The organism is Rubrivirga sp. SAORIC476 (genome assembly GCF_002283555.1).
Taxonomy (GTDB): Bacteria; Bacteroidota; Rhodothermia; order Rhodothermales; family Rubricoccaceae; genus Rubrivirga.
Window position 1 is genome coordinate 1 of sequence record NZ_MVOI01000011.1, and the last position, 57,671, is coordinate 57,671.

Consider the following 57,671-nt stretch of genomic DNA (forward strand, 5'->3'; position numbering starts at 1 on the left):
TCGGCGCGGCATAACTCGCCGCTGTAGGCCGACACGGGGCACCAGCGTTCTCGGCCCGTCCCGGCGCCAACGCCAGTTATAGCTTCGGCCCACCTTCCCGCCCTCAGCCCCGTGCGGCTAAGCGGCTATCTGTTATGCCGCTCGCACTGCTACAACTCGGCTCGAACCGGTGAGACACGTTCTTGACGCGCTCTGGATCGGGACGGCGGTCTTGCTCGCTGTCCTCGGCATCGTCGCTCTTGGGCCGGCGCAGGAGTACTACGGTGCGGGGGGTTGTCTCCAGTATTCGTACAGCCCCAGTGCTCTCGTCCTGTACGCCGCCGCTACAGCGTTGGCTGCGCGCCCGCTCTGGCATTGGTCGGTTCGAGTCGGTGGGGGGAGCAGGGTCGCACTCGGGATGGCATCGTTCGGTCTGTGCGCTCTCGCGCTCGCTAGCATCCGCTGCGGTTGGCCGTACGCGAGCCTCTTACCGGTGGACCCGGCGTACTTCGGGCCTGCTGCCGGAGCGGTCGGAGTAAGCGTGATCCTCGCGGTTGGCATGGGAGCCGTGTTCGTTCGGTCGCTCTGGAAGCGACGGCGCTCCGGCGCGGCATAACCCGCGCTTGCAGGCCGACCGAGAGGGCCAGCGTTCTCAGTTCGCCTGAGCAGCGCCGCCAGTCTACCTTCGTCCCACCGCTGCGCCGTCACCTCTCGGCGGCTGAAGCGCCCACTGTTACACCGCGCCTCCTTCGATGCACGTCAGGCGGTGAGCGTCATCTCCCGTTCGGGGGTCTCCACGCGCGGACCGAGGCGGGCGGCTCCGGCCCCACGCTCCGCTCGGTCGGCCTCTGCACCGCGGTCGGCAGGGTAAGCGGTTCGGGGCGGCTCGCCCGGGGCACCGCTCGGGCCTCGGCTCGTTGTCCAGCCGTCGGCGGTCGCCATCGCGGGCGCGGTGCAACTCGCCGCTGCAGGCCGACGAAGGGCGTCGGTCGCGTTGCGGGCTCGCGGGGCCGTCGCGTACGTTGCGCGTCCCCAGCCGCTCGGTGCCCTTCGCGGCTGAGCGGCCCCCTGTTCTACGGCGTGTCCAGCGTCGCCAATCGCGCGGGCGGCTCGCCCGTCAACTCGCGGCGCAGGCGCTCGGCGCTCCGGTGGTCGCCGGACTGCGCGAGGTTGTTGTGCCAGTGAGTCACGTACTTCCGCACGCGCTCAGCGTCGCCCGCCAGTCCCGCGCGGATGATCTGCATGACCTCTGTTGGGATGCGATGCTCGGCCGTAGAACCCGCCGTCGCAGGCCGACCTTGGGCGCGGGCGTCGTCATTCGTCTGAATCGTTTCCATCGTCGTGTGCGCTCTCGCGCGGTTGGTGAATAGTGCCGCCCAAGGCGGCTGAACGGCCATCCGTTACACCGCGCTCCCTTAGCATCAGACCTTGCGCACCGCCTTCCTTGCCGCTGCTGTTCTCGGGTGCCTTGCAGGCGTCGCCTTGAACGTCTATGCTGGCCCCCCTTGCAAGAGGTACAACTATCTCATCGACGCGGGCGCGACGGAAGAGGAGAACCGTCGGGGGATGGAACAGGTCGCCAGGACCCAGCAGTGGGCGTGCTCACACCCGTTCCTGTACCGCGCCCTCTTGCTCTCGGTCGGGCTGGTACCGTTCCTGATCGTGACTGCGGTGGGGGTCGGCGTGGTCGCCCTCGTCCGCCGCGCGGTGTAACCCGCCGCTGCAGGCCGACAAAGAGCGGCTACGTTTCTGCATTGGCCGAGCGCGGCGTATCCTCTCGCCAGTTTCGTCCCTCGTGCCGCCAGCTCTTTGCGGCTGAGCGGCCGTCTGTTCTGCGTCACCTCCGCTCCCGTGATACCAACCGCCTACAAGTGGGAGCTATCGAGCCTGCTCTCGTACCCGCTCGGAGCGAAGAACATCTCTGATGCGCTGGCGGGCGTCCCGCAGTTCGACGCGCTCTCGATTCGGTTCTCGCCGGACCAAGACAACCCGCACCGGGCCGAGAGTCCCTTCTTGGTCCTTCGCGTCAACTACCGAAACAGCGTGCCGGGGCGCTCCGCTTCGAACAACATGATCGAGGAGGGCTGGTACGACCCGAAGTGGGAGATCAGTGTCGGCGCAGTCCCGCGCACTCTCCGTCACTCGGTCAAGACTGCGTTGCTGACAGAGGCGCTGCCGAAGGTTCGCCAGTGGCTCCTGAACAACGCGGATGCGACCGGGCGCGAGGGGCACTCCTGGGTCCGGGTTCGGTACGACGCGGATCAAGAGCGGCTCACCTACGAAACCTCGTCCCGGCTCCGGTGACGCAGAACCCGCGGCTGCAGGCCGACAACGGGCTCCAGCGCTCTTGCTTCGGCCGGGTCTCGGCGTCTACGTTGCCTTTCTCACCGTTCGCGGTCGCTGCCCGTTGCGGCTGAGCCGCAAACTGTTCTACGGCGCTCCCGCCAAGGCCGATCGCCCTCATGGCCGTCTACCGAGTCGATGTGCTAGCCGCCGAGCCGCAGCCGGTCTTCGACTGGATCAAGGCAAACGTACCCGAGGACCAAGTCGTCCGGGTCGTTGCCTTCGAGTCGGTCAAGGGGCACTACTTCAAGTGCGTCTTCCGGCGACAGTCCGACGCAGAGTTGTTCAACCGATGGTGGCGTCCCGAGGTGGAGGACCCCACGGTCAACCCCTTCGGTCACGGTCCGTGGCCCACTCCCTCCATCGCCGAACGCCGCGCCGTAGAACCCACCGCTGCAGGCCGACGAAGGGCGCCAGCGTTCTTGCGCTGGTTTGGCTTCGGCGTCTACGTTGCCCTCACCACCGTTTTGCCGTCGGCGCTTCGCGGCTGAGCGGTCAACTGTTCGCTGTACTCCGTCCCGAATGAAATTTGGCTGGCTCGTTCTCGCCCTCTTCGTCTCAGGGTGCGGAGTAGAACCCACACCAGCACCCGAAGTGGCGCCCGCGGTTGAGCGGTCTACCTCCACCGACCCCGCTCCCTCCGCATCTCCTTCGCCGTCGGTCTACCGCGTCGTCGGCGACTTCGACGGGGACGGGCGCGACGACTACGCGGTGGGCGAGGCGTGCGGGGTCCACGGGGCGTGCGAGTTCGCGGTCTTCCGGGCCGCACCTGACGGGCGCCGCCTCGCGGTTGGCTCGGTGCTGGCGACGTACGACGAGATCAGGCTCTGCCCTGGCGAACCGCCCCGCCTCGTCACTACGGTTCGGCAGGGGACAGCGTACACCCGGGCCGAGTACGTCGTCGGTCTGGACTCGGCCTGGGCTGTCCGAGCGGACACGTCGTCGCTGGAGGGGGGCGGCCCACCCGACTCGTGGTGGACACGGGAGTGCTCCGGGGGCTTGGACTTCTACGAGGCGACCGAGGCCGACGTGGACGCGCGAGGGGACTCGGCGTGGCAGCCGGTCGCGTTCCCGTCTTAGCGCGTTGCCACTCCGTACAGCGAACCCACCGCTGCAGGCCGACCGAGAGGGTCAGCGTTCTCGGCTCGTCCGACCGCCCGCGCAGTCATAGCTTCGTTCCAACGCTCTGCCCTCACCTCTCGGCGGCTGAGCGGTCAACTGTTCTACGGCCTCGATCCCATGAGCACTCGAACCTGGGTTGCCGAAGGCTTCCTGAACGAACCCGACCGATGGCAGCACGTCGTGGAGTGGGCGCTCCCGCTCGCTGACGCGGTCGAGTTCAACGTCCTGTTCGAAGGCGAGGAGGCGGAGCGGATGGTCGAGGGCATCGACGCGGCGCCGCAACCGCTGCCGACGGCGAAGCGGATGTACGCGCACAGCCAGCGGCTCCGGTTCGCGCTCACGGACGACCTCCGACGGCGCCTGCTGTTCGAGCCTTTCATCGGTTGGTACAACGGGCCGCTCGAAGACCCGTCCCTGTGGGCTGGGGACCGGCCGGTCATGGAGACGATCACGCACGAGGGGTACGTCTACGCCCGGCTGTCCGAGACCGAGCGTCAGGCCATGCTCGAAGCCGGGATCGACTTCCAGTATGAGGTGCCGGGGGCCGTAGAACCCGCCGCTGTAGGCCGACGATGGGCGTCAGTGTTCTTGCGCTGGTTCAGGCTCGGCGTCTACGTTGCCCTCACTACCGTTTTGCCCTCAGCCCCTCGCGGCTAAGCGGCCACTCGTTATACGCCCTCTGACTCTGGCTACTGATACCGCATTCCCGCTGCTCGTTCTCGACCTTGACGAGACGTTGCTCCATGCGTCAGAAGCCCCGCTAGACAGGCCGCCAGATTTCAGACTCGGGCCGTACCACGTCTACGAGCGGCCCCATGTCCGCAACTTCCTCACGGGGGCTTCCGGTTCGTTCCGCCTTGCCGTTTGGACCTCGGCAACATCGGGCTTTGCGGTCCCGGCCATTCACAGGATCAGACCTCTAGGCGTCAGCTTCGAGTTCGTCTGGACGCGTGAGCGCTGTACCCGACGCCTTGACATGGAGACGGGCGAGACCGTCTGGGTAAAGGATCTGAAGAAGGTGAAGCGGCGCGGCGACCGTCTCGAACGGGTCTTGATGGTGGACGACACGCCCGCGAAGCTGGCGCGGCAGTACGGCAATCTCGTTCGCGTGTCTCCCTACCTCGGGGCCGAGGCGGACGATGAGTTGCCGGACCTGCTTTCCTACCTTCTGAGCATCCGAGACGAACCAAACTTCCGCCGTATTGAAAAGCGGGGTTGGCGCTCGCAAAAACCGCCGGGCGTATAACCAGCCGCTGCAGGCGGACCGAGGGCGCCAGCGTTCTCGCGCTGTTGGAACGGCACCACTTCCAGCGCTCCGGCCTACCTTCTTGCTGTCTGCCCTTGGCCGCTGAGCGGCCATCCGTTACACCGCCTCGCGATGTCGCTCCCGCCACGGGTTCAGAACTCGCTCCGCCTCGGGCGTGATCTCGCAGCGGAAGCGCCGCCCCTTCAGTCGAAGCGGAAGGCTTGGGTTCACGTCCGGCCTGTGCTCGACGGTCCCGACTTCGATTCGGTTCAGGAGGCCCGGAACCGGGATCGCGTTGGGAAGCGCTACGACTCCGTCCCTATCCGCTTCGTCCTCCGTCGCGTCGAGCTGTCGCCGTGGCATCTACAGGAGGAGTGGGCGGACGACCTCGATGTGGCGATGAGCCAACGACCGGTCCCGGACGAGACTCGCGTCGTGGACACCGAGGCGGACGTACTCGCCGCGCTGGCGGAGTGGGGCGTGGATCCGGAAGCGCTGCGGCTGCCCGTGACCGTTGATTACCCAGAGCCGCCGCCCACGCTCGGCGCCAGCCCGTCGGCGGTGTAACCCGCGGCTGCAGGCCGACGCGGGGCTCTAGCGACCTCGATTCGTGCGGGCTTCGGCGTCTACATTGCCTCGTCCCACCCTCCCGGCGTCAGCCCCGCGCGGCTGAGCCGCAAACTGTTATGCGCCTACTCGTCGTTGTCACCCTCGCGTTGCTTGGGGTCGCGCCAGCAGCAGCGCAGCAGCCCGTGGAGTCGTGCGGCGCTTGGGGCTCGTTCGACTGGCGGGTTCACTTTGGTTTCGGGTCGGACGACTTGGTCTACATCCCGGAGTTCATGCCCGAACCGGTTTCGGACGCCCTCCTCTCTCGTGTCCCGCCTCGGGGGGCGCAACCGGAGCCCGAGTCTTTCTCAATCGCCGTAGCGGTTGTAGACACAGCAGGCGTTGCGACGGACATCGACATCGCGTGCGCTCCTTCTGTGGCGGTCGCGACCGAAGCCGAGTCGCTAATCCGACGCTCCGAGTTTTCCCCGGCACGAGACCGAGGCCAACCGATCCGGCATTTCGTCGTCGTCCCGCTATTGGCTCCTAAACAGCGCGAATAACGCTACGGCGCATAACTCGCGGCTGCAGGCCGACAACGGGCTCCAGCGCTCTCGCTTCGTCCGTGCCTCGGCGTCTACGTTGCCCTTCCTACCATCCGCGGTCGCTGCCCGTTGCGGCTGAGCCGCAATTTGTTACACCGCCCCTCGCACGTGTCTGATCGGCTCCTCGCTGCTGCTCTCTTCGGCGGAGCCGCTTGCCTGCTCGCCGTCGGTTTCTGGGCCGTCTTCTGGGCTGACGTCGCGGCGTTCGGGGCCGCTGTCGGCGTTCCCGCTGCGGCCGTCATCGGTGCGCTCGCGGCTCCCCGTCTCGCCGCTCACGCTGCCACGTCCAGCGGCCCTACGCGGGCGGCCCGGGACGGGGCGGCCGTTGCGATCTGGGCCTACGTGCTCGGAGCGTTCGCGCTCGCGGTGTTCGTGGCGGTTACGGATGGTATTGGGTTTGGCGGGATCGTCCGAGGCTTCGCGCTCGGCCTCCTGTTCTCTCTCGGCTACGGTGCCATCGCGCTCGTTCCAGCACTCATTCTCGGGGCCGGGGCCGGGTGGCTGTTCTACGTCCTCAGGACGAACGCCTCGCCCGCCGGGGCGGTGTAACCCGCGGCTGCAGGCCGACCCAGGGCTCCAGCGTCCTCGGCTCGTCCGGGCGCCAGCGCTACTTTCGGCTCGTTTTACCATCGCGGTCGCTGCCCTGGGCGGCTGAGCCGCAAACTGTTCTACCGCGCCGTCGATTGGAAGGCCGGTGGGGTGGGGCACCGAAGCCCGCGCCAGCGATCCGCTCGGGGAAGTCCGCGCTCGACTGGCGATTGGTTTCGATGTCGTCGGTGCCGCTCGGGAGCGCCGCCAGCGCGGCGAGAACTCCGTTCCGGTCTGGGTCGGAGAGATGAGCGGAGGGTGCCACGCGGTGGGTCCGGTGTCTGCGCTTCGGATGTCGCTTGCGGTGGCCCGTCGGTGTGTGGCGCGGTAGAACCCACCGCTGCAGGCCGACGAAGGGCGCGAGCGTCGTTGCCTTTTTGGGAGGTCACAGCGTACGTTGCTCGTCCATACCTCGCGCCGTGAGCCCTTCGCGGCTGAGCGGCCAACTGTTATGCCGCAGGTCCTAAGCCGCCGCCCACTTTGATCTTCCGCGTCTTCGGATTCGCCTTCGCTCACTTCGTCTTACAGCTCGGCGTTTTCGCCATCACCTTCGCGCTCGGCATGGGCAGGTTCGACACGGGGGAGTCAGCGGGACTATTCGAGAAAGCGCTGGGTGGAGTCTCGGATCTCCTAATGCTGCCGCTCGCTCTCCCGCTCGTTCACTGGTGGCCGTTCGGCGCGACAGGATTCCCGCTCGAACACCTTCCCTTCATCCTCAACAGCCTCCTCTGGGGAGTGGGTTTAGCGTACTTGTGGCGCTGGAAGAGAGGCACCCCCGACGCTTCTCCTCAACCGCCTGCGGCATAACCCGCCGCTGTAGGCCGACGAAGGGCTTTCGGGTTCTCGCTTCTCCATGAGTTTGGTGTTTCTGGTGATCGTTCCAATCGTCGTGCCGTCAGCCCTTCGCGGCTAAGCGGCCTTCTGTTATACGGCCACCCCGAACCTGATCGCCCTACCGATGGACCTCTCTGTCATCTGCCGTGACTGCAAGGAACCGTCTCGGGTTAAGGAGAACGCCCGGGACCGCTTAGTCCTGTCGAAGTCGCTGGGCCGGGAGTTCCAGCACCGGTGTGAGAAGTGCGGTGGCCGGGCGACGTACCACATTGACGATGTGACCGCATCGGCAGCACGGACGAAGCTCTATGGTCTGGTCGCCGCTGTCGCCGTCGCTGGCGTGGCGACGGTCGTGCTCTGGAACCTCGGCTGGGTCAGCACGCTCACCTTCATCCTGTTCGGCGGGATCTACTTCGCGATCCAGCAGGGCGCTGAGACTAAGGCGAAGGCGTTCAATAGCTACAAGCTCGGCCGGTCCCCTAAGGTGGCCGTATAACTCGCCGCTGTAGGCCGACACGGGGCATCAGCGTCTTCGGCTCGTCCGAGCTTCAGTGCTCCAGTAGCTTCGGCCCACTGTCCTGCCCTCAGCCCCGTGCGGCTAAGCGGCCACCTGTTCTACCGCGCTCCCAATGGCACGAGAAAGAAGTCGCCCTCGATCTCATGAGCAGCCAGACGAGGGCGAAGTAGAGTCGCTGGAATTCGCATTCCAGCACAGTCACGACGGAGTGCCTACGGATCAGCGAGACAGCGCTGAGGAGCCAACTCATCCATTCGGAGAGCTGACACCATTCATAGGTCTTGAAAACCATGCCGTGCTAGCGGAAGACAATCCAGTGCTGACCGAGTTGAAAGACGACTTTGAGGCGATCATTGCCGACTTCAACAAGCTCAATATGTCCATCGTCAACCGCTACATTCCGAACGATCCCGGCAGAAAGGAAGGCAGGACTTACGAGCATCTCTCCCGAAAGGTAGACGCACTCCAAATGAGAATGCTCGAATGGCGAGCGGCAGCGTTTCGGTACATGAGCGCCCCCAACATCGTCGTCGCCTCAATTGGCGAGTCTGACCGCGACATGGTGCTACTGCTTGAAAACCGAGCCCTGAACCTGATTACCACCCTGCGAAGCGACCTGTCGATCTACCAGTCAACGCTCGCTAGCAATCACCAAATCATGGTCTCGACGGCGGTGGCTAATAAGAGCTTTACCGTAGCAATGAGGGCTTACTACATCACGGCGGCAGGGCTCGTAGCTGCTGTGATTGGAATCCTGATGGCTCTTTAAGAACCCAGCTCCGGCCACCGCGCGGTAGAACCCACCGCTGCAGGCCGACCCCAAGCGCCAGCGCTTTCAGTTCCGCCAGCCGTCGGGGTATCCTGCGCTTCGCCCCACCCGCCAGCCCTCAGCTTGGGGCGGCTGAGCGGTCAATGTTACACCGCCTCGCATCGTCCCGTTTGCCGAACGTCGAGCCAGAGTCGATTCTAGAGGCCGTCGTCCTTCGAGGCGGCGCCCCGACCCTTGAGCAACTGGCGGGACCTGAACCTGGCCGCGCGCTTCTCGACCCAACCACGCTCGGCAGCAGGCTCACTAGCCGAAGACTCGAAGCGTGTGGCTACGAACTGATGTTCTGGGACCTCAGGCTGGACGGTGATTCGGTCTCATCGGTAGACGTTCAATTCCGCCGCCCCTCTGGCTTCTCGGCGCTGCTCTGGAGCCCAAACCGAAAGCTCCTGGCGCGATTGAGGAAATGGGCTGACGGGAACCTCGGACGGCTCTCGTGCCACCGGGTCTCCGGCGGTGACGGTGTACAGTACCACTACGGGGCGTCTCGCAACTTCGCCCCTATGACTGCGCTTGATAGGTGGGACAGCCAGTTCGCTATCGTCGAGGAGCGCCATTCGTCGGGGCAAGTCTCGGAACGGTCAACCTCTACTCGGAACGACTTTGTGATCGTCCGCTTTCGCAGACCCCCGGCGGTGTAATCCGCGCTTGCAGGCCGACCGCACGCTCCGGCGTCGTTGCCTCGTCTAAGCGTCAGCGTATCCTTCGCCTCGTCTCACCGCCCCGCCGCGTGCGGCGGCTGAATCGCAAATCGTTAGCTGCCTATGCAAGGCCTCGCTCGTCTCGCGCTCACTTCTCTCCTCGTGGCCTTGGCGGCCGGGTGCGACTCCCAGCCTAGCCCAGACGTGGTGTATTCGCTCGACGAGGTCGCCATGAGACCGACCCCTCTCATCGGATGGTCGACCGCCGCCCTCCTCTACGACTACCCCGAGTTCGCCAGTCGTGCAGGGATCGACGGCGCGGTACGGGTATCCGTCGTGGTCGGGCCGGACGGCACGAGCCAAGACCCGAGGATCGAGTCGAGCCCCAACGAGCTCCTCAGCGAACACGCCCTCGCGACGGTACGGGCGTTGGTGTGGGAGCCCGGCGAAGTGAACGGAGCGGCCGTGCGGGTCCGTGGTGACGTCTGCGTACGGTACGAGTTGGAGGGCACGGGGGTCGAGGCCGTGGGGAGCACCGTGTTCGGGTGGTGCGGCAGCTAACCAGCCGCTGTAGGCCGACCGGGGGCGCCAGCGTTCTTGGCTCGGCCAAGCAGCGGCGTCTACTTTCGCTCGTCTACCCGCCGCGCCGCCAGCCCCGGCGGCTAAGCGGCCATCCGTTCTGCGGCCTCGAACGCCTCGCCATCTGTGACTGTCAGGATCGCCCCCGCACAAGGCTCCATCGTTGAAGTCGGCAGCGAGGCTGTCCGGTTCACCGATGCGGAAGGGAATTCTGGTGTCGCGAACCTCCGCCCGCTCCGACCAGAGTCGCGGAAGATCGTCGGAGAGCACAACTTGAAGGAGACGCCGTGTTGGGTACAACTCGACGGCGTCCGCTTCGAGTTCGAGACCCGCAAGTCTGCTTATGAGGAGCTTGTCGATCCGATGCTCCGACTCGACCGCCACACGCGCAAAGGACGGAGGTTCGCGCGGTCAGAAGGCAAGCTCTTGATCCCGGCGGACAGCCGCTGGAATCACGCCCTGTTGGCCGTCGCGATCTGTTTGGTCGTGCTGACGGGGCTGCTGGCGGTGCTGACGGACCAATGGTGGGCGATATGGCTCGCCGTCGCCGCGCTGCTTCGGGCGGCATACGACGGGGTGGTTCACCTGAAGAAGAAGTGGGACGGCAAGAGCGGGGTTCTCTGACTCCTTGCTCAGGGCCGCAGAACCCGCGGCTGCAGGCCGACGCGGGGCTCCAGCGTTCTCAACTCCAGCGGGCATCGGCGTCTACATTGCCTCGTCCCACCCTCACGGCGTCAGCCCCACGCGGCTGAGCCGCAAACTGTTACACCGCCAGCCCGAACCGTTGTCGCTCAGTAACGATCTGATGTACGGGGTCCTCGCAATCGTGGTCGGTCTGGCACCACTCGCATATATCGTCTTTCGATTCCTGAGAGCAGCGTTCCGGTACGACCCGCAGGACCGTAGGAAAGCGGGAGACCTGGCAGCAGACTTCTACCGCTTGATCATTGGAGGTCTGGTCCTAGCGGCCTGGGGAGTGACGCAGATTCCGTAGCCGCACACGCACACGCTGGCGGTGTAACTCGCCGCTGCAGGCCGACGATAGGCTCTAGCGTTCTTGGCTTCGGCGGGGCTCGGCGCTTACGTTGCCCGTCCCGACCGCCAGCGCCTCAGCCTCTCGCGGCTGAGCGTCCAACTGTTATGTGGAGCACCGACCGCCTGCGCTTCATGCTAATTCGGTTGGCCATATGAGTGTAGCTTTAGCCAGAGCCATTGCCTCTCCCCCCTCCGTCCGATGAGCACTCTACCGTCCCTGAAAATCATCGATGTCCATCAGTTGCTCTTGGATGTTGAGAATCCCAGGTTACCCGCTCACGCCCCTGACCAGCCTAGCACTATCCAGGCCATGGCGGGAACCCAGGGGAAGAATTTGGTCGGAATGGCAGAGCACATCTTGGAGCACGGTCCCAGCCCTGCTGACCTGCCAATTGTCATGCCTGCGGCAAACGGCAGCTACATAGTTCTTGATGGCAACAGGAGGCTAACAGCCCTAAAGGCTTTGGAGAGTCCGAGCCTGATCGACGGCGCGGTTCCTTCGGCTGTCCTTAAGCAAATCAAGGAACTGTCGAAGCAGTACCACAAGAATCCTGTAGACAGCCTCCGTTGTTTCGTGGCCGCTGACCGTGTTGAGGCCGACCCATGGATTCAGAATCGGCACAGGGGGCTGCGCGGAGGTTCTGGTCTCGACGAATGGGACGGATACGTAGCTGCTCGTTACGACGCCTTGACTGGCGACAAGTCAATAGCGCTCCAGGTAATTGACTTTGTGACTGGTCAATCCAAGCTCTCCGAAAAGTCCCTTACTCGTATTCGCTCAGGGAAATTCCCTGTAACGACACTAGAGCGCATACTGAAGACGCCGTATGTGCGAAGCAAGCTAGGTTTTGACATCAAGAAGGGAGATGTTACGACACAGCTGCCGACTAGCGAAGTCGTCAAAGGATTGGCAAGGATAGTGGAGGATGTTGGATCTGGTGACGTGACCGTCACAGATGTCAAGAAGGTGGATCAAAGGATAAAATATGTAGACAGTTTTGTAAAGGAGGATTTGCCTGATCTCACGAAGTCATCTGGCAAGCCTAGGCCTGTTGATGAAGAGCCCCCGATAGCAAAGAAGAAACGCAAGCGCCCTCAGCCTAAGCCCCGGACCAGAACGACTCTCATCCCTCCTGGCCTCAGCACTGGAATCTCTCAGCACCGAATCCAGGCGATAGCCGAGGAGTTACAGTCCCTCAACGCTGACAAGCACCCAAACGCGGCGGCGGTGATGATGCGAGTCCTCATTGAGTTGAGCCTTGACCACTTCCTAGAGCAAACCGCTGGCTGGTCTGAACAGAAGGTGGACGGCTCCCACCTGGCCCAAAAGCTGACGGCGGCTGCGAATCACTTGAAGCAGTCCGGCGCCATGTCAGATCAACAGCTTGCGCCAGTGAAAAAGGCCGCTGCAGGTCAGACCCTTCTCGCCGCTTCGATCAGGACCATGCACGGGTACGTCCACAATCGCTATTTTTCAGCTGTGGCCTCGGAGCTGAAGACGGCATGGGATGACCTCCAAATGTTCATGACCAAAATCTGGTCTTAGGCCAAATTATCCAGCGATGCGCTCGCTAAAATCATGTCCCATTTTCTTTCTCCGCTCAGATATCCCGGCGGCAAACGTAAACTTTCTAACTTTGTCAAACTAGTTTACAGACAAAACAACCTCTTGGGAGGTATTTATGCCGAGCCCTATGCAGGCGGCGCAGCGGTTGCGCTATCACTTTTATTTGGAGAATATGCGAGAAATGTATATATAAATGATATTGACAGGTCAATTTATGCTTTCTGGAAATCTGTATTGGACCATACTGATGAGCTGTGTCGACGCATTGACATGGCCGAGGTCTCAGTCGAGGAATGGGAGCGACAGCGATCCGTCCAAGATGCCGAAAGCCCATCGCTAGCCGACCTTGGGTTTTCAACATTTTATCTTAACAGGACCAATAGATCTGGAATAATCAGGGGCGGCGTTATCGGGGGCAGGGAGCAAGATGGGGACTGGAAGATTGATGCCAGATTTAATAAGGCCGATCTGATCAAGCGCATCAAGAAGATAGCTCGGTACAAAAGCCGCATCACACTGTCCAATCTCGATGCGACGATCTTCTTAGAAGGCCTTCGTCCTGTCCTTGATAGCACATCGCTTGTGTATCTCGATCCTCCCTATTATGTCAAGGGAGGTGATCTCTATGAAAACCATTACCGTCACGAGGACCACGAGCTGATTGCTAGGCTTATCATGTCTTTCGAAACACCGTGGCTTGTCACTTACGATGATGTGAAACCGATTTGTGATATGTATCTCGATTCGCCGAGTCTCAATTATGGACTTAGTTATTCGGCGCAGGACAGGTACAAGGGCTCGGAGGTGATGTTTTACTCTGACGGGCTATTGCTTCCTGAGGTTGAGGACCCCGCCCGGATTCGTAAACAGGATTTCAATGTGCTGCAGAAAGAGATGCAATTCTAGTCGCAATATTGCCAGCTCCACATAACCCGCGGCTGCAGGCCGACCCAGGGCTCCAGCGTCCTCGACTCGTCCGGGCGTCGGCACTACCTTTGCCTCGTTCAACCATCGCGGTCGCTGCCCTGAGCGGCTGAGCCGCAAACTGTTATGCCGCACTCCCACCCCTTCTCCTCATGCCGGTAACGATCTCGTACGACCTCCGCGAGGTCACCAACAACCAACGCACGTATATCCGTAGCATGTTGGAGCGCTTCAACTGGAAGCGTTTGGGCGGGAGTGTTTTCCGCTACGACGGCGTCCTGCAAGAGGACGGAACCCTATATGAGGACTGGTTCAACCATGTTGTACCGTCCCTAATGTTCATGCGTTCGTACGCTCTAGCAAACGATATTCAGATTCGGTTCTTTACTCTAGATGCTGCTGGAAACACCTTCATCGATCTGAGCGATGAGGACCTTCCCTACGGTGAGTCGCCCACGGATGGACCCAATCTCCCGCTCGTAGAGCCGACGAATGTTCAATCAGCGGTTGGGACTATTCGCGATTTTGTAGATGCAGCTACCAACTCTGCTAACGGTGCGGCATAACCCACCGCTGCAGGCCGACAGCACGCGCGGGCGTTCTTGCCTCGTCCGAACAACGGCGTATCCTGCGGCTCGTCCTACCCGCCAGTCGTCAGCGTGCTGCGGCTGAGCGGTCAACTGTTAGCACGCTGCCTCTCGCACCGAACCTCTGGCTCGTTTCGTCCTCACCTTGCTTGCCTTCTGCGGGCTCTGCGCTTGCGGCGATCCCGACCCGGAGTGCAAGCGGGTCGCCGGGCTGATCCAACAGTGCAACGTCTATGATGACCGCGCGCACGAGGTCTACGTTGCTGGGACCGTAGACGCACCGCCGTCGCAGGACTACATCCGCCTGCTGGCTCGGGGCGTGACTGGCGGGCCGAACGTGGTCGCCGTCGATACGTGCGGAGCGAGGAAGCGGGTGTACCTGCTGGAAGGGTTGTTCGACGTCGACACGACGGCGGCGCCGTTCGACGTGGAAGACATGACGGGCAACTTCGCGGGGACCCGGGAGTCAGTCTTCGCCAAGCGCGACAGCCTATTCGCGGCCCGACCGTCGTGCTTCGTCCGAGACGAGCGGTGAGTGCGCTCGCGCTCCGTCCAGCCGGGCAGCGTGCTAACCCGCGCTTGCAGGCCGACCGTGAGGGTCAGCGCTCTCGGCTCGTCCAAACGTCGCCGCATTCAAAGCTTCGTCCCACCGCTGTGCCGTCACCTCTCGGCGGCTGAATCGCCATCCGTTATGCGCCTACCGAACCGATAGCGATGTCCGAAGAGACGCAGCATCTTGTCAAGGCGCTTCGCCGCATCAGAGAGAAGCCGCTCGATTCGACAGATGATCTGGCGGTTCGGAGGGGTGAGTTCGTGAGTGTGCTGAACAGGATCTATGGCCCCGGAAGTCCGCAGGAGCAGCAGGTCAATCGAATCAAGTACTACCGACGGGTGGGCTCGGGATCGATTAGCATGGGCGGTGCGGTCAGCGGCTTTGCGGTCTCCGAAAACTTTGCGGAGTGCAAGAAGCGACTCCACGGGCTGATCGACGGCGCGGTTGAGGAACTAGAATCCTTGGGCCTCCCTACTAAGCCGTCACCCGCGAGCAGTGGCCTGAGCGTCTCAGTAAACCAAACCGTGAACCTCAACGTCGTGATTGAGGCTGTCAAGGACGAGTTGACTGGTCAGCAGCTGAAAGAGCTAAGAGAGGCTCTTTCCGAGCCGGGCACGCCTGAGCAGAAACGGTCCAGGGTGCTGGAAAAGGCCAAGTCGTTTGGTAGTGACGTGGCGTCAAACATCCTTGCCGGCATCATCACTAACCCTCAGATTTTAGGCTCCATATAGTCAACGGCGCATAACCCGCCGCTGCGCAGATCGGCGCGTCGATCCGGGGGACGGTCTGCAGGACATCGGCCGCGGCCTCGCGCACGCTGGCCAGCGAGGCGAGGTCCGTGCGGATGAACGACACGTCAGCGCCCTCACCGAGTTCTCCCTTCAGCTCTGCGACCGCCGCCCGCGACTTCTCGACCGAGCGGTTGAGCATCACGACGGTGGCCTTCTTCTTCAGGAGCGTCCGCGCCGCCTGGAAGCCGGCGCCGGAGTTCGCGCCGGTGATGAGAAAGGTCTTGCCTGCGAGGGAGCCGAGGCGATCGGGTGTCCAGCCCTTTGGGCCGAATGGGTTCGTAGTGTTCATGGGTCAGAGGGCGGCGTCAAGATCTGCACTGTACCTCCGCAGCTGAGGTCTGGGTGCTCGACATTCCACCTCAAACACGCCTGATTCCCTCAACGGTGTATGATCGGGCACGCGCTCGCAGTACCCTTCCGGCATGATCGAACTGCCCGCCCTGGTCGCCCGACACCTCCCTGCACCGGGCCTTCTCGACACCCCCCTCGACGGTGTCCAGTTGTTCCGGGCCGACGCCGCCATCCCCCGTGTGAGCGCCGTGTACCCGCCGAGCCTGTGCGTCATCGTGCAAGGCACGAAGCGAGCGTACCTCCAGGGGGAGACGCACGCGTTCGAGGCCGGCCAGGTGCTGTGCGTAGCGATGTCGATCCCCATCGAGACGGAGGTTACGGCGGCCACGCCGGAAGTCCCCCTCCTGGGACTGATGGTGAGCCTGGAGAGCCGCGTCGCCGCTGAGACCCTCGTCGCGTGCCAGGCCGCGCGGACATCGGCCGCCTTCGACGCCGACAATGACACCATGGAGTGTTCGGTCGGCCTCGGAGTCGCGCGTGTGGACGAGGCCCTGGCGGACGCACTCGGACGAATGCTCCACCTCCTCAGCGCCCCCGAGGCGGCCCGGGTCCTGGGGCCGGGACGCGTCCGGGAGGTCCTCTACGCCGCCGTTCGGGGCGAGGCCGGTACGTTCATTCGGAACCACCTCGGCGGAGGGCAGGAGATCGCGCGCGTCGTGGGCTACGTGCGCGACCACGTCCACGAGCCGATCTCGGTCGATGACCTCGCGCGGCGCGCGGGGATGAGCCGGTCGGCGTTCGACCGCCGGTTCAAGGAGGCCACGACCTACGCCCCGCTGCAGTTCGTCAAGGCGATGCGGCTGGGCAACGCCGCGCTGAGGCTCCGACAGGGCGCCTCGGTGGGGGAGGCTGCGTACGCCGTGGGGTACGCGAGCGCGTCGCAGTTCAGCCGCGAGTTCCGGCGCCACTTCGGAGCGTCGCCGCGGGCGTGGGGCCGCGCTCACGAGGGCGATGGGTCGGAGTCCCTGTCCGTCTCGTTCCCCTCCGTCGCGGGCTGAGCCGGTGTGTAGGCGAGAGCCTCACAATGCCGCAGACCCCGCCGCTGCCGACCGACGCCACGCGTGAGCGTCCTCGTCACGCCTTGGCTTCTGTATTGTCGGATGCGGTCCGCCAGTGGGTAGCGCGCCTCGGCACCGGCGCGCGCCGCCCGAACATCAGGAGGGCCGTCGAGATCGCTCTCAACGGCCCTCCTGGGGTGCCCGAGACTGAAACATAACACCGTTTCAGCTGAGACGACTTGAACGCAAAAGCACCGTTTCTGAATCAGAATGACCGATTTGACGGGAGGTGGCGGGACCTGGAACGGGTTGACACCTTTGGCACCTTTGGCACCTTTGGCAAACTTGGCGTCGCATCAACCCCCCTCTCCCATGCCCGCAGTCACCCCCGTCCTCTGGCACTACCGGACGAACAAGGACGGCCTCTCCCCCATCTACCTCAGGCTGGCCGACGGTCAGAAAACCCGGTACCGCTCGCTGAAGGTGTCCGTACGTGAGGGCCAGTGGAACGACCGCGCCTGCCGTGTGAGCGGGCGCCACCCAAACGCGGCCGAGATCAACAAGATGATCGCCGATGAGGTCCAGCGGGCCGAGGACGAGGTGTTCCGCCGGACGGCCGTCGGCGAGCGGACCGACGCCGACGCCGTGGCCCGGTCGCTCACCGTCCGTCCGACCGACGACAAGCCCGGCCAGTCCGACTTCTTCTCGTTCGCCGACGAGTTGGTTGGCGGGTACAAGACGCGGGGCCAGATGTGGACCCATGACCGGTACGTCTCGGTGCTCAAGAAGATGAGGGCGTACACCGGTGAGCCGTTCGCCTTCTCCGGGCTCACTCCCGCGTTTCTCCGCCGCTACGAGGCCCACCTCGCCAAGGAGTACGGGAACACCGTGAACACCATCGCCACGAACCTCTCGACGATCAAGACGGTCATCCGCCGGGCCATTGCGGAGGGGCTTATGGAGTATGGGGCAAACCCCTTCCTATCCCACTCGATCCGTACGGAGCCGACGGCACCCGTCCGATTCACACTCACGGAGGTCCGTGCGCTGGAAGCCCTCAACCTCCCGTTTGGCACGCCGCTCCGTGTCGCCCGTGACACGTTCCTCCTCCAGTTCTACAGCGGAGGGGCTCGGTTCAGCGACGTGGCCGACCTACGCTGGGGTTCGGTCCAATCAAAAACCATCAGCTACCGGGCGTCAAAGACGAAGAAGGTAGTCGAGGTCCCGCTCCTGCCCCAGGCCGAGACCGTCATCGCCCCGTATCGCACGGACAGTTCAGGGCCGCGAGACCACGTGCTCCCGCACCTTGCTGGCCGCGACCTTTCCACACCGGAGGCCCGCAAGAAGGCGGTCCGCTCGTGCACGACGCTGACGAACAAGGCACTCAAGGAGATCGCGACCATGGCCGAGATCGACAAGAACCTGACGACCCACGTGGCCCGTCACTCGTTCGCCGACCACTGCCGGACGATGGGCCTGAGCGTCTACGACATCTCGAAGGCCATGCGACACTCGTCGATCAAGATGACTGAGCGGTACCTCGCCCGACTCGACACCGGCAGCCTCGGGGACAAGATGGCCGAGCTGTTCTCGTAAACCGGGACGACAGTGTCCTCGGCTCCCATCGAGACCGACAGTTTGAACCACAGCCCCCCGCCTCAGATCTTGCGGCTCCGCTCGAAGTCAGACTCCACAGATGGAACCGCTCTACTCCGAAGTGGCCCTAATCAACGGCGTCCCCACTGGCGCCGTCATCGGAGTGGCGTACGGCGACGTGAGCGGACTGGAGTGGACCGGGCCGCTCCCCTCGGCCTGGGCCACCCCTCCGGTCCTTGAGAGCGAGTTCGAACGGTACTGGCAGCGGTTCTACCCGGGACTCCCTGTCGATGCCACACAGCGCGCGCTGACGCTGTTCTCGTCGCCGTCGCTGGTTTCGCTCGCAGAAGCGGCCGTCAGCGCTTTGGGTGCGCGGCAGGTGAGGTCCGACGTGGCCTCCCGCCATCAAGAGGCGGCTAGCGATCTCCTTCGGACCGCCGAGGCGGGCCTCCGAGAGGCCGTCCAGGCCCACGCGTCGCTCCTCGACCACCTCCGCCGCTCCCTATACGCCATCGCTGAGCTAGGCGATGGGGTTAACGGCTGGGCCCTCCTCGAATGCTGGCAGCGTGCGCTCGGACTCTACATCGTCGGGTTCGAAAGCCCTAGACGGAGCGTCATGGCCCAAGCCGCCTACGACAAGTCAGAGCCCTACGAAGCGACCGCTCGCCGGTTGATGGCCTCGACCGCCGACGTGCCCGACAGCCCGCCCGGTCCGAAGAACACGGTCGGCGTCGTCTTCCACCTTCTCCGCTCCCGAGACGAGTCCGTCGCGAGGGGCGAGCGGGCATTGGCCGACGTGGTCATCGCCCACAAGCTCCAGTCTGACTCCTGGGGCGGTCGGAAGTGGTCCGAGGTCGAACCCGTAGACCTCCTCCCCTACCCCTTCGACGTGTTGAGCCTGCCCAGTCGGGAGGAGGGGACGAGAGAGGCCGACCGGGAATCGGTCGTGGCGGGCCTGCTGGCGACGACCCTTCTCCACCACGGGCTCTACGGGCCGGGCGCGCTCCCATGGGACCTCGTGGTCGGTGTTGCCGACGGCGGACCAGGCCTGTCGTTCAGGTCGGTCCGAGCCGGTCGAGACATCGAGGGCTACGCCCCCACGGACCCCGTCTCTTGTTCGAGGGCGTTGGGTCCGTACAGTCTCACCCGTGGGCTGGAACTGGAAGAGTTGTCGGCAGGCGACCTGTTCGACCAGATGTCCGAGTCGTGGTCGGGCGTGATGCGGGATGCGACTGGGGACTCGTTGAGGAAGCTCTGGTCGGGCGCGGTGAAGTCGGGGCGGCTCGACATCCCGATGGCCCACCTGCGCCTCCACCATAGAGCAGCAGCAGAGGCGCTGGGGCTGCCCCCACCAGCGGCCGACCTCTACGATACCCGGTCCTTCCGGTACGCGTCGAGCGCGGCACGCTTCGTCTTCGCCGCGCAGGCCGTCGCACGGTGGGCCCGGACAGCAGGTGCCGACGACCAGACGGGGGGTCCCGGAGCGAGACTCCCCCAGTGACAGGCCAGAGGTTCTCTCAAACAGGGAGAAACCGTCGCGGTTGCGAAAACAGATCTGGAGGGGGCTGATCGGGTCTGAGAGGCCCTATTCGCTCCCAGTGATGAGCCCGAACGACCGCGACCTCCTCGCACAGACCTTCGCCGTAATGCTCGACCAGCTCGCCGACGAGCTGGCCCCGAAGGTCGCCTCGCGCCTTCCGTCCGCGACCGGCACGGCGACACGTACGGCACCCCTCCCCGACGTGCCGGAGCGCGAGTTCCTCGTCCAGCGAGAGGCGGCCGAGTGGACAGGAATCTCGGTCTCGGGTCTCCGCCGGGCTCGGAAGAACGGCCTCCCGTGGACGATGGCGCTCGGGCAGGTGACCTACCGCCTCTCAGACCTCCGCGATCTGATGAACGGGCGCTACAACGACTGATACCCGACGGCCCTGGCATCCAGCTGGGGGCTCGTCCCTCCGGTGCCCTTCCCTTCTCAATCCACCTTCTCAGTCCATGCAACACCAGACGACGGTCTCCCCCTGGATCCAGTCCCACCTGCTCGGTACGCGCCGACAGCTAACGGTGATCGACCACGCCACAGCCGGCCTGGGTGACGACACCAAACGACTCCTCCTCCACGTCATCGCCTCCACCGTAGGAAAGCTCCGCGTGCCACGGCGCAACGGCGTCTCCGAACACCCAGAGTTGGACATCCCGACGATCCCGATCTGTGCCACCTTCATCGATTGGCATTTCCCGCACGCGCTCTGGAAGATCCTCGTTGAGCGCGGCCACCTCGCCTTCGTGGGCCATGACCGGCGGGCCCAATTGTCGCGGGAGATGCAAGTGACGGAGGCGCTCCTCACCGAGATCATGGACGCCGGCCCCCGAGTGGGAGACGTCGAGTCCGGCACGCTCGTCAACCTGTTCACGGGCGTCCCCTCGGAGCGGCGTGTCCGGTCGAATCTGTCAGATCGAACGTGGGGTCGTTCTCCCAGGCTTGCCGTGGAAGCCGCCCACTCGATCCGCAGGTCCCCGTTCAACCCCGCAGCCGTTGAGCGCCACTTGGAGGCGCTGAGGACCGCCTGCAGCACGGCCGTGACGGAAGGGGACCGGCTCGTCGCCCGGATGCGGCTGTGGACGGACCAGGCCTGCTACTGGACCGTTCTGGGTCAGGCCCCCCGGCTCACCGATGAGTTGGGCTCGCTCGCGGGCGAACCGATCTGGGAGTACACGCCCGCCTACTCGGTCCAACGGTTCGGCCGGCTCACCGAACGCGGGGGTGGGCTCCAGTCCTGCAGCGGGCGGATGAAGGCGGCAGCACGGGAGGGCGTCGCGGACTGGCGGAACTACGATCTGTCGGACTCCCAGGCCCGGCTCCTCGTCGTGCTCATGGAACGCGCGGGAATCGAGCCGGTCGCGCTCCGCCAGTACCTCTCGGACGGGTCAAAGGAGGCCTACGCCGAACGGTGCGGCCTGAGCGTGCGGGCGTGGAAGAAGGCGCTGTACGCGGTCCTGATGGGTGCGCGTGTCCCGACCCCAACCGGGCTCGCGCATTCGTCAGGAAGCTTGGCGAAAGTCATCCGGCAGGACGTGGGCGGCGACGCCCTTCTGGACACCTACGGCCGGTTCTTGGTGGAAGTCGAGCCTCTCGCAAGCGAAGCTTCGCGCTGGCACGACCACCTCGTCGACAAGTGGTCAAAGTCCGAAGGGTTCTACATGGCGGTCCACAAGAAGACCTACGTCCGGAACGCCGTAGGGAGCACGGCCGCACTCGAACTCCTTGCCCAGAACCGAGAACGTCACCTCCTCGCGTCAAGGCTCGCTGCGTTCTTGCTCCAGGGCCTGGAGGCGTCGTTCGTCCACCGGCTCGCCATCCTCGGTGCCTCCTACGGGTTCGAGCCCGTCAGCCACGAGCACGACGGCCTCGTGACCATCGGTGAGATCCCACGCGCAGCCGTGGAAGAGGCCCGGGGCTTGGCAGGGCTCCCGCCTGGCGCCGTCATCGTCGGGGAGAAACCGTTTGTCTAAGGATCATTTTAAACCCATTTTAGCCATGGCAACTCTATCTGCCAGACTAAAGGGCCCCTCTCCTGCCTTCCTTTTTTTAGAGGATCTAAAATCAGAAAGTATCACTTTGTAAGACAATGACTTAAGCCCTACCATTAACAATCTTGTATAAGTAAATCCAAGGTCGAACGCACGAATTCATCAGCGCCGACATCGAGCGCGCGTGAGAGCCTGTACAGGGTCGAGATCGCGGCATGGTTGATCCCAAGCTCGGGTTTCGCAACGAAGCTCCGACCGCCTCCGCTCTGTCATCTCAGGTCGGGTCCTCCGAGAGGAGAGGATGGGGGGCATTCACGCTCTCGTCTGGCGATTCACGGACGAGACCGGTGCCGTATGCGAGTTGGAGGTCAACATTGGCTCGGTCACGCAGTCTTGCCGGCTACTGGGTGACTGTAGAGGAGGCTGGTCTCGCTGAACAGTGGTGTCTCCCGTGTGGACCGTGGGTCGAGGGCAAGCCGGGCTAGAGACCCGACGAGCGGCCAGGGTCTACACTTCGGTGGCCGTCTGGAGAGGAAGGGCACGGGGTGGGGAATACTCGCCCCACCGAGCGACCGATCTTGTCACAATCGGCGATTCTGACCTCTATTGATAGGGGGCAAAAAAGGATGTCGGGGTCCAGACCCTGACATTTCCGAGAGGCGTGTGCCGAAGAGGGGGCGCAATCGGTGCCGCGATCCGGAGACCATAGGCGTGAAGCGGATCCCCTGCTTCCCTGTCACTCCTCCTCACTGCACGCCATGTCCTCCGACACCCCAGACACCGGGCCTCCCCCCATCCACCCTGACGGCGACGGCCTCCGCCGACTCGCCGCGCTCGTCGCCGAGGCCGCCCTTGCGGTCTTCGCCTTCGTTCGCACACTAAAACGCCACCGCTGATCGCTCTCGCAAGGACAGCCTGACCCGAGCACAAGATCAGGTTTAAAAGCTGTCTCATCTGACACACGAAAAGAAAGAGTCGTTCTGCCAACTACGGCAGGGCGACTCTTTCCGTATCCCCCTTGCACGAACACATCCATGGAACTCTCCCGCTTCAACCAACTCCGCGACACCGCCGCCCGCGTCCAGCACCGGGACATCGGCGCCATCGCGGCCAACCAGGTCATCGACGGGCTCCCCGTCATCAACCGCACCAAAACGATGATCTCGCCCTTCGCCGAGATCGTCAAGACGCCGACGCACTCTGAGAACTCCGGCCAGCACACGGGCTACGCCATCGAGATCGAGGACGACGCGGCCCCCCACGGCTACCGTCACCTCGGCAACGTCTCCGAGCGCTACTTGCTCATGACGAACGCCGAGGTGTACGACCTCGCGCAAGAGGTGGCCGAGGGCTCGGGCCTCCCGTGGCAGCCCGGCCGGGCCTTCTGGGACGGCGGCAAGTTCGCCGTCGTGCTCGACTTCGGCGACGAGGTCAGCCAGGACGTATCGGCTTCCGGCGACGGTTCCGACCCCGTGGGCCTGAGCCTCGTGTTCCGGACATCGTACGACACGACATGGAGGTTCGAGGCCGCTCTCATGGGAAGGCGATTCGCTTGTGATAATGGCCTCCTATCGGGCGAGTTCTTCGGCCGCGTGAGCTTCAAGCACACGACGGGGTCGGCCTCGGACGACTGGCAGGGCGTGGTTCGTCAGGGCCTCAAGCTCGTCCACCGGGCGCCCCACGACCTCGCCGTGTTCGTCCGGGCGCTCCGCCGCCTACGGGAGGCGCAGACCTCGGACAAGCGGCTTCGAGAGGTGCTGTCGCTCTTCCCGCAGTTCGGCGATTCGCTCGTTGGGAAGGTGATGCGCCGGTACGCTGAGCACGAGGAGGCCACCCTCTTCGGGCTCATGCAGGCCGGGACGAACGTGCTGTGGCACGACCCCAAGCAATCGGCCGCCTCGTGGGCGCACAACGACGCGCTCGTGTCCGGGCTCGTCCAGTACGCCCAGGACCGGCTGAACTAGACGCAGACCCCGATCACCAACCGAGGGGGGCTGGCAGCGATGCCAGTCCCCTTCTCGCTGTTCCCTTCTCGCTGTTATGGACAACCTTGAACACGCGGCTGAGGCGCTATGGTCGGACCTGTCAGCCGCCGCGCTTCAGCCAATCGAACTCTCCGAGATCGTGGACCTGTTCGCCGTGGTTACGCGCGGCGCGGAATCGCCGGAGGTGGCCAGCCGCCTCGGGGACGCCCACGCGGTCGTGGACCTGGCAGGGTCGGTCGTTGCGGGCCGCCGGACGCTCTCCCCGGAGCGATCAGCTCTCGTCGTGGTCGTCGCGGCCTACCTGTGCAGCCCGTCGCTATCGGAGCGATGGTTCGGGTACTCGGTCGAAGTCAGTGAGACGGCCCTGATCAGAGCTCGTGCGCTCGCAGAGTTCGGCACCGACCTCGGCGGCGACCTCGGCTAGCCAGCAGGTGCAAGTCTGGCAGGAAGGGAACGGCGTTATCGCCTGCCCCTTCCTGTTTTTGCCCCCGAACGTTTCTGGCCGCTCGAACGGGCGCAGACCGTGAGAGCTCATTCGTGGCCGTGGGAACCCGCTTTCAGCTTTCGACGTCCGCGTTCCCGCGGACGTCGGAGGTCTCCGAAAGGGGATCTTGGAACCCCCGGCCCAGCGAGTAGAGGTTGCGGATTCCGTCGTGGTCGCAGGCCACCTCGCCCCGCTTCTCGAGGCGCCCGAGGGTCGTTCGGAGGGTCGTCTGCTTGATCGTGCGGCCATCGGAAGTCTTCACGGCTTTCAGCAGGGCTTTCACGCTGAACGACTCCCCTGGCGACTCGTTGAGGAAGCGGAGGACGGCCTCTTCTCGCGCGGCGTCGTCCCTGATAACTCCGGCGGCCCCGTCGGCGGCGGGACGGGAGCCGGACGGAGGGCGCTTCACGACCCCGTTGCCCGTCCACTCGACGATCATGTCCGCGTTCTCCGTCATCCGACCTCGCACCTGCATATGGCGTAGTCCGTTCGCCCCTTCGACGACCGAGTAGACCACGACGTGGTCAGCCTCCCCGGCGAACGCATGAGACCCGGACCCGGCGGCGGACACGGACAACGTCCGCCCCTGGGCCCCGCGCTTCGTCGTGTGCCGGACGAGGACGACGGCCACGCCTCCCTCGCAGAGCCGCCCCCGGACCTTCGCGAAAAGGCGGCGGACGGACGGGGCCGACGCCATCCGCCCACCTAGCTTCGCGACGGCTGCGAGCGTGTCAATCACGACGAGCCGGGCACCCGTCTCACGAACGATCCTGTAGACGTCGAGGAGGACTTCGTCGAAGCGGAGGTCCCAGTGGTCCTCCACTGTCAACGCGATCACGTCTTGCGTCATCCATCCCATCCGGTCGAGGGTCCCACGAAGCGAGGGTTCGGACTGCTCGGAGACGTAGACGACGGGCCCCTTGACAGTCGGCTCGCCGAGAAAGTCCCGTCCCTCCGCGACCGCACGGGCGGCCTCGAGCGCCAGCGTGGTCTTGCCAGCTTTGGGCTCGCCGATCAGGTCTGTCACGGTCCCCGACGCCGCCAGCCCAGGAACCACCCACTCGACAGGATCCCCCTCTGCGATCTCGAGCAGGCTCTTCCCTCGGCGTTTCTCGGGCCGGGCCTTCTCAGATGGGAGGACGTGGGGAGACTCGTGCCGGACACGCCCTCTCTCAGCTTTGGCGAGCAAAAAGTGCTCCAGGGAGCCCCCTCCACCGTGTCCCCCGACCTTCTGCAAGAACTCTGCGGACTCAAGGTGGGGGGCCTCAATGACCTTGCTGAACAGACCTTTCAGGAGGCTGGCGCCCTCCGGACTCAACTTGGCCGTAGTGTCGGCGACGATGAGCACGACCTCCGGTTCATCGAAGGGTGTGAGGACCCCTAGGTCGAGGAGCGAGCGGAGCGCGTCAGCAGAGCAGAGCGTGCGCGCTGGGCTCTCGAACGCGCACGCCCGGATCCCGAGGCTGTCGAGCACGACGGCGGTGACCGGAGAGCGGACGGCCACGACGAGACGTCCTGTCCAGTTGAGGGGGGCGGTCGGGAACGGGGTCGGGAGGTCTGCGAGTCCCACCCCACGGTTGGCTTCAACTGTAGACCGAGAGAACAGGACCGGGCCGTGCCCCTCCCAGGGCGGCTCTACTTGAAGCGCGATGCCCCGGACGGAAAGGAGAGTCCCTCGGGAATCGACAGCCGGGACGAGGAGGACCTCAGGGTGGAACGGGTCCGACGAGTCGACGCGCCAGTCCAACGCCCCTGGGAGGGGACGCCCTCCAACTTGGCCGGTTTGCGGCGGCTGGATGGTGAGGAGAAAGTCTTCGAGCTCAGACCCACCTTCCATGGGGTCAGAGTATCCTCCCGAGCTCCGGGACAGGTGTTTGTAGCGCCAGACGAGGTTGACGGCCCTTGGGAGATCGCCGAAATCGAAACCGGAGTATTCCATCGTTCAGAGACGAGAAAGGTTCAGGGACGAGAAACGCACGGGATCGAACGACCTGCACGGACCACCGTTCTCCGACGCACGCTGTCCCCAATGGGTGTCTCGTGGGTGTGACCCGCTCCAGGCTTCCCAGACACCGGGCATAGGGTACGCAGCGAGGCAGAGCGCCTGCTGCTCGTGATGCAGATGTAGGCGTCCCCGTTTTCCGGCCCACCCAAAACTAGAAAGCGGGGTTCAGGACAGGGCGGCCACCGAGGTCCGGTAGCCGAGGGATTTGTGAGGGCGGTGATGGTTGTAGTCGTGCTGACAGTCAAGGGCCTTCCGACGGACCTCGTCGAGGGTCCGGAAGATGTAGGCGTCGAGGAGCTCGCGGCGAACGCTCCCGTTCAGCCGCTCGATGTAGGCGTTCTGCGGCGGCTCGCCGTGCTGGATGTAGGCCAGCGTGACGCCGCGATCCTGGCACCACGCGTCGAGCCGGTGGCTGATGAACTCCGGCCCTTAGTCGACGCGGATCATCCCCGGTAGCCCTCGGCTCTCTTCGAGTTGCTCCAGGACGCGGGTCACCCGCAGGGACGGGAACGACGTGTCGACCTCGATCCACGTGTCGACCTCAATCCATAGGACTTGCCGGTTGAAGTCGTCGATGACGTTGAAGAGCCGGGACGGGCGGCCGTCCCAGAGGGTGTCGCGCATGAAGTGGGGACAGGCCCCGGCAGGCTCCACACCTCGTTCGGGGCCTCCGGCGTGAAGAGCCGCTTCTTCGCCCGGCGCCGGATGTTGAGCCTCATGGCCGTGTAGACCCGGCGGACCCGCTTGTGATTCCACGCGTGGCCGGCCAGGCGGAGCCGGTGGTACGACTGCCAGAACCCGATCGAAGGGTGGGCCTCGACGAGCGCTGAGAGCGCCTCGGTGACCGGCCCGTCGGCATTCGGGCGGCGCACGTAGCGGTACGTGCTCCGGGGGAGGCCGACGGCCTCGCAGCCTCGACGGACGCTGACCCCGTGCTCGGTGTGCATCTCGTTCACGATGGCGCGTTTCGCGTCGGGGCTCAGGCTTTTATTGCGACGGCCTCCTTCAGCGCCTCGTGGACCAGGGAGAGGTCGGCGTACATCCGCTTGGGGCGAGCGTTCTCCACCTCGAGATCCTTCATGCGACGGAGCATGCTGGCGCCCATGCCGCCGTACTTGGCCTTCCAGGCTTAGAACGTCGGCTCGCTGATGCCAAGGTCGCGGCAGATGTCGCGGGCCTTCTCGCCCTGCTCCTGGCGGCGGAGCGCGGCGACGATCTGGGTCTCACTGAAACGGGACTTCCTCATGCTCGAAAAGTAGGCTGGGCCTCTACTTCCGAGTGGGCGGAGAATGGGGACGCCTACATTAGCTTCGCTCACCGATCATCTTAGCATGGCCAGCCACAGAATCAAGATCGTCTGCGAGGCTGGGACCGACCCATTCGACGGCACCCAGCTCGATCGCGCTGAGGAAGTCCTCGAAGTCGACGCCCCCTCCCTTTGGGAAGCTAGGACGGCGGCGACCCGCCAGATGGCGCTGAGCCCAATGGGCCGGCTCCTTAAATTCTACGACTCGGACACGGGGAAAGAGATTGCCTCCCGTCCACCCGCCCCACTACGTGAGGCGGTGTTCGCCCTCGACGGCCTACCAGGCACCTACCAGGGCTTTACACGAGGCGAGTCCTGGAACGGGTTTGCAGTCCCGTACTTCCTGCTCCCGGTCGCGAAACGCGTCGCGAGCGATATCGCAGCCCATACCAGTAAGGGGCAGTGGGCATACGAGGCCGCCGAAGACGTCATCCGCACTTTTGACCCGATAGAGGGTGAGTGGGAGGAGTGGCGGAGTACGCCAGGGGGAGAGGCACCCCTCTACGGGGTAGGTGCAAGGGCCTGGACATGGGAGGAGAAATTGTGTGCGCCAGGCCCCTCGTCGGACTAGGTCAGCTTCTTGAGGTGCCAACTCATGCGGCGCGTGAGGTTGAACGTATCGAACGCGTGTACGTCGTAACGCCCCCCGTGGCGGGCTTCTTCCAGTGCCTGAGAGACGATGCCCGAGGGGGACTCTGTTTCCCAGAGCGGGTGGACGACGACGACTCGGAGCCGCCGGTCACTTAGTTCGAAACCGGGGAGCCCTCCGTAGTCACCGGCCGAGACGCCGAAGGAGGAACAGAACACGTCCCGCAGGCCCGCTGCGCGGCCGACCCACCCCTCCAAGCTCGCCCCGACGAACTCGCCGTCTAGACCGCAGTTGTAGCCCGGGTCCTGGAGAACGCGTAGGAGGTCCAACCCCAAGCGCCAGTCGAGGAGGCCGTGGTACGTCATGTTCCTGAACCTCCGGAGGCAGTCGTAGCACGAGGAATCGCAGGTCTCCCGGTGGCTCCGAGCTTGGACAGAGGCGGGGAACGACTCGTCACTCTGAGGGCTAAGGACAGCGCTGAGTAGGTCCCTCCATTCATGACGGAGCCGACGGGTGAACCCGGAACCGTTCGGCAGATAGTCGCTGATGACGAGCTCGCCGGCGGCCCCGTCGCCCACGCTCACCTGCCGGACCCCACTGATCTCGAACTCCTCCGGGTCCACGTCCAGGACCTCGCTGAAGGCGTAGGTCAGGAGAAAACCAGCCGAGTAGTACGCGGCCTTGACGGCCCCGGCATGGCGGACCGGGTCCAAGACCAACCCCGGGGCGACGGAGGTGGGCCTGAGATACAGGACGTCGGTGGTCTTGGGTGCGACAATCCCCACCTCCTCCAGCGCGCCGGTCGACTCGAAACGGAACTTTGTGTCGTGGCGGACCTCTTCGCTGTGGTAGCGTTCCTCGATCCACTGGTCCTCGATGGTCCTGCCGAGCTGCGTGGTCTTACCAACGCTACCCCGGAAGAGGTGCCCCCGGTTGTCGTTCAACCGGTAGACCCGGCCGGAGCCCACTAGGCTGGCACTGGTGTTCGTGCCGGTTACGGTTTCGAAGTCCGCATCCGTTGAGCGACCGGCGAGAGCCGACGCCCCCGAGCCCGAGTACTCCTCCACGGCATCCTTTCCCGGGCCGAGCGAGGTCCTATAGCCGGCCGGCGTGGCTATCTGGAAGACCCTGAAGTCCTCCGCCTCCGCGCACTGTGGGCACGAATTGAGGTGGGGCCGGGCTCGGTCGACGTCCGTGAACTGGCACTTACCGCACCGGGACATCCACTCCCTCCCGATCAGGGCAGCCCCGCGCGCCCCGATTCCGCCCCCGTGCTTTTTGAATAGAGGGGCCGTGAAGCCAAGCGCTTGGTGCACTCGCTTGTCCTTCGTCCGCTCCGCCCCAGGAGCAAACTCGCTCACCGAGAGGTCGAGGTCACGGTCGATCGTCCGGAATCCCCTCGGCCACTTCACACCGTGGTAAAGGTCCCGGACCCGTGATGGCATCCCGTACATCGGCAGGACTCCGCCCTCAGCCAGCCTCTCGGCGAGCCCCTCCCCAGACAGCGCTTCATCGTTCGCAGCCGCGTCGACCTGGTAGAACAGCTGCTCGCGGATGTACGCCACAAGTGAGGGCTTGTCGATCCCAGGCACTCCAAAGGACACCGCAGCGACGACGTTGGCGACCTCGCCGCTCTCGAGGAGCCACGCACGAACCGCCTCTCTCCGATCTGCATTGCCCCGCCATGTCGCGACGTCCCCGAACTCGCCGTGAGAGTCGGGCGGGCGTTCGACCTCGTGCCACCTGGCGCCTGCGGCATGGAAGGCCCGACGGAGGGCCTCCTTCGCTGTGAGTCGCCGGACGATGTCCTCCTGGCCCATCGAGAGGAAGGGGACGGGGGACTCCTCGCCGGTGATCCGTCGGGGGTGCTTATAGTAGTACTCGTCGTGGCTCCTCCCCCTGCAGAGCGTCAACGCGGCCGAGTATGCTTGGCCCCGTCGGCCGGCCCGACCGGCCCGCTGCTGGTAGTTGAACCTCATCGGGGGCATGTTCGCCATCGCGACAGCCTGGAGGCTGCCGATGTCCACCCCGACCTCCATCGTGGTCGTCACGCTCAGGAGGTCGATCTCGTCGACGACCGGGACTAACGTGCGCTCCTCGTCCCCCAGATTGACGACGACGTTCCGGAAATGGCGCTGGCGCTCCGCCTGGTCGTCGGTCTGCCCCGTCAGTTCCTCGCAGTGGAGTCGGAACGGTGCGACCGAGTCGAGCGCGCTGTCGGCGTAGTAATTCGTCGCCTGCAGGTCCGCGCACCGGAGCCCCGGACTAGACGGGAGGAGCTGCAGGCAGTTCGTGCAAACGCCCCCCGACCGGTGGAGGTGCGGACGGGTGCAGGAGGGGCAGGCCCAGACCGGGTCTTCCGCATCGGAGACCCGGACCGCCAGCCGAGGCACTCGGAGAATGAGCCCCTCGTGCCCCCCCTCCTCCGCGACGGCTTTCCAAACGGCTTCTTTGAGCTGCTCTGCGTCCACCCCAAGCGCCTCGGCGCACGTCTCTACATACCTGCGGATCACACTCCGGGCCCCGCTGAAGTCTGCCCAGGCGGGCTTGCCGTACTTGCTATCCGCCTCCTCGTACCGGTACCGCTGGCCCAACGCGCGGACGAACCCGGTGCAGACCTCGGCGAACTGTTCGCCCCGGAGCCCGACGGCTCCCCCGAGCTGCGCGAGCCTCTCGGCCGGGAGGTCAAGGCGGACCGTGCCCAGCCCTGCTGCTTCGAACCCGAAGTAGAGCCTACCGAAGAGGGCGGACGCCACCTCCCCTCTCAATTTTGGGAGCAGTTTATTCCGACCGGCCTCCCTGGCGTCCTCGCTAAGCCCTTCGCGCAGCCCTCCCCCCTCGAACTCGAAGAGCTCCGTCCAATGACGCCAGGCCCCGTCAAACTTGAACCCCTGATACCTCCGGTCCACGCCCGCAGGGTTGACGCCCAAGCGCACCAGTCCACGTACTAAGGGGCCATCCGACTCGACGAGCGGGGCGAGCGGGACGGTCTTCGTCTCGTGGAGGGCGCGGAGAGCGGCGAGCCCCTTGATCGCATCTGCCTTCTGGGTCTGGATACCATCCTGGGCAGCTTCAGGCAGCGCTCTAATGAACTCGTCTGAGAAGGCGGCCAGCTCTATGAGCCGAGCCAACTCTCGTTCTCGGGGCCCGAGGGCCTCCTTGTCGTCCGGGATGCCCTTCCTCTCTAGATCAGCGAGGAGCGTGGGGTCTCCTTCGAGCGCTTGCCGCACCTCGGCTGCGATCACCTCGCGGACCAAGTCCTGATAGTGGGCCCTCTCCATCCGGTTAGCCACCGACGCCGCGTCTTCCCGGCTGTCAGAGAAGATGACGAGCTTCCGGTCCTCCGGCGTCAGTCGCTCGAACAGCTCCTTCGACAGGAGCTGGCTCACCTTCGAGAAGCCGGTCCGAAAACCACGGACCGGCGACCGGCGCGTCTGCCCCCATGACCTGTCAGTCCCACAACAGGGGCAAACGGCGGGAAGAGCTCCGAACGAGTCCGCCCTCTCGCTCCCCACTGACGTGTCTAGGACCCTGAAGAGGTAGCCTGCGACGTAGTCTTCAGGGGGCCTATCCATCGTTACACGACCCGAAGCAGGGGACAGAAACGCTGGCACCCACGCCCCAGTGTCGGGGTCTTCCCTCGGGTCGCGAGGCGGGGGGTGTGGTTGGCGCCACTCGTTCTCTTGGGGAGAATCCGAGGAGGGCCAGAACACCGCGTAGTCGCTGTACTTCTGCTGCTCGACAAAGCGGGCGGGGCGACGGTCCGGGATCCCTTCGATGTCGGGGTCGAGCGGGACGAGCTCGACGCCGGCGTTGTCAGGGAGGGGCACCCTCCTCCCCCCGAAGAACATCGTCCCGCACTGCTCGCAGTAGAGGGTCTCCAAGACGCGGTGCCTCTCGGGCGCGTCGCAAGTGATCCGCCCCCCGTCCGCGTACAACTTGCCTACGGGCCGGTCACCCGCCGTCGGGTCGCACCCGCACCCCGGCTTCGTGCACGCCCAGAGGCCCTCTAGATTGCGGAAGAGCCAGTGCATGCGGAAGCTGGGGAGGGCGCCAGAGCCGCAGAGTCCCCGAGCGATGAGCGCGCCTCGGACGGCGGTGCGGGCGGCGTCCTCACCTGCGTCCGGAAAAAGGCGCCGGGCCAACGACGTAAGCGAGACGGCCCTGGACTTACCGTCCTCAATGCACGCGCTCCGTAGTCTCGCACCTAGGGAAACTTCGGAGGAGGACAAGCCCCTCAGGAGCGCGTCGACCGGGGGTTCCCCTGCCGCTGGGGGGTAGCCCAGCGACGCCGCAGCTGCCCCGGCCGCTTGCCCAGCTATACTTCCCTCGCTACCGCCCGGCAGGTTAGCGAGGGCCTCAGACAGCTCTACGAACGGACCAGAGTCAAGCGGGGGTAGTGATTCGGTGTCCGGAACGGGGGCCAGGTTCCCCTCGATGATCTGTCCGCCCTGCCACTCGGTGCCTGTAAAGTCGCTCAGGAACCTCAGGCTCTTGTTGCTCCCGGGCTCCAATGAGGCGCTGGACGCGAGGACTCGGAGTTTAGGGTGGCCCGGGTACAGGCCGAGGCGGTCCAACAGGAGTCGGAGTAGGTACGCCACCTCCGTCCCCGCCGTCCCTCGGTAGAGGTGGAGTTCGTCCACGACGAGGTGGAAGACGCTACCGTCCTCCTCTAGCCACCTCCTCGTCGCCGCGAAGATCGGGCTGTCTACGTCCCTCATCAGCATGATGCTGAGCATGCTAAAGTTCGTGATGAGGATGTCAGGCGGAGCGTCCTGCATGTCCCACCGAGAACGCATCTCAGACCCGTCGAGGCGGGGGAAGAAGTACCTCACGTCTTCGTCCCCTCCCCCACGGACGTACTCGTCGATGTAGGCGGCGGCGCGGTCTGCGGCTGTGAGCGCAGAGGCGAGCGCCTCGAGCTTCGGCTTGTTCGGATTCCCCGTGGCTTTGTACTCGTGGCCGGGGACCGGCGTGACCCCGTTGTAGCGCCCGAAGTAGAGCCGATTCCCGCTCCTGCTCCGCTCGAACCACTCGCGGGCGGACGGCGAGTCGAGGGCCCGCCGCAACCGCGTCATCTGGTCCTCCACGAGTGCGTTCATAGGGTAGACGAGGAGAGCTCTCACCCCCGCCTTCCTCGTCTCGTGCCCCCTCTGGGACACCCGGTAGGAGCCGGTAAGCTTATTGTTCTTGTCCTTGAACGAGGCCTTCCACGCGCCGTCCTTCCACCAGTCGTTGGCGTGGGGGGCTGGGTCCGTCGGGGACGCCCACCCCGCCGACTCCTTGGCCAAGTACGCGAACAGCGGGAGCAGGAATGATTCCGTTTTTCCCGAGCCCGTCCCCGACGTCACTACGCAGTCCTCACCCGCCGATGCCTGCCGGAGCATCTGAGTCTGGTGGGAGTAGAGCGCAAAGTCTCCGACGAGCCCGCTGGACGCGAGGCCCTTGAAGTCGTCGAGTTCGGCGTCGGTGAGCCCGGGCACGTCGTCCTTCGATAGCGCGGACAACGGGCGGTCCTGTTCGTAGACAGGGATCGGCTCTATCCAGGGCTCCTGCCGGAAGACGGCGGCCTCCCGGTCTCGGAGGAGCGCCTCGCGCTCCGCCTCTACAGACGGGAACTGGGTCCCGAACGCGGTCTTCAGGTACGTGATGAACCGGTCGCCGATGCCTTCGAACGTTCCTACTGGGTCGACCATGGTCGGGTGTCTTGTTTTCGTCAGTGGAGGATGTCGATCTCGCAGTCAACAGGCCGCTGGCTGACCCTAATGGCCACCGCTTCAGCGAGGCTGGGTGGGACCCACCGAAAGAGAAGGTGGACCTGTCCGGCATAGGGGGCTCCTGGTAGCGACCTCTCTACGGCGGGCGCGTACCCAGAGCAGAGGCACAGAGACCGGGCGAGGACGCGCGGGAGCGGTAGACGCGCGGGCACGCCCAGGATGAACCGGCGCCTGTCATAGGCCAGCGCCCGGGCGCCCGTTGCGGAGAGCGCTGCGTACCGGCCCCAATCCTTGTCGACCTCCTTTCTAGTCGAGCCTTCCCAGAGGAAGAACCGGGTGCGTTGGCTGATGGGTTCGACGTGGCGGCCGAGGACTCGAGACTCGGTGGGGGCCCACACCCGGACTGGATTGAAAGCGAGCCGCTCTGGATCAAACGTCGCCGAGGCCCACTCCGAGAGTGCCCCGGTTCGGGGGGGCCGGGAGGCGACGTAGTCACCGACGTCCCCGCCCATAGAGGCGAAGTGCCAGGCGGGCGGGGCATTTACGTAGCCGACTCCTGACGCTACCGCCACCCGCTCCAGGGTCTCCTCCGCGTCGGCCCTCACGACGACGCGGGTCGGGAGCAAGGCCGTCCCCGCACTTTGGTGGCCGGTCTCAATATGCCCACCTGCCTCCTCGGCGGCTTCGCGTAGACGCTCAACAGTCCTCACGGTCCGAGCGCCGCACAAGACCGCCTGCGGGAGCCCTCCCATAGGAAGACGAGCCAATGTAGGCGGCGCTACGTGGACCGCCCCCTTCCCTCCCTCAAAAGCGAGGTCAACGTGCCCCAGTACGTCGAGGGCCCGAGCGGCACCGTATGGGCCTCCCGCTGATTCACCGGCCGAACGTTCGGGGAGCGCCGCCAGAAGCTGGCTGTAGGCCCGCTTGTAGGAGTCCCAACTCAGCGATGACCGCGCAGACGCCACGTAGAGGAGGGCGTCGTCCGGTGGGATTGTGGACATTGTGCTAGACATTTCTAGCAAACGATACGTACTCCTTCCACGCTTTTCCAAGTCCATTCTGCCGTGGAGGATCGATCTTTTTTCGCCACTGATAGAGCCATTTCTTCCATTCCTTCGCTTTGCGGAGATTGGCGCCTGCACGCCGTTGGGGGGAGGGGACGGATTCCGTTGGCCCGCAGTAGGCCGCGCGGCCCCGCTTCTCTACTGGGACTGTCCAGATGGCGGCCCACCCCGTCGGCAGCGGCTCCTTCGGCCACACCGCGACCTCACCGACCCCCCGCCCGAGCAGAACGACCCTCCGGGAGGTGAACGACGGGAGCTCGGGGAGGACGTTAAACGAACGGGGGCTCGGAGGCGTGGGGTGTACCGTGACCCCCCGGTATACTGTCCCGTTGGCCCCTCCGGAAACTTCACCGTAAACGTTGAACTGTGGCCCCTCCGACGGCGCGAGGGCAAACTCATCGTGGACGAAGAACTCCCTCGCCTTCACCACTTCGTCGCCTTCAACCACCTCAACCCGGATCGCGCCCGCCGAAAGCACTGCAGGTGGTATCGAGAGGGTGCCCGTCTCGACTGCTTCGCCGACCACCGTTGACCCGACCCTGACTGTCACTGGGCGCGCGCTCTGAACTCTGAGGGACGGGGGCGAGAAGCTGAAGTACTCAGCGGTACGGCCGAGCCGCACCCCGCCTACGAGACTGAGTTGGACAGTCTCCGGGGCGGACAGGGCGCTGAAGTGCATCCCCACCCCCTCGTCCGAACGGGCGGCGTCGGCCCTATACAGTCCCCACCCCTCGGGCAGCGACTGAGCGAATACCCCCTTGAAGCCGTCGCAGCTGGCGCTCCCCCACTCTTCGACTGCAGCGGAAGAGGCCCCCTCTACGGCTACAAAGAAGGGCTCCCCAAGCGGAAGCCTGTTCGATTCCACATACCCGTCGACCCCGACGGACTCGCCGCTCACGAAGAGGACTACCCTGGACCCGGCCCGCCGGAACGTGACACCGTGTCCGTCATCCGCCGCCGTGATTGGGGAGGTCCAATCGAGCAGAGCGGGACTGAGAGCGCCGTCGTCCGCTTCGACTGCGGTCGACCACCCCGCCGCCGCCTCCACGCACGCCCCCCTTCCCAGCTTAGGAACCACAACGTCCCACCCCTCCTCGGGCACCGTCCCCGACGCCACACACCGGAGAGAGACTCTAGGAGCTCCGAGCAAGGGGACATGGAGCGAGAGAGCGAGCGCTCCGCTCCGAGACCGACGAAGTGCGTCCCCGTCATCTCGTGCTACGGCGACTCCATCCCAATCCTCCAGCTCGTCGGAGATGGCTTCGAGGAGGGCGATCCTCAGCTCCTCGTCCGGCGTGTCTGGATGAAGGAGTCGGCGGGTCCGGGGTCGGAGGTCCGTGCCGACATGCTTCAGAGCGATAGCTCCGAGTACGGACTCGACCGGCGGGAAGCTCGGCTGGAGGCCGACAGCCGCGAAGGCCCTCTTTAGGGCTTCCCGCTCGCGCTCTGCGAGGAGCGTTTGCGCGATGGGGATCCCGACGTGCACCCTGTTGCTCGACGTTGTCAAGACGCGGAACGTCCCCAGCCTCCCCCGCTCATCAATGTTTGCCCACCGCTCCAAGTCGAGCCAGACGTCTCGGAGCTGATCGAAGTGTGGGTACCCGCCCGGCACGGGCCTCTCGCCCAGTAGGTCGAACAGTCTGGGGTAATACGACGCTGTACTGAACTCGCTCTCTCCACCGTGGCCCGCAGCGAGGACCGAGAGAGCCAGATCGGGGATGTAGGGCGGGTACCGATACATCTCCGGATCATTAAATCTCAGGTTTCGCCACCGATCAGCCCACCTGGCAGCGCCGACGAATAGTGGGTAGTTGCTCCCAAAACCCCGCCCTTCGCGAACCACCTCGATGAACTCCTCTTGGGCGTCGCCCCGCCCACCAGAGAGTTGGACGAGCAAGTCACGGGTCACACAGAGGTACACCCTCCGCCCCGACTGCCGAGGAGTAAAAAAGTGTCCAGCTAGAACCTCGTTCCACTCTTCGTAGGTCATGAACAGATCTAGACAAAAACGCGGGAACGCGCCAAAAGGATTTACGGGACCCGGACGGCAAACGACTTAACAACAACGATTTGCACACAATCGAGCAACGGCCGACACTTTGCGTTCTCGACTGCTGACCCCATAACTTAGTTGCACCAACCTACATACACTCGCTCGGCCTGCGCCCCTTGATGGAATCTCTCTCCCCCGCCCCTCGGATCGTTAGTCTCTTCTGCGGCCCTGGTGGCATGGACGAGGGCTTCCAGTCCGCCGGGTTTGAGACGTGGCTGGCATATGATTCCGCCCCGCACTGTGTACGGACCCACCGCCACAACCACGAGCGAGCAAAGGCGCTTCAGGGTGACCTCGCCGTGGTATCGCCGACGGAGATGGCAACTGAGTGGAGGAAGAGGTCGCCGGGAGTTCCCCCCCTGGGGATAGTAGGCGGCCCTCCCTGCCAGGCCTTCTCGTTCGCAAACGTCCACAAGCGGGATTCGGACGATCCTAGAGCGTCGCTTGTCGACCACTACGCGCAGATCATCGAGGGCCTGAGCAACGAGTTTGCTGTCGGCTTCTTCGTGTTCGAAAACGTACGAGGCCTCCTAAGCGATCGGCACGTTCATTACCTGGAGGAGTTCGAGTCCAGGGTTGACGACGCGGGATTTACCGTGACTCGCCACCGCCTCAACGCTCTACGTTTCGGCGTTCCCCAGCACCGTGATCGCGTGTTCGTGGTCGGCGTCAACCGGACCCTCCACGGAGGCGTCAAGTTCTCACCCCCCTTAGGAGACGACCGAGAGACGCCCGTCAGCGAGGTGCTCGATGGCCTCCCCCCCCCTACCCACTACCAGCGGGGCCTGGACCGGGACTCCCCCGACGGCTGGCACCCGAACCACTGGTGCATGGCTCCGAAATCTAGGCGGTTCACAGACGGGTCCATCGTCCCCGGCGATTCGACGTCGAGCCGTTCGTTCCGAGCACTCCACCCGGACAGGCCCAGTTACACGGTCGCTTACGGCAACCGCGAGGTCCACGTCCATCCCAGCGGCACGAGGCGACTCAGCGTGTACGAGGCCATGCGCCTCCAGGGGTTCCCTCACGACTACGTGCTCAAGGGAACTCTCTCAGAGCAGTTCAGCATGGTCTCCGACGCGGTAGCCCCCCCGGTCGCTGAGGCCCTCGCCCGTGCCATCGCTGATCAACTAGCCTACTCTCAAAGGTGCAGCCCCATCGTTGGGTCCGGCGGGTCCAGTTGAGTCCTGCCTGTCTCATCTGAACTCTCCGCTTTCAGCAACTCACTTGGAAAACTGGGGGGCGAGGCCGAAAGTTGCGATGATCGCGAAGCATCCAGTGCCGGGGGGTTGCTGAGGCGACCACAACCTTTGGCACCACCTTTGACGCCCCACAACAGAAAAGCCCCTAAGTCGTTGAGACTTAGGGGCCTAGCCCGAAGGCTCTGTGCCCGAGACTGTAGCACAACGGGAGATCAGGGGAGACCGCACGGGGTCCTAATCACCCTTCCCGATTCGTACGGGGCGGTGTGACACTCATTGACACCGCGTGATTCTAACATAGGCCTACGAAACCTGTACCCAGGCCTGTACCTATGGCGACCGTCACCCCGATCCTCCGCACCCCCAAGGCGAGGCCGGACGGTCACGCCCCCCTCTGGCTCCGGTTCACGGACACCCGCCGGACAGTGTACCTCTCACTCGGCGTGTATCTCCACCCGCGCCACTGGAACGACCGGAAACAGGAAGTCCGCAAGGGGCACCCCCACGCCGAGCGGATCAATGGACTCATCGCCAAGCGGCTGGCGGAGGTCGAAGACGAGCGGCTCCGCCTCTTGATGGACCGCGAGCCGATTACGCTAGAAGCGCTCCGCGAAGCCGTCGCCCCGGCTCCACCGCAGGAGGATCGTTCCACCGGGTGCTTCCTCGCCTACGTCGAGCGGTTCTTGGAGGGTGTGGGCAAGGGGGGCAACGTCCGCAGGGTCCGTCGTGAGTCCGTCGTCGTCGGGAAGCTGCGGGAGTTCGCCGAGGCGAGCGGGGCCGCTCTCCCCTTCGAGCGGATCACGCCCGAGTTCCTCCGCGACTTCGAGGCTCACCTCCTCGGGGTGAAGAAGAACAAGGCGTCCACGGTCCATGCCAACATCGGCGTCATCAAGATCCACTATCGGCGGGCGATCCGCGAAGGGCTCGTGCCGCGGGAGTCGGACCCGTTCTTCGCGTACACACCTGCCCGAGCACAGCGACCAGAGCGACCGAAGTTGACCGTGGAGCAGCTGCGGGCCATCGAGCGCCTCGACCTCGGGCCGAGCGGCGCCGGGGCCGGCCTGGACACCCGTACGCGTGACGCCTTCCTGTTCTCGCTGTACGCGGCAGGCATCCGGTTCGGGGACGTGGCCGGGCTACGGTGTGGCGACGTATCACAGGACCCTGACGCCGAGGGCGCCCTCCGTCTCACGTATCGCATGGGCAAGACGAAGAAGCGAGTGGCCGTCCGCCTCATCCCGCAGGCCGCCGCAATCGCGCGGGCCTACGCCACCGACGCCGACGGTGCCCCGAAGCCACCCGAGGCGTTCCTGTTCGGAATGCTCGACGGGTACGACCTCTCGACGCCCAAGGGGATGCTCTCGGCAGTAGCCAGCCAGAACGCGCTCACGAACAAGTACCTCAAGCGCGTGGCGAAGCTGGCGGCTACCGCCGACGTGCCCATGCCCACCAAGCTCTCGTTCCACATCGCGCGGCACTCGTTCGCGGACCTCGCGCGAAAGGCAGGGTGGGACGTGTACGCGATCTCGAAGGCGCTTGGTCACTCCGGGCTCAACATCACGGAGCACTACCTCGCAGGCTTCGACGGAGCTGCCCTAGATGCCAACCTCGATCAACTCTTCGCCGCTGAGAAGAATGGACAGTCCTCTTAAGCGACGCTCGCTAGAGCGGACGGACCTACGCACGTGGACGGAAATCTCAGAGTTACTGAACGTCCGCCGAGGCATTGTCGTACCGTTCTGGGTGACACAAGACGCGAAGACGACCGATGATTGGTCCTCCGCCTACTCTGCGTTTGTGCGCCCACAATGGGATGCGTACGCGAACAGGTTGATGCGCGGGGGATATGCAGAGCTCGTCGCAGTTCGGGAGGGACTCCATTCGGATGCGGCTATTCAGAACGAACTCACACAGGAGGCCAGTCGGAATGCGTCCAGCTTCAGAGCAGGACTGGACCTAGTCTCAAGACTGGGAAACAAATATGGATTTGATACTACCGGAAATCAGCTCCTTGACCTGATTAATGAATCAAATATTGAAGTAGTTGCACCCGGGTGGTCATTTAGCTTTTGGGCATCAGAGCAAATAAACGGCCAAAACATATCTCCCTTCGGAATAACATTTCACATAACCAAAGGAGGTCCGCACGCGAACCATGTGAACCCGACCTTGGCAACGACGCGGATAGCACATTCCACAACAGTACGCGAGAGGGCCGAGAAGCTGGCGAGCAAGTCCACAGAATCGGAGTACGCCGTCGATCTCTTCGAGCGAACACAGTCAGGATTTATGTTTCAGATACACCTTCTTGAGGCTGTTCTGGCGGAATTCCGCCTTCTCGGCACCGTTGAACCATGGGAGTCACCCCGATGGAGGACGGAGACACAGAGGGCTCAGTCGCTACCGCCATCTCTGACTCGAGCGGATGTGATACGAGCCGACCGCCGAAAGCTGCACGCACCGTTTAAGTCCTGGATCATCCAGACAGCTCGATTCTACATCGACGTGAAGGGCATGTCGAAGAGCCAAGCAGCGGCTGCCGTATCGGAACGGCACCTTGATGTCCACGGACCGATCATCGACGAGTGGTCACCCGGCTACGACAAGGACCCATTCCACACTATCCTCGGATACCTTGACGGGATCGCATGATCCCCGCGCCGAGGCGACGGGCAGATACCGTAGTGCAGTTCGGAGCATTCTTGAGCATTCTCGGACAATATGCTCTGTAGACATGCGAGCGTGGTCACGGGTTCTTGGGTCATTCCCCCCCCGGACCCATGGAACCCGTCATCGTCACTTCCGAAAGCAAACTCCGCGGCTTCATTGACGCCGCCGTCGAAGCCGCAATGAGCCGACTGGCTCCGCGCCTGTCTCCAGCGGAACAGGACCGCCCCGCCAAGAACTGGCTCACGAATCGAGAGGCACAGGACTACCTCGGACTAAGCAAGGCCACACTGGCCCGCTACCGCGCGGACGGCACGCTCCCGTACTCGAAGGTCGGGGCGAGCGTCTTCTACAGGCTCTCCGAGGTGGAGGCCCTCCTAGAACGCTCTGGGGCCTCCGCTCCTCCCCATAGCAAGGCTGCATGACTGCTGCAATCCAGACACGATGCAGCCATGTTCGACACCTTGCGCATCTTCTGGGAGACCCCTCACGCCGAGGGTGTACTCTGCCGAATCGAGCACGTCGAGCGGGAGACGTGGAGGGGTCGCCCTGCGTGGCGTGGCCCCATCGGGCACCTCCGCGTCTTCGTCTGTCCCCCCCTCGTGAGTGTGAGCTTCGAGGTCGGCCGGATCGTGGGCGCCAGGGAGTTCGACACCGCGACCGCTCACAGGCTCATCGACTTCGTCTCGGACGAGGTCGGGGAGAGCGTCCACGATGCCTCACTGACTCGCGTTGACACGTCTGCGAACCTCGACGTAACCGAGCCCGCTGAGCATTACCTCGGGCTGCTGATCTACGCGCCTCACCTTTCACTGCATCGGGAGGCCCCAGCGAGCGTCCGGCTGTCCAACAAGACGAGGGCGCTCCTCTACTACGACCCGTACCGGAAGCGCGGAATCGAAAGCGGCGCTCACGTCGTCCGGGTTGAGCACCAGGTCAAGAAGAACGTCGGCCGGGTGCTGAAGTGGGATCGGCCTCGACTGGCGACGCTGGCAGACCCCGCGTTCCGCGCCCTCTGCGCCGAGCGCCTCGATCTAGCTCACCGACTCGTCCGGGCCGTTCCTGGGGTGCGGAGGTTCGACGGAGTGGAGGACGTGCGAGACGTGGCCGCCGCGAACTACTTCGCCGGATGCCCCGAGGACGTGCTCCGGGCGCTCGCGGCGGTCGATGCCGCCCCCCTGTCCCTGTCGCGGAAGCGACGCCAACGCGACCGGATCCTGTCCGCACTTCCCCGTCCAAGTGAGCCGCACCGTCACCCCTTGCTCTGTGAGCTAGACCATCTCGTTGCGACTGCTACGTCGAGCATGTGACCGTATGGAAAAGAAAACGCCGCCTCCCGAATCATCCGGGAGACGGCGGGGTGACGTTGTCCGTCACAAAGAGGGCCCCAGCATCATCGACCCCAGAGCGCTCGTCCCGACGGCCCAGAGGGTACTGAGAACGTTCGAGGTGAGAGAGAGCGCGAAGATGTTGCAATCCGTGATGGCTGTAGTGGTCATAGCATCGAGGGTCATTGGCACCGTGAGGGTGCTGAGCAAGGACAGGGCGATGACCGCCAGGACGAACGCGCAGGGGCTGAGCTGGGACTCTCCCTCTCTCGGGGAGAAACTCGGCCGGTATGGAAAGAACGATGGGCCTTATACGGACTGCCGCACCGACGGTTGCAAGAGCATTTGTCCCGCCTCGACACCGGGGCGGAGCAACTGGAGCGGGCACGGACGAGACGCCCGCACGATCTTGCGGCCCGATCTGCACCCTAACCCGTGACCGACGACGCCCGCGAGCCCCGTATCGACGTAGACGCCTTCCTCGCCGACGCCGCCAAGTCTGGAGGTGCCGAGCGGGCGAACGCGCAGACCTTCCTCAACGGACTGGCGGACGTGCTCGGCGTGGCCCGGCCGGACTTCACGACGGGCGACCCGCGAGCCGACACCTACGTCTACGAGCGCCCGCTCGACTTCCGCGACGGCCGCCAGTCCAAGGGCTTCATCGACCTCTACAAGCGGGGGGCGTTCGTGCTGGAGACGAAGCAAGGCGCCGACGCGAAGCGCACCGAGGGGGGGCAGAAGCTCCGCACCGGGCACGGCAAGCGGGGCACCCGGGCGTGGGAACAGACGATGGAGGCCGCGCGGAATCAGGCCGAGGGCTACGCGCGCAACCTGGAGGCCGCCGAGCCGCCGCCGCCGTTCGTCGTCGTGTGCGACGTGGGGTTCTGCTTTGACCTCTATTCGGACTTCTCGGGCTCGGGACGTCTCTACAAGCCCTTCCCCGACGCGGGCTCGAACCGAATTCCGCTCGACGCCCTCCGCCAGCCGGAGACGCGCGCCATGCTGGCGGCGGTGTTCGAGGACCCGCTCTCGCTCGACCCCGCCCGGCGGCAGGCCCGCGTGACCGTGGACCTCGCCGGACGCCTCGCCACGCTGGCGACCTCGCTCGACGGGGCCGTCGATGCCCACGGGGCGCCGATGGACGCCGAGGCCGTCGCGGGCTTCCTCTCGCGGACGCTGTTCTCCATGTTCGCCGAGGACGCCGGGCTCATTCCCGAGGGCGCCTTCACGCGGCTCTTGGAAGGCTACACCGACGACCTGGAGCACCTCCCACACGCGCTCTCGGACTTCTTCCGCAAGATGGACGAGGGCGGGTACGTCGGCGAGGTGCGGGAGAGCGTGCGGCGCTTCAACGGGCTCCTCTTCAAAGACACCCGGACGCCTCGGCTCGACGCCAACCAACGGGCGGCGCTCCTCGACGCGGCGCACGCGGACTGGAGCGAGGTCGAGCCGTCCATCTTCGGGACGCTCCTGGAGCGGGCGCTCGACCCGGCGGAGCGTCACGCGCTCGGGGCGCACTTCACGCCCCGCGCCTACGTCGAGCGGCTCGTCGGGCCAACGATCCTGGAGCCGCTCCGGGAGGAGTGGGACGGCGTGCGGGCGGCGGCGTCGCGGCTCGTGGATCAGGCGGAGGCCGCCTCGGGCGCGACGCGGACCCGGCGACGGAACGAAGCTCGGGCGGTGCTGGCGGGCTTCCTCACGCGGCTGGCGACGATTCGCGTGCTCGATCCCGCGTGCGGGTCGGGAAACTTTCTGTACGTGGTGCTCTCGGGCCTGAAGGCGCTGGAGGACGAGGTGCGGAGCGTGTCGAGTCGGCTCGTCGGCGAGTCCGTCGGCGAGGGGTTCGGGGTGACGCCCCGCCAGATGCGCGGGATCGAGTTGAACGCGCGGGCGGCGTCCATCGCGGACCTCGTGCTGTGGATCGGCTACCTCCAGTGGCACCGCCGCCGGTACGGCACCGCGCAGCCGCTCCCGGAACCGGTGCTGGAGGGGTACGGGCAGGTGGAGCACCGGGACGCCGTGCTGGCCGACGATGGGACGCCCGCGCCGTGGCCCGAGGCCGACTTCATCATCGGCAACCCGCCGTTCATCGGCAACAAGCGGATGCGAGACGCCCTCGGCGACACCTACACCGAGGCGCTCCGGGCCGCATACCCGACCGTCCCCGAGTCCGCGGATCTCGTCATGTTCTGGTGGGATCGCGCGGCCGAGGCGGTCCGCCTCGGGCATGCCGAGCGGTTCGGGCTCATCACCACGAACTCGCTCCCGCAGACGTTCAACCGGCGTGTGGTCGAGCGGCACCTCGGCGCGGACGCCGACCCACTGGCATTAACGTTCGCCGTGCCGGATCACCCGTGGGTGGACTCCGCCGACGGGGCGGCCGTCCGCGTGTCGATGACCGCAGGCGCGCGGGCTACCGACTACGATCCGGGCGCCGGGCGGCTCGTCGTGGTGACAGAGGAGCGCGACGACAACGGCGACGGGATCGCCGAGGTGGACGCAGAGGAGTTCGCCGGGCGGATCAATGCTGACCTGACGGTAGGAGCTGACGTAGCCGAATGTGGCCCGCTCGACTCAAACACGGGTATCAGCAAGCGTGGGATGAGCTTGGTAGGCCGAGGGTTTGTCATCTCGGAATCAGAAGCAGAGTCTTTCGGACGCTCTACCCTTCTCGATGGCAAACGATTTCTACGCCCCTTCCGAAGCGCAAGAGACTTGGTCACCCAAGCACGGGGCGTTATGGTGATCGATCTATTCGGACTAGACACGCAACAAGCCCGAGAGCGCGTCCCGCTGGCTTTCGAGCACGTCATCAGAACCGTCAAGCCTGAACGAGACAAGAACAGGGATAAGGGACGCAGAGAAAACTGGTGGCTGCACGGCAGATCTAACGAGACGCTTCGGAAGGCACTCGCCGGAGTCTCTCGCTACTGCGCCACCCCTTACGTCTCGAAACACTGCTTCTTCCAGTTTCTGGACGCTGAGATACTTCCCGACGATGGTATCGTCGCTATCGCGCTGGAGGATGCGTTCCACCTTGGCGTTCTCTCCAGTCGTCTCCACACGGAGTGGGCGCTGGCCGCTGGTGGTCGCCTTGGTGTAGGAAATGACCCTCGTTACAACAACTCCAGCACGTTCGACCCCTTCCCCTTCCCGGACGCGACCGACGCGCAGGCGGAGCCCATCCGCCAACTCGGCGAGGCCATCGACGCGCACCGCAAAGCCCGCCAGGACGAGACCGGCGTCGGGCTGACCGACCTCTACAACGCCGTCGAGGCGCTCCGCGCGGGCCGCGCCCTCACGGCCAAGGAAGAGCGCTCCGCAGACGACGGGCTCGCGCACACGCTCCTCGACCTTCACCGCCAGCTCGACCGCGCCGTCCTCGACGCCTACGGCTGGAGCGACCTCGACGCCGAGGCGCCCACCTTCCGCGCCGCCGTGCTCGACCGGCTCGTCGCCCTCAACGCCGAGCGCCGAGCCGAGGAAGAGGCCGGGACCGTCCGCTACCTCCGGCCCGCGTTCCAGAACCCGGGCGCGTCCGGTCAAGCCGGGCTCGACCTTCGCACCGTGGCCCCCATCGAGACCGCGCCCGAGGTGGTCACCCGGCCGTGGCCCGAGGCACTCGCCGCGCGCACCGTCGCCGTCCGCCAGGCCGTCGCCGCTGGAGCGCAGACGCCCGAGGCCGTCGCGGCGCGGTTCGAGGGCGCCCGCCTCGGGGCCGTCGCCGAGGTGCTCGACGCGCTCGCCGAGTTGGGGCTGGTGCACGTCGCGGACGGTGTGTTCTCGCCCTAGGACCTTTAGGGACCAGACCCTCTCGGTCTGCTTTCCACCTGACCCGTCCTGATCCGTAATACTGTCGATACGATGAACCGTCACCCTCTCGCTCTGCCGATCTACGTCCTCGCGGCGGCGATTGCTCTCTCGGCTTTCCTGTTCTCTTGTGGCCGTCGGTACGAGATGATTCAGCGGCGTGTAGGCCCGCCCATCGTATTCGACCACTGGACTGGCGAGCGCGTCGATTGACCTTCTCACATCCTCATCCGCGATCCAGCGCGCCCCCCGCTCCGTCGATGAGTCTGCTTTGAGGCCCGTTCTAGCATGCGCCTGTGTGCCCGTACGACGGGCCGGGGCATATCGCGGGACTCGTCACTCAAACGGCCGTAGAATGCCGCCCTGTGCCGCCTCCCGTCCCTCCCATGCCCCGCCGCCCGTCGCCGATCCCGCCCGACTGGAATCCGCTCGACTCGCTCTCCGCCGAGCGCCGCGAGCGGTTGACACCGGAAGGCCGCCGCACCGTCGCTGACCTCGGTGCGAGCATCCAGCGGAAGACGCGCGAACGTGCCCGTGTCGGACTACCCGGCGGTGCCCCCTGCCCGCCCTTCCTCCAGCGTGCCGAGACGGCCGCACCCGGCGCGGCCCGGTTCTACCTCGCGCTCGACGGGGAGCGGTTCACGGTGGCGCGGGCCGTCGAGGCGGGCGCGTACCTCCAGCTCGACGCCGACGCGGTCGCCTCGGTCCTCGATGCGCTCCGCCGGGACGAACTGATCGGCGACGGCCCCGGCGGGATGCTGACCCTTCCGCCGGGCGGGGTCCCGTTCTAGCGGACACCCGCCCCGGATCGCCGGGGCGGGGCCGTTCGGCTTAGTCGGTCTCGGCGTCGATGTAGGCGACGATCCCGGAGCCGTAGGCGGCTTCCTGTGCCGCCTCCCGTGCTTCGGCGCGGAGGGCGTCCCGGATGGCCTGAGCCGCCCCGGTGAAGACGATGTTGCACCCGTGCGTCGGCTTGCCGGGGGTGCCTCCAGTTACGGCCGTGACGTAGACGCGGATCGACGGGACGGCGTCCGTCGTGACGTTGTGCTCCCCGGTGCGGAGGATCGGCCGAATCCACGCCTCGTGCTTGGGCTGAATCTGCCCGATGACCTCCGCCGTCATGGGGTCGCCGGGGACCATGTCCGCGAGGACCATCAGGCAGTTGTCCCCCCGGTGGATGCGCGCCGGGTAGTAGGCGCGGGGGTGGATGACCTCCGCGAGCGTGGCGAGGTTGTCCTGAAAGACCGTCGTCGCCGCGAGCTTCGACGGGATGGCGAGCGCCGAGCCGCCCGCGGCCATCGTGTAGGTCTCCGCGTCGTCCACCTTCGCGGCAGCGTCGAAGCGGACGCCAACCGCTTCCATGTGAGCGACGACCTCCACGGCATCGGCTGCGATGGCGAGGGCGCGGGACTGGAAGGGAGTCACGGCGCCGAGATCGGCGTAGGGGGCGATGGCGTAGGCCTCCGCCTCCATCGCGTCGGCCTCCAGGGAGGCCGCGAGATCGTCGGCCATGTACCGGCATTCGCGGGCGAGATCGTCGGCGCTGACGTTCTCGGCGATCTCCGCGAGGGCCGTGTAGGCCTTCTGCACGTCGTCGGCCGTCCAGGCGTGGGGATCGTCGGCGTTGGCGCCGGACTCGTCGCAGACGCGAACCCAGAGGGCATCGGCGGTGCGGGCGCCGCCGTCGCAGATCGCGCCGGACACGCGGTCGAAGTCACGGGCGAACTCGTCGCGGAGGTCGTCGAGGTTGAGCGTGGAGGCGGGAGCGGTCGTGTTGGTCATCGTGGGGTGGGCGTGAACCCGGTTGGTTTGTGACTCCAAGGTACAACCCCTGGCTGTACTTGTCAAGTCCTTGGCTGTATTTATTTCAGCCCTAGGCTGAACCAATTTCGATCTGACAGCTTGACTATGTACAGCCACCCGCTGTACCTTCTCTCCACAAACCAACCCCGCCCCATGACTCCCCGCCCTCCGTCCCTTCGCGGACTCGATGATCCCGACGACCTCGCCCGTTACCTCGATCTCCGGGAGGAACGCGACCGGATCGACGCCGAACTGTCCGCCCTCGCTCCCGTCATCCTCCGCGCCCTGGAGGATGAAGACGACGGCCGGTTCTGCGTGCGCGGTCTCACGCTGGAGGCTCGCGTCCGCCGGACGTACGCCTACTCTGAGGAGGAGCGTGAGACGGCTCAGTACCTCTCTGACCTCCGCGCCGCCGAGCGTTCGCGCGGGCTGGCAACGGTGACGGCCGCGACCGGGTACGTCCGCGTCTCGAAGACGCCCGCTGTCGAGGCCGACCGTCTCCGCGCCCTCAGTGCCGAGGCGGTGACGGCCGCCCGTGCTGCTGCCTGACTGTCTCGCGTCGCGTACCCTGCCGACCTCTCGCCTGATTCGGCGGGCGACCTCTCCCGACCACACACCCCCCCGCTCCCATGTCTACAGGTCCCCTCGCCCCCGCTCCAGAGCGGGGGAGCTACCTCGACTACGAGGGCCTCCGCGACGCCGCCGCCGAGGCCATCAAGGCCGCCCGGCTCAAACAGGCGGAAGCCGCCGCTGCCGTCGCCGAGTTCAACCCTGACCGGCAGAAGCCGCCGACCGTCTCTGCGATCTCGAACGCCGTCCGCGAGACCGGCCCCAGCGTCGCCGCGCTCCAGCTCGACATCATCGGCGCGTTGACCGGGGCCACCCTCAGCGGCCCCCTCTACCGCGTCGAGTAACCCCATGAACGCGGAGTAACCCCATGAACGACGAACGGCCCGCGCCCCGTGAGGGATGCGAGCCGAACGCCGACAAACCAACCTGAGACGGCCCGTGAGGGCGCGTCCCCGATTGACCCCGACAAGGTACCGCGTCCCCGGCCGTCTGCGGCCTGTCACCGTCTTCCCCCCGGACCCGTGAGCACCCTTCCCGTCCCTGCGTTCGACGCGCAGTTCAACCCCGACGACCTCGCCGAGTGGCGCGAGTCCTTCGTCGGCTACGTCGCCGACTTCACCGCCGAGGACAACCCGGACCCGGTAGGCGAGACGCTGGACGAGATGATCGCCGCGTTCGACTTCGAGCCCGAGCCCACGCGGGCCGACCTCGACCGTTGGCGGGCCGAGCTTGACGCCGAGATCGCCGAGGCCCTGCCCGACGCCATCGCCCGCGTCTCGCTCGACCGCGCCGCGTCGGCATTCGAGGAGATGCGCGCGAAGGGCCGGACGGTCGCCTCGATTGCCCGTTCCCTCGGGCTGGCTCCCGAGGCCGTTGCCCTCCTCGCCGCCGACCGGTGCGGAGAGTTGAGCCGCAAGCGCACCCGCGCCGCGCACGCCGTCCGCGCCGAGGACCGGGCACACCGCCAGCACCGGGCACGGACGCGCTCACTCGGGAAGCTCCAGGGCAAGGTCGAGGCCGCACTCGACAAGGCCGATTTCACCGCCCTCCCGGCCGACAAACTCGCCGATTTGCTCATCCGACTGGCCGAGTTGGCCCGCACAGACGAGCCCCCGGCTCTCGCCGTGAACGTCGGGGGGCGGACTATCTGAGCCGTAGGGGCCGGTCCGCCTCTGGGCACCCCGACACTCGACAAAGGATTTTGGAGAATCGACCGCGCCGCGAGCGCTACAGGCATGGGAGGCTACGGGTCCGGCTGGCACCGCTACGATAAGCGCCAGTGCGTCGAGGACGGGCTGACGCTCCGCGCGTCCGGCTACAAGCCGTTCGTGGCAGAGGCGCACGCGGAGGGCTGCCTCGTCGGCGGGCGCTCGACCTGGGGCCGTGCTGGGCAGGTCACGGACCGCATCGGGTTCACGTACACGCCCGAGGCCGCCGACCTCGACGGACTCGCCGAGGCGGGCGGAGGCATCGCCGGGCGGGTGGAGTTGACGTACGACTGCATCAAGGGGACGGAGCGGGAGTCCGTCACGTACCCTCTCGCCGTCGAGGTTCGCCCGTGTCGCTTCGGCGGCTGGCGGGTGTACGTCCGATGCCCGTTGTCCCGGAACGGGCAGGCGTGCGGGCGCAGGTGCGAGAAGGTGTACCTGCCACCGGGCGCGCGGTACTTCGGGTGCCGGACCTGCCACGGGCTCACGTACCGGTCGGCACAGGAGGCCCACCACTTCGACGGGCTGTTCAAGCGCCTCGGGAAGTCGATGGGGATGAATCCGCGCGACGTGGAGCGGGTGCTCTCGGCGCGGTACTGCCCCTGAAACGAATGGGCACCTCGACCGCTCGGGTTCGGTGTTCCGTTCAAAACCTGTACCTGAGCCTGTACCCCAGAAAGCAGAAAGGCCCCTAAGTCGTTGTGACTTAGGGGCCTAGCCCGAAGGCTCTGTGCCCGAGACTGGAATCGAACCAGCACGTCCGTAAGGACACACGACCCTGAATCGTGCGCGTCTACCAATTCCGCCACTCGGGCGCGGAGATCCAAGGTAGCCCGCCTCGGCGGGGTCGTCCAGCGAGGCGGAGATCTCCACAGTGTCTCCACCGGTCGGGGCGAGCGGCAGCGCTCCAGGTCGGCGTTACCCTGTCCTGCGTTCCCCCCTGCTCCTCGATGCTCTCCAGACCGATCCTCGCCGCCGCCCTGGCCCTTGGCCTCGCAGCTGGCCCTGCCGCCCAGCGCGTCCTCCCCTACCCCGTGACGCCACCGCCCCAGTTCGAACGTGCCATCGCCAGCGGCACGCGGACGCTGACCGGTAGCCCCGGCCCCGCTGCCTGGGCCAACCGGGCAGACTACAGCCTCGACGCGCGCCTCGACGCTGACACGCAGACGCTCTCGGCGGAGGGCGTCATCACCTACACCAACGAGTCGCCCGACGCACTGGAGGTGCTCGTGCTCAAGCTCCGCCAGAACGTCCACGCGCCCGGGGTCCCCCGCAACCGCCCCGTCGCCGTCACCGGAGGGCTGACGCTGGAGCGCTTCGTCGTCGACGGCCAGCCGTACGAGGACGTGTCGGTGGCTGAGACGCCCGGCTCCTACCGCGGCTCGGCCGACGAGGGGACCTACGTCATCCAGGGCACCGTGATGACGGTCGGGCTGACCGAGCCGCTGCGACCCGGCGACACGGTGTCGCTCGATCTCGCCTGGCGGTTCATCGTGCCACCCGCGACGGGCTCGTTCCGGCAGGGGACTGACGGAGAGGTCTTCTACCTCGGCTACTGGTACCCCACCGTGGCGGTGTACGACGACGTGTACGGTTGGCACGTCGATCCGTACCTCGGCATGGGCGAGCACTACCTAGAGTTCGGCGACTTCGAGGTCTCCCTGGATGCCCCCGCGGACATGCTCGTCTACGGTACCGGCGACCTCACGAACGCCGACGAGGTCTACACCGAGGAAACCCGTGCCCGACTGGCCGACGCCCTCGCTTCCGGTGACATCGTGCACGTGGTGACCGAGGCCGAACGGGGCTCCGCACTCACGCCCAGCACCGATGGCCGACGCGTGTGGCGCTTCGAGGCACAGGACGTGCGCGACGTGGCGCTCTCGGCCTCTGCCGCGTACGTCTGGGACGCCACGCGGGCGCTGGTCGACCGAGACGAAGACGGCGAGGCCACCGACGCGGTGCTCATCAACAGCTTCTACCGGCCCGGCACGGCATCCTGGGAGCGCTCCGCCGAGTTCGCGTCGTTCGCCATCGAGCATCTCTCCGAGACCCTCTGGCCCTACCCCTGGCCACACATGACCGCCGTGGAAGGCCTCATCAGCGGCGGGATGGAGTACCCGATGATGACGCTCATCGGCGGCGACCGCACCGATCCGTCGCTGTTCTCGGTCACCTACCATGAGATCGCCCACATGTGGTTTCCGATGATGGTCGGCTCCAACGAGAAGGCGTTCACGTGGATGGACGAGGGGCTCACGTCGTACAACACCAACCAGGGAATCGCCGCCTTCTGGGATGGCTCGTCGCCAGACCGCGAGAAGATCGATGCCTGGGCGCGGCTTCGCCAGTCGCATTACCTGCTTGCCGGCTCTGGCTACGCGATCCCCGCGATGCGTCACAACGACCGATACCCGATTGGAGGCGGCACTCGGCAGGTGGATCCCGTCGGCGGCGCCGCGCGCGGCGTGGCGTCCTACTCGACGCCCGCCGTCGCCCTGCACGCGCTCCGCGGGATCTACGGCGACGAGGCCTTCCTGGACGCCTACCTGGAGTATGGGCGTCGCTGGCAGGGGGGCCACCCGTACCCGTACGACCTCTTCAACACCTTCGAGGACCGCCTCGGCGAGGACCTGGACTGGTTCTGGACGCCGACCTTCTTCACCACCTGGACCGTAGATCACGCGGTCGGCGCGGTGATGCCGTCAGAGGGCCAGCCGACGAGCGTCCAGATTCTGGACCTGGGCCGCGCCCCCATGCCCGCTCTCGTGCGCGCCACCTACGCCGACGGCACCTCGGCGGACGCTCGTGTCGAGGTCGCCGAGTGGCTCGGCGGCGCCACTGAGGCGGTCCTCCAGTTCCCCGCTGGCGACCTCGTCCGCGTCGAGATCAACCCGGACGGCTACATCGTCGATGCGGACCCCTCCAACAATCTCTGGACCGCTCCGATGGCCGACGAATAGGCCCAGGGTCTGCAGCAAACGAAAAAACGCCCTCTCCAACTCGGAGAGGGCGTTCTGTGCGGGCCCGGTAGGATTTGAACCTACGACCGTCCGGTTAACAGCCGGATGCTCTACCACTGAGCTACGGACCCGATGCGCTGCCAGCCGCGAGCGACGGAAGCGGAGCGAAGGTAGAGCCGCCGTCGGGCAGGGGTCAAGGAGACCGGCGGCTGCGGGTACCTCTTCACTCCGCGTTCTCGCCACGCGCGCTTCGGAGTCCATCCGGGCCCGGCGCACCGTCGCGAGGACCTATGCGACCAGCTTGTCGAGGTACAGCGTCCGGAGCTTCGACACCTTGGGCGCGATCACCGCCTGGCAGTACGGCTGGGCCGGGTTGCGGGCGAAGTAGTCCTGGTGGTAGTCCTCGGCCGGGTAGAAGGTCTCCAGCGGCTCGATCTCCGTCACGATGGGGTCCGGGTAGGTGCCCTGCGCGGTGATCTCGGCCTTGACCGCCTCGGCGACCGCGCGCTGCGCCTCGGACGTGACGTAGATGCCGGACCGATACTGCGTTCCGCGATCGCCGCCCTGGCGGTTGAGGGTGGTCGGGTCGTGGGTGGTGAAAAAGACCGTCAGCAGGTCGTGGAGCGAGATCACCTCCGGATCGAAGGTGACCTCGACGACCTCCGCGTGGCCCGTACGCCCGGAGCACACCTCGCGGTAGGTCGGGTTGACGACGTGGCCGTTGGCGTAGCCGGAGACGACGCTCGTCACGCCGCGGAGCGGCAGCATCACTGCCTCGACGCACCAGAAGCAGCCGCCGCCGAGAACGATGGAGTCCGTTTGTGCCATGAGAATCCTGTAGTGTGGATCGGATCAACGACACGGAGCGGACGGGGCTCCGGGCGCGGGCCGTACTCTGCGGATCTCCGCACGGGACACCCTCCGCGCGCCCGGCGTAGACCCTGCCCTCGCTTCCGACCCATGGCTCCCACCCTCGACTCCGTCCGCGTCCGCTTGATCCAGATTCGCACCGACCCCGGCGTGCTCGCCGAGGAGCGCCAGAGCTTCGAAGCGCGCTGCGGCCTCTCGGCCGACGGGTTTCAGGTCACGAACGCCATCCACGAGCCCCTCTCCCCCGCCCTCCTGGACGGCGTGGATGCGGTCATGATCGGTGGCGCGGGCGCATACTCGGTCACCAAGACCTACGACTGGACGCAGGCGCTCATCGACGTGTGCCAGGCGTGCGCCGATCGCGAGATGCCGCTCTTCGGGTCGTGCTGGGGGCACCAGTTCATCGCGCGGGCCTTCGGAGGCGAGGTCATCAACGACCCGGATCGGTCCGAGATGGGGACGCACAGCGTGGACCTGACGGAGGCGGGTCGCGCAGACGCGTTGTTCGGGACGCTGCCCGTGCGCTTCGATGCACAGATGGGCCACCAGGACCGCGTCGCGCGGCTGCCGGACGGCGCCGTGGAGCTGGCGACCAACGACCGGGCGCCTTACCAGGCGTTTCGGCTGGGGGACCTGCCCATCTTCGGCACCCAGTTCCACTCGGAGCTCGACGCCGAGACCGAGCGCCAGCGGCTCGTGGCCTACCGGGCCCACTATCCCGAGATGCAGGACCCGGCGCGCTTCCAGGCCGTGATCGAGGCGCTTCGCCCGTCGCCCGAGGTCGACGGGCTCCTGCAGGCCTTCCTGGAGACGTTCGCCACAGAGAACGGGGCCGACCCTGTGGGGTGAGCGAACCCGCTCGCCTCGGTGCCGAGATGGGCAGAGTGGACGAGTGCACCGTCTGTTTTGGGACCGTACGCCATCAACAACGGGACTGACCGTGGGCCGGCCAGTCCCGTGAGGCATAAGAGCGTCACTGATCTCCGCTGACGCGATCCAGTTGAGACTGGATCGCCGTCAACTGAGACTGAATCTCTGCCAGTTCCCTCGCACGCCGGGCATCGTTGTCCTGGATGGAAGCGGCTCGCTCGACATCGGAGCCCTGGACATCCTCGGCCGACGTGTCGCGGCCTTCGGCCCCTGCAAGCGAGTTTGTCGACACCGTGCCATACGCGGTCGGGATGAACAGCAGAGTCAGACTCTGATTCCGGAGTGTCGTTGTCGCGACCTCGTTGGAAATCCTGCCCATGATGCATACCTCGACAGGACCACCCGTCACCTCGAATAGACCCTGGAACGAAAATGGAAGTCGAGCAACGCCTTTCAAGATTCCATATTCTATCTTGAAATCCGTACGGAGCGCGGCCGGCGGAGCATCCGAGAAACCACAGTCGGTGGACACGCCCAGTGTTATGATTTGACTTTGACCTATGTCCCTGAAGTCAGTTTCGGCATGCAATGACGCAATGGCTAGGACGTAGCCTTCAGACGGCGCCACGATTGTTCGCTTCAGTGAGTCATCGAAGTCGTTATCGAGGCTAAAGCTGGTCGTGCGCGTCGCGTATCCGACCCCGGTCTCGGCGAGGGTTTCCGCCGGGCTAATGGCGTCCGCAGGGAGCACGACCGCTCCGTCGCCCGAGACGGAATCATTGAACTGTACAGCGCTCTCCCCCTCACCCAGCGTGACGAGACTCCCGAGCCCGCTGTTGTTTCCATCCACCGTCAGCGCATTGGTGGAACCAGCGCCTAGGACCTGGAAAAATCCACCGCCGTCGAGATCGGGCGAAAGGGCGGCGTACGTGCCCCCGTCCTTTTCGCGCAGGAGGAGCGAGCCGCCTCGGCCTCCAAAGTCTTGCACAACGAACGTCGGCACCGTCGACCCGCCTCCTGGCCCAGAGGTCGTGAAAACCTGAAACCCTCGGAAGGGTGCCGCTGCACTTCCCACGCTAACGCTCTTCCCTTCGAGCACCAGCAAGTCTTCCGCAACGCCCGGGAGCATGAGAAACCCGTCCGCGCCACCGCCTGTCGCGTCCGTGATCGCGTATGCCCCCGGATGCCGTTCGGGGTTGTTGTTTCCATACACACGGTACTCCCACGTCCGACCGCCCGACACCGACCGCAGACGGAAGCGCATCAGGTCCTCCGAGATGAACACCGGCGTAATGTCGCGCACGTTGAAGCCTAGGCTCCCCAGCGCGCCCGTGATCTGGAGCGGAGCGCCACTCGCGACCGTGATGAAGCGGCCATTGTCGTACGAGTTCTGGAGCGAGTTGCCCGGCGCGAACGAGCCCTCCGCCGTGGTCTCCCGGTCGAGGCGCATCGGCGCGCTCGCCGGGGCTCCGTCTACTGCCACGGTCAGGTAGTGCGCGTCCCTCGGCACATCAGAGCGCGAACCCAGGACCGTCAAGAAACGCCCCCCTACGACGGCCACCTCGTGAGCTTCCTCCCAGGCAGCTGCCGCTCCGGAGAGCGCAGCCTCGGAGGTGGAGTAGCCGCGGAAGACGATCGTTCGCGGACCATCGGCCAGGGCGGTGCCCTGCGCGTCGGTCAGAAGGCCCGAATAGGTAAAACGGGTCGGGGCGTCGGCGACAATGGCCTCGGTCGCGCTCAGGTCGCCGGCGGTTGTGCGGTCTTGCGCAACCGCCACTGGGGTGAAGGTGGCGAACGCGAGCGCGCCGGCGAGCAGGTGTCGAAGAGTCATCGTTTCAGGGGAGAGAGTCCAATGGGCGTCGCCGCGAGCAGACGACGGGTGGGAGAGCGGCCGCTAGCGGACGACGGTGAAGCGGGCCGTGCTCACGAAGGCGTCGGCGGTCAGGCGGACGTGGTAGAGGCCCAACGCCAGATGCGCCGTGTCCAGCGGAGCCGTGGCGCAGAGATCGGCGGCCGGAACGACGACGTAGGACTGCGCCGCGACGGGGAGGACGAGGGCGAGTCCCGCCCCGAGCGGGAGCCGCTGCGAGAGCCAGCACATGAGCGGAGAGGGATGAGCGTGTCCCACGCGAGGGTGGTCGGGCCACACCACGGGGTGCAGGAATCGAAGAGGCAGCGCGGTCGGTTCGCCGCCCTGTCCCGTTCGTTCGCAAAAGCGAGACCCTGCGTGTCATCCGCCGGGCACTCTCCTCCTCCGCTCTGCCCCACCGTCTCCAAACGAATACGGGGCCGACCGCGGCGCGGCCGACCCCGTGGGGTGAGCGAATCCGCCCGCCTCGGTACCGAGGCGGGGCGGGTGAGTGCTGCTACCGGCTGTTGCCGTTCTCCAGGAGTGCCTGGATCTCGGCGAGGCGAGCCTCCATCTCCTGCAGTTCGGTGCGCATCCGGGCCGCGCTGACCTGCTCGGCCTCTGCATGCTCGGCCGCGATGGCTCCCTCGGAAAGACCAGCCACGGGCGCCTCGTCGCGCTCCACGCCCCCTTCGGTGAGGTTCGACACGACCGAGCCGTAGGCCGTCGGCACGAAGATCAGGCTGATGTTCTGGTCGTCGATCGACGCGGAGCCGCTCGTGACATTGACGTAGGCGCAGAAGGTGGTCGTTCCCGCAGCAACGTCGAAGACACCCTGCACCGTCGATGGGACGCGGTACGTACCTGTAGCGGCCCCCGTCGGCAGACCGTAGTTGGTCTGCTGCGTGAGCGGTGCCGTCGGCGAGGCGTCGCAGTCCCGCGTGACCGAGTACTGGATCGTCGAGGTCGAACCGGTCGTGTGGTTCAGGATGAGCTCGCCGGTCGCGATGGCGAGGACGTAGCCATCCGTCGGCGCCGTGATCGAGCGCGAAATCGTGACCGTCGCGCCGCTCGGCGTCGAAACGGGCGAGCCGGAGGCGTTGTTTGACACGCCTGCCTCATCGAGAATCTCGGTGTCCTGGATGGCGTTGGTCGGGAGCAAGACCGAGGAGGTACCGGACGCTCCCGTATCAAAAACTGTCGCCGTCGTGCCACCTGCCATCGTGATGCGCGCGCCCGAGCCCGTGTTGCCATCGACCGTGAACGCGTTGCCGGCGTCGGCGAGGACGCGGAAGTAGCCGCCTTCACCATCGATGTCCGGCTGGAGCTCGCCGAGAGCGGACCCGTTCTCCTGGTAGAGGCTCAGGCTGGCTCCCTCCCCGAACCAGTCGTAGATGCGACCGCTGACGAAGCCATTCGAGGGGTCGGCGGGGTTGGCTGTCGAGTAGACCGACAGGTCGGCCGGGTTCTCGGCCTCACCCACCGACGCCGTGTTGCCCGCCAGCGACAGCACACCTTCGCTGACGCCCGGCGCCATGACGAGCGCGTCCGAGCCGCCGCCGGTCGCGTCCG

52 protein-coding genes, 2 tRNA genes and 2 pseudogenes (1 of these 56 running past the window's edge) are annotated in these 57,671 nt (G+C 65.6%); 40 read left to right on the forward strand and 16 right to left on the reverse strand.

Annotated features, from left to right (window positions below):
* Positions 1–1,052: 1,052 nt before the first annotated feature.
* Entirely contained in the window at positions 1,053–1,223 is a 171-nt protein-coding gene (locus B1759_RS19850) for a hypothetical protein (RefSeq protein WP_158225317.1), read from the reverse strand.
* Between the two features lie 184 nt (positions 1,224–1,407).
* Between B1759_RS19850 and B1759_RS16480 the strand changes: the two genes are divergently transcribed.
* The 17 genes from B1759_RS16480 to B1759_RS19445 all read left to right on the forward strand — a co-directional run bounded on the left by B1759_RS16480 (position 1,408) and on the right by B1759_RS19445 (position 15,223).
* Positions 1,408–1,692, forward strand: coding sequence for a hypothetical protein (locus B1759_RS16480; protein ID WP_095516184.1), 285 nt, complete (start codon positions 1,408–1,410; stop codon positions 1,690–1,692).
* 138 nt (positions 1,693–1,830) lie between these two features.
* The gene (locus B1759_RS16485; protein ID WP_143537444.1) at positions 1,831–2,283 is read left to right on the forward strand and encodes a hypothetical protein; all 453 of its coding nucleotides are present in this window, start codon (positions 1,831–1,833) and stop codon (positions 2,281–2,283) included.
* 158 nt (positions 2,284–2,441) lie between these two features.
* Positions 2,442–2,813, forward strand: a complete 372-nt coding sequence (locus tag B1759_RS16490) for a hypothetical protein (RefSeq protein ID WP_095516186.1) — start codon at positions 2,442–2,444, stop codon at positions 2,811–2,813.
* A 103-nt stretch (positions 2,814–2,916) separates the two neighbouring features.
* Complete coding sequence (locus tag B1759_RS19855; RefSeq protein WP_095516187.1) at positions 2,917–3,402, forward strand: hypothetical protein; 486 nt, start codon at positions 2,917–2,919, stop codon at positions 3,400–3,402.
* A 159-nt stretch (positions 3,403–3,561) separates the two neighbouring features.
* Positions 3,562–4,101: a hypothetical protein gene (locus B1759_RS16500; RefSeq protein ID WP_095516188.1), complete on the forward strand. Its 540-nt coding sequence runs from the start codon at positions 3,562–3,564 to the stop codon at positions 4,099–4,101.
* Complete coding sequence (locus tag B1759_RS16505) at positions 4,061–4,690, forward strand: HAD family hydrolase (protein WP_255380566.1); 630 nt, start codon at positions 4,061–4,063, stop codon at positions 4,688–4,690. The genes B1759_RS16500 and B1759_RS16505 overlap by 41 nt, the downstream gene beginning before the upstream one ends.
* 240 nt (positions 4,691–4,930) lie before the next feature.
* Positions 4,931–5,257, forward strand: coding sequence for a hypothetical protein (locus tag B1759_RS16510; RefSeq protein WP_143537445.1), 327 nt, complete (start codon positions 4,931–4,933; stop codon positions 5,255–5,257).
* Between the two features lie 692 nt (positions 5,258–5,949).
* Positions 5,950–6,390, forward strand: a complete 441-nt coding sequence (locus B1759_RS16515) for a hypothetical protein (RefSeq protein WP_143537446.1) — start codon at positions 5,950–5,952, stop codon at positions 6,388–6,390.
* Between the two features lie 519 nt (positions 6,391–6,909).
* Positions 6,910–7,236, forward strand: coding sequence for a hypothetical protein (locus B1759_RS16520; protein WP_095516191.1), 327 nt, complete (start codon positions 6,910–6,912; stop codon positions 7,234–7,236).
* 151 nt (positions 7,237–7,387) lie between these two features.
* On the forward strand, positions 7,388–7,759 hold the full coding sequence (locus B1759_RS16525; protein WP_095516192.1) for a hypothetical protein: 372 nt from the start codon (positions 7,388–7,390) through the stop codon (positions 7,757–7,759).
* 229 nt (positions 7,760–7,988) lie between these two features.
* Positions 7,989–8,549 carry a hypothetical protein gene (locus tag B1759_RS16530; protein ID WP_143537447.1) on the forward strand — a complete coding sequence of 187 codons (561 nt, stop codon included), beginning with the start codon at positions 7,989–7,991 and terminating at the stop codon, positions 8,547–8,549.
* 929 nt (positions 8,550–9,478) lie between these two features.
* On the forward strand, positions 9,479–9,808 hold the full coding sequence (locus B1759_RS16535; protein ID WP_158225319.1) for an energy transducer TonB: 330 nt from the start codon (positions 9,479–9,481) through the stop codon (positions 9,806–9,808).
* 144 nt (positions 9,809–9,952) lie between these two features.
* On the forward strand, positions 9,953–10,450 hold the full coding sequence (locus B1759_RS16540) for a hypothetical protein (RefSeq protein WP_095516195.1): 498 nt from the start codon (positions 9,953–9,955) through the stop codon (positions 10,448–10,450).
* Positions 10,451–11,060: 610 nt separating this feature from the next.
* Positions 11,061–12,407 (forward strand): hypothetical protein, encoded by a 1,347-nt coding sequence (locus tag B1759_RS19440; RefSeq protein ID WP_143537448.1) that lies wholly within the window; start codon positions 11,061–11,063, stop codon positions 12,405–12,407.
* A 33-nt stretch (positions 12,408–12,440) separates the two neighbouring features.
* Complete coding sequence (locus B1759_RS16550; protein ID WP_095516197.1) at positions 12,441–13,334, forward strand: DNA adenine methylase; 894 nt, start codon at positions 12,441–12,443, stop codon at positions 13,332–13,334.
* Between the two features lie 750 nt (positions 13,335–14,084).
* Entirely contained in the window at positions 14,085–14,474 is a 390-nt protein-coding gene (locus tag B1759_RS16555; RefSeq protein WP_095516198.1) for a hypothetical protein, read from the forward strand.
* 179 nt (positions 14,475–14,653) lie between these two features.
* Positions 14,654–15,223, forward strand: a complete 570-nt coding sequence (locus tag B1759_RS19445) for a hypothetical protein (RefSeq protein ID WP_143537449.1) — start codon at positions 14,654–14,656, stop codon at positions 15,221–15,223.
* A 16-nt stretch (positions 15,224–15,239) separates the two neighbouring features.
* Here the strand turns inward: B1759_RS19445 and B1759_RS16560 are convergent.
* A pseudogene (locus B1759_RS16560) lies at positions 15,240–15,572 on the reverse strand (SDR family NAD(P)-dependent oxidoreductase); the annotation flags it as partial.
* 133 nt (positions 15,573–15,705) lie between these two features.
* Between B1759_RS16560 and B1759_RS20495 the strand changes: the two are divergent.
* The 8 genes from B1759_RS20495 to B1759_RS16595 all read left to right on the forward strand — a co-directional run bounded on the left by B1759_RS20495 (position 15,706) and on the right by B1759_RS16595 (position 24,165).
* Entirely contained in the window at positions 15,706–16,632 is a 927-nt protein-coding gene (locus B1759_RS20495; protein ID WP_095516200.1) for an AraC family transcriptional regulator, read from the forward strand.
* A 372-nt stretch (positions 16,633–17,004) separates the two neighbouring features.
* Entirely contained in the window at positions 17,005–18,228 is a 1,224-nt protein-coding gene (locus B1759_RS16570; RefSeq protein ID WP_158225320.1) for a site-specific integrase, read from the forward strand.
* A 100-nt stretch (positions 18,229–18,328) separates the two neighbouring features.
* Positions 18,329–19,729, forward strand: a complete 1,401-nt coding sequence (locus B1759_RS16575) for a hypothetical protein (protein WP_095516202.1) — start codon at positions 18,329–18,331, stop codon at positions 19,727–19,729.
* Between the two features lie 100 nt (positions 19,730–19,829).
* Positions 19,830–20,144 carry a hypothetical protein gene (locus B1759_RS16580; protein WP_095516203.1) on the forward strand — a complete coding sequence of 105 codons (315 nt, stop codon included), beginning with the start codon at positions 19,830–19,832 and terminating at the stop codon, positions 20,142–20,144.
* 76 nt (positions 20,145–20,220) lie between these two features.
* Complete coding sequence (locus B1759_RS16585) at positions 20,221–21,738, forward strand: hypothetical protein (RefSeq protein WP_095516204.1); 1,518 nt, start codon at positions 20,221–20,223, stop codon at positions 21,736–21,738.
* A 776-nt stretch (positions 21,739–22,514) separates the two neighbouring features.
* Entirely contained in the window at positions 22,515–22,652 is a 138-nt protein-coding gene (locus B1759_RS19860) for a hypothetical protein (protein WP_158225321.1), read from the forward strand.
* 138 nt (positions 22,653–22,790) lie between these two features.
* Positions 22,791–23,720 carry a DUF932 domain-containing protein gene (locus B1759_RS16590; protein WP_095516205.1) on the forward strand — a complete coding sequence of 310 codons (930 nt, stop codon included), beginning with the start codon at positions 22,791–22,793 and terminating at the stop codon, positions 23,718–23,720.
* A gap of 76 nt (positions 23,721–23,796) precedes the next feature.
* Positions 23,797–24,165 carry a hypothetical protein gene (locus B1759_RS16595; protein ID WP_095516206.1) on the forward strand — a complete coding sequence of 123 codons (369 nt, stop codon included), beginning with the start codon at positions 23,797–23,799 and terminating at the stop codon, positions 24,163–24,165.
* Positions 24,166–24,298: 133 nt separating this feature from the next.
* On the opposite strand, the gene B1759_RS16600 is transcribed toward B1759_RS16595, so the two are convergent.
* The 5 genes and pseudogenes from B1759_RS16600 to B1759_RS16615 all read right to left on the reverse strand — a co-directional run bounded on the left by B1759_RS16600 (position 24,299) and on the right by B1759_RS16615 (position 27,476).
* Entirely contained in the window at positions 24,299–25,729 is a 1,431-nt protein-coding gene (locus B1759_RS16600; protein WP_158225322.1) for an AAA family ATPase, read from the reverse strand.
* A 666-nt stretch (positions 25,730–26,395) separates the two neighbouring features.
* A complete protein-coding gene (locus B1759_RS20565) occupies positions 26,396–26,647 on the reverse strand; it encodes an integrase core domain-containing protein (RefSeq protein WP_095516303.1) in 252 nt (83 codons plus the stop codon).
* A gap of 12 nt (positions 26,648–26,659) precedes the next feature.
* Positions 26,660–26,854 (reverse strand): hypothetical protein, encoded by a 195-nt coding sequence (locus B1759_RS16610; RefSeq protein ID WP_095516208.1) that lies wholly within the window; start codon positions 26,852–26,854, stop codon positions 26,660–26,662.
* A 74-nt stretch (positions 26,855–26,928) separates the two neighbouring features.
* A pseudogene (locus B1759_RS20570) lies at positions 26,929–27,177 on the reverse strand (IS3 family transposase); the annotation flags it as partial.
* A gap of 182 nt (positions 27,178–27,359) precedes the next feature.
* Entirely contained in the window at positions 27,360–27,476 is a 117-nt protein-coding gene (locus tag B1759_RS16615) for a transposase (protein ID WP_095516209.1), read from the reverse strand.
* A gap of 85 nt (positions 27,477–27,561) precedes the next feature.
* On the opposite strand from B1759_RS16615, the gene B1759_RS16620 reads away from it, so the two are divergent.
* Positions 27,562–28,107, forward strand: coding sequence for a hypothetical protein (locus B1759_RS16620; RefSeq protein ID WP_095516210.1), 546 nt, complete (start codon positions 27,562–27,564; stop codon positions 28,105–28,107).
* On the opposite strand, the gene B1759_RS16625 is transcribed toward B1759_RS16620, so the two are convergent.
* Complete coding sequence (locus tag B1759_RS16625; RefSeq protein ID WP_095516211.1) at positions 28,104–33,821, reverse strand: DEAD/DEAH box helicase; 5,718 nt, start codon at positions 33,819–33,821, stop codon at positions 28,104–28,106. The genes B1759_RS16620 and B1759_RS16625 overlap by 4 nt on opposite strands.
* Before the next feature lie 1,026 nt (positions 33,822–34,847).
* Positions 34,848–36,896: a hypothetical protein gene (locus tag B1759_RS16635; RefSeq protein WP_143537450.1), complete on the reverse strand. Its 2,049-nt coding sequence runs from the start codon at positions 36,894–36,896 to the stop codon at positions 34,848–34,850.
* 182 nt (positions 36,897–37,078) lie between these two features.
* Here B1759_RS16635 and B1759_RS16640 point away from each other — a divergent pair, with 182 nt between their 5' ends.
* From B1759_RS16640 to B1759_RS16665, 8 genes are all read left to right on the forward strand, one after another.
* Positions 37,079–38,143: a DNA cytosine methyltransferase gene (locus B1759_RS16640; protein WP_095516214.1), complete on the forward strand. Its 1,065-nt coding sequence runs from the start codon at positions 37,079–37,081 to the stop codon at positions 38,141–38,143.
* A 350-nt stretch (positions 38,144–38,493) separates the two neighbouring features.
* Positions 38,494–39,813 carry a site-specific integrase gene (locus B1759_RS16645; protein WP_095516215.1) on the forward strand — a complete coding sequence of 440 codons (1,320 nt, stop codon included), beginning with the start codon at positions 38,494–38,496 and terminating at the stop codon, positions 39,811–39,813.
* Between the two features lie 91 nt (positions 39,814–39,904).
* Positions 39,905–40,813 (forward strand): hypothetical protein, encoded by a 909-nt coding sequence (locus B1759_RS19450; protein ID WP_143537451.1) that lies wholly within the window; start codon positions 39,905–39,907, stop codon positions 40,811–40,813.
* A gap of 128 nt (positions 40,814–40,941) precedes the next feature.
* Complete coding sequence (locus B1759_RS16650) at positions 40,942–41,253, forward strand: helix-turn-helix domain-containing protein (protein ID WP_095516216.1); 312 nt, start codon at positions 40,942–40,944, stop codon at positions 41,251–41,253.
* 27 nt (positions 41,254–41,280) lie between these two features.
* Positions 41,281–42,138, forward strand: a complete 858-nt coding sequence (locus tag B1759_RS16655; RefSeq protein ID WP_095516217.1) for a hypothetical protein — start codon at positions 41,281–41,283, stop codon at positions 42,136–42,138.
* Between the two features lie 4 nt (positions 42,139–42,142).
* On the forward strand, positions 42,143–42,595 hold the full coding sequence (locus B1759_RS20305; protein ID WP_143537452.1) for a hypothetical protein: 453 nt from the start codon (positions 42,143–42,145) through the stop codon (positions 42,593–42,595).
* A complete protein-coding gene (locus B1759_RS16660) occupies positions 42,592–45,948 on the forward strand; it encodes a class I SAM-dependent DNA methyltransferase (protein WP_198948972.1) in 3,357 nt (1,118 codons plus the stop codon). The genes B1759_RS20305 and B1759_RS16660 overlap by 4 nt, the downstream gene beginning before the upstream one ends.
* 404 nt (positions 45,949–46,352) lie before the next feature.
* Positions 46,353–46,757: a hypothetical protein gene (locus B1759_RS16665; RefSeq protein WP_095516218.1), complete on the forward strand. Its 405-nt coding sequence runs from the start codon at positions 46,353–46,355 to the stop codon at positions 46,755–46,757.
* A 40-nt stretch (positions 46,758–46,797) separates the two neighbouring features.
* On the opposite strand, the gene B1759_RS16670 is transcribed toward B1759_RS16665, so the two are convergent.
* Positions 46,798–47,748, reverse strand: coding sequence for a hypothetical protein (locus tag B1759_RS16670; RefSeq protein WP_095516219.1), 951 nt, complete (start codon positions 47,746–47,748; stop codon positions 46,798–46,800).
* A 174-nt stretch (positions 47,749–47,922) separates the two neighbouring features.
* Between B1759_RS16670 and B1759_RS16675 the strand changes: the two genes are divergently transcribed.
* The 4 genes from B1759_RS16675 to B1759_RS16690 all read left to right on the forward strand — a co-directional run bounded on the left by B1759_RS16675 (position 47,923) and on the right by B1759_RS16690 (position 50,153).
* Positions 47,923–48,318: a hypothetical protein gene (locus B1759_RS16675; protein WP_095515713.1), complete on the forward strand. Its 396-nt coding sequence runs from the start codon at positions 47,923–47,925 to the stop codon at positions 48,316–48,318.
* A gap of 80 nt (positions 48,319–48,398) precedes the next feature.
* Positions 48,399–48,683, forward strand: coding sequence for a hypothetical protein (locus B1759_RS16680; protein WP_095516220.1), 285 nt, complete (start codon positions 48,399–48,401; stop codon positions 48,681–48,683).
* Positions 48,684–48,860: 177 nt separating this feature from the next.
* A complete protein-coding gene (locus tag B1759_RS16685; RefSeq protein WP_095516221.1) occupies positions 48,861–49,490 on the forward strand; it encodes a hypothetical protein in 630 nt (209 codons plus the stop codon).
* A gap of 84 nt (positions 49,491–49,574) precedes the next feature.
* Entirely contained in the window at positions 49,575–50,153 is a 579-nt protein-coding gene (locus B1759_RS16690; protein WP_095516222.1) for a hypothetical protein, read from the forward strand.
* 125 nt (positions 50,154–50,278) lie between these two features.
* On the opposite strand, the gene B1759_RS16695 is transcribed toward B1759_RS16690, so the two are convergent.
* Positions 50,279–50,362, reverse strand: a tRNA-Leu gene (locus B1759_RS16695).
* 135 nt (positions 50,363–50,497) lie between these two features.
* On the opposite strand from B1759_RS16695, the gene B1759_RS16700 reads away from it, so the two are divergent.
* Complete coding sequence (locus tag B1759_RS16700) at positions 50,498–52,510, forward strand: M1 family metallopeptidase (protein ID WP_095516223.1); 2,013 nt, start codon at positions 50,498–50,500, stop codon at positions 52,508–52,510.
* A 59-nt stretch (positions 52,511–52,569) separates the two neighbouring features.
* On the opposite strand, the gene B1759_RS16705 is transcribed toward B1759_RS16700, so the two are convergent.
* Together B1759_RS16705 and msrA are read right to left on the reverse strand one after the other, a co-directional pair.
* A tRNA-Asn gene (locus B1759_RS16705) sits at positions 52,570–52,641 on the reverse strand.
* 157 nt (positions 52,642–52,798) lie between these two features.
* Entirely contained in the window at positions 52,799–53,338 is a 540-nt protein-coding gene (gene msrA, locus B1759_RS16710; protein WP_095516224.1) for a peptide-methionine (S)-S-oxide reductase MsrA, read from the reverse strand.
* 132 nt (positions 53,339–53,470) lie between these two features.
* On the opposite strand from msrA, the gene B1759_RS16715 reads away from it, so the two are divergent.
* Positions 53,471–54,229, forward strand: a complete 759-nt coding sequence (locus B1759_RS16715) for a type 1 glutamine amidotransferase (RefSeq protein WP_095516225.1) — start codon at positions 53,471–53,473, stop codon at positions 54,227–54,229.
* A 124-nt stretch (positions 54,230–54,353) separates the two neighbouring features.
* Here B1759_RS16715 and B1759_RS16720 read toward each other — a convergent pair whose 3' ends face one another.
* The 3 genes from B1759_RS16720 to B1759_RS16730 all read right to left on the reverse strand — a co-directional run.
* Positions 54,354–56,081 carry a hypothetical protein gene (locus B1759_RS16720; RefSeq protein WP_095516226.1) on the reverse strand — a complete coding sequence of 576 codons (1,728 nt, stop codon included), beginning with the start codon at positions 56,079–56,081 and terminating at the stop codon, positions 54,354–54,356.
* A gap of 63 nt (positions 56,082–56,144) precedes the next feature.
* A complete protein-coding gene (locus tag B1759_RS16725) occupies positions 56,145–56,351 on the reverse strand; it encodes a hypothetical protein (protein ID WP_095516227.1) in 207 nt (68 codons plus the stop codon).
* A gap of 265 nt (positions 56,352–56,616) precedes the next feature.
* A protein-coding gene (locus B1759_RS16730) for a hypothetical protein (protein WP_095516228.1) crosses the window boundary here: on the reverse strand, positions 56,617–57,671 show its 3' portion. Its footprint extends 661 nt past the window's final position; 1,055 of the gene's 1,716 nt are visible here — the last part of the coding sequence; its start codon lies beyond the right edge, outside the window; the stop codon is at positions 56,617–56,619.

Excerpts from the sequence above, each read along its gene's own strand:
- B1759_RS19850 (WP_158225317.1), bottom strand. The coding sequence starts at position 1,223 with ATGCAGATCATCCGCGCGGGACTGGCGGGCGACGCTGAGCGCGTGCGG.
- B1759_RS16490 (WP_095516186.1), top strand. The coding sequence starts at position 2,442 with ATGGCCGTCTACCGAGTCGATGTGCTAGCCGCCGAGCCGCAGCCGGTC.
- B1759_RS16500 (WP_095516188.1), top strand. The coding sequence starts at position 3,562 with ATGAGCACTCGAACCTGGGTTGCCGAAGGCTTCCTGAACGAACCCGAC.
- B1759_RS16525 (WP_095516192.1), top strand. The coding sequence starts at position 7,388 with ATGGACCTCTCTGTCATCTGCCGTGACTGCAAGGAACCGTCTCGGGTT.
- B1759_RS16535 (WP_158225319.1), top strand. The coding sequence starts at position 9,479 with ATGAGACCGACCCCTCTCATCGGATGGTCGACCGCCGCCCTCCTCTAC.
- B1759_RS19440 (WP_143537448.1), top strand. The coding sequence starts at position 11,061 with ATGAGCACTCTACCGTCCCTGAAAATCATCGATGTCCATCAGTTGCTC.
- B1759_RS16550 (WP_095516197.1), top strand. The coding sequence starts at position 12,441 with ATGTCCCATTTTCTTTCTCCGCTCAGATATCCCGGCGGCAAACGTAAA.
- B1759_RS19445 (WP_143537449.1), top strand. The coding sequence starts at position 14,654 with ATGTCCGAAGAGACGCAGCATCTTGTCAAGGCGCTTCGCCGCATCAGA.
- B1759_RS20495 (WP_095516200.1), top strand. The coding sequence starts at position 15,706 with ATGATCGAACTGCCCGCCCTGGTCGCCCGACACCTCCCTGCACCGGGC.
- B1759_RS16570 (WP_158225320.1), top strand. The coding sequence starts at position 17,005 with ATGCCCGCAGTCACCCCCGTCCTCTGGCACTACCGGACGAACAAGGAC.
- B1759_RS16575 (WP_095516202.1), top strand. The coding sequence starts at position 18,329 with ATGGAACCGCTCTACTCCGAAGTGGCCCTAATCAACGGCGTCCCCACT.
- B1759_RS16580 (WP_095516203.1), top strand. The coding sequence starts at position 19,830 with ATGAGCCCGAACGACCGCGACCTCCTCGCACAGACCTTCGCCGTAATG.
- B1759_RS16585 (WP_095516204.1), top strand. The coding sequence starts at position 20,221 with ATGCAACACCAGACGACGGTCTCCCCCTGGATCCAGTCCCACCTGCTC.
- B1759_RS19860 (WP_158225321.1), top strand. The coding sequence starts at position 22,515 with ATGTCCTCCGACACCCCAGACACCGGGCCTCCCCCCATCCACCCTGAC.
- B1759_RS16590 (WP_095516205.1), top strand. The coding sequence starts at position 22,791 with ATGGAACTCTCCCGCTTCAACCAACTCCGCGACACCGCCGCCCGCGTC.
- B1759_RS16595 (WP_095516206.1), top strand. The coding sequence starts at position 23,797 with ATGGACAACCTTGAACACGCGGCTGAGGCGCTATGGTCGGACCTGTCA.
- B1759_RS16610 (WP_095516208.1), bottom strand. The coding sequence starts at position 26,854 with ATGCGCGACACCCTCTGGGACGGCCGCCCGTCCCGGCTCTTCAACGTC.
- B1759_RS16615 (WP_095516209.1), bottom strand. The coding sequence starts at position 27,476 with ATGAGGAAGTCCCGTTTCAGTGAGACCCAGATCGTCGCCGCGCTCCGC.
- B1759_RS16620 (WP_095516210.1), top strand. The coding sequence starts at position 27,562 with ATGGCCAGCCACAGAATCAAGATCGTCTGCGAGGCTGGGACCGACCCA.
- B1759_RS16625 (WP_095516211.1), bottom strand. The coding sequence starts at position 33,821 with ATGGTCGACCCAGTAGGAACGTTCGAAGGCATCGGCGACCGGTTCATC.
- B1759_RS16635 (WP_143537450.1), bottom strand. The coding sequence starts at position 36,896 with ATGACCTACGAAGAGTGGAACGAGGTTCTAGCTGGACACTTTTTTACT.
- B1759_RS16640 (WP_095516214.1), top strand. The coding sequence starts at position 37,079 with ATGGAATCTCTCTCCCCCGCCCCTCGGATCGTTAGTCTCTTCTGCGGC.
- B1759_RS16645 (WP_095516215.1), top strand. The coding sequence starts at position 38,494 with ATGGCGACCGTCACCCCGATCCTCCGCACCCCCAAGGCGAGGCCGGAC.
- B1759_RS16650 (WP_095516216.1), top strand. The coding sequence starts at position 40,942 with ATGGAACCCGTCATCGTCACTTCCGAAAGCAAACTCCGCGGCTTCATT.
- B1759_RS16655 (WP_095516217.1), top strand. The coding sequence starts at position 41,281 with ATGTTCGACACCTTGCGCATCTTCTGGGAGACCCCTCACGCCGAGGGT.
- B1759_RS20305 (WP_143537452.1), top strand. The coding sequence starts at position 42,143 with ATGGAAAAGAAAACGCCGCCTCCCGAATCATCCGGGAGACGGCGGGGT.
- B1759_RS16665 (WP_095516218.1), top strand. The coding sequence starts at position 46,353 with ATGCCCCGCCGCCCGTCGCCGATCCCGCCCGACTGGAATCCGCTCGAC.
- B1759_RS16670 (WP_095516219.1), bottom strand. The coding sequence starts at position 47,748 with ATGACCAACACGACCGCTCCCGCCTCCACGCTCAACCTCGACGACCTC.
- B1759_RS16675 (WP_095515713.1), top strand. The coding sequence starts at position 47,923 with ATGACTCCCCGCCCTCCGTCCCTTCGCGGACTCGATGATCCCGACGAC.
- B1759_RS16680 (WP_095516220.1), top strand. The coding sequence starts at position 48,399 with ATGTCTACAGGTCCCCTCGCCCCCGCTCCAGAGCGGGGGAGCTACCTC.
- B1759_RS16690 (WP_095516222.1), top strand. The coding sequence starts at position 49,575 with ATGGGAGGCTACGGGTCCGGCTGGCACCGCTACGATAAGCGCCAGTGC.
- B1759_RS16700 (WP_095516223.1), top strand. The coding sequence starts at position 50,498 with ATGCTCTCCAGACCGATCCTCGCCGCCGCCCTGGCCCTTGGCCTCGCA.
- msrA (WP_095516224.1), bottom strand. The coding sequence starts at position 53,338 with ATGGCACAAACGGACTCCATCGTTCTCGGCGGCGGCTGCTTCTGGTGC.
- B1759_RS16715 (WP_095516225.1), top strand. The coding sequence starts at position 53,471 with ATGGCTCCCACCCTCGACTCCGTCCGCGTCCGCTTGATCCAGATTCGC.
- B1759_RS16720 (WP_095516226.1), bottom strand. The coding sequence starts at position 56,081 with ATGACTCTTCGACACCTGCTCGCCGGCGCGCTCGCGTTCGCCACCTTC.
- B1759_RS16725 (WP_095516227.1), bottom strand. The coding sequence starts at position 56,351 with ATGTGCTGGCTCTCGCAGCGGCTCCCGCTCGGGGCGGGACTCGCCCTC.